Annotated in this window: 53 protein-coding genes (2 of these 53 running past the window's edge); 33 read left to right on the top strand and 20 right to left on the bottom strand. The window is 37.6% G+C overall.

The features are described from left to right. The 7 genes from gcvP to BUA71_RS08830 form a co-directional block, all read left to right on the top strand. Positions 1-2,188, top strand: the 3' portion of a protein-coding gene (gene gcvP / locus BUA71_RS08860) for an aminomethyl-transferring glycine dehydrogenase (RefSeq protein WP_072878786.1). Its footprint begins 659 nt before the window's first position; 2,188 of the gene's 2,847 nt are visible here — the last part of the coding sequence; its start codon lies beyond the left edge, outside the window; its stop codon occupies positions 2,186-2,188. A 150-nt stretch (positions 2,189-2,338) separates the two neighbouring features. After that, a complete protein-coding gene (locus tag BUA71_RS08855) occupies positions 2,339-3,397 on the top strand; it encodes a 3-oxoacyl-ACP synthase III family protein (protein ID WP_072878785.1) in 1,059 nt (352 codons plus the stop codon). A 1-nt stretch (position 3,398) separates the two neighbouring features. After that, entirely contained in the window at positions 3,399-3,917 is a 519-nt protein-coding gene (locus BUA71_RS08850; protein ID WP_072878784.1) for a class I SAM-dependent methyltransferase, read from the top strand. Positions 3,918-4,316: 399 nt separating this feature from the next. After that, positions 4,317-4,556 carry a hypothetical protein gene (locus BUA71_RS08845; RefSeq protein WP_217653611.1) on the top strand — a complete coding sequence of 80 codons (240 nt, stop codon included), beginning with the start codon at positions 4,317-4,319 and terminating at the stop codon, positions 4,554-4,556. A gap of 114 nt (positions 4,557-4,670) precedes the next feature. Further along, positions 4,671-4,976 carry a PIN domain-containing protein gene (locus BUA71_RS08840; protein WP_262506752.1) on the top strand — a complete coding sequence of 102 codons (306 nt, stop codon included), beginning with the start codon at positions 4,671-4,673 and terminating at the stop codon, positions 4,974-4,976. A gap of 142 nt (positions 4,977-5,118) precedes the next feature. Further along, positions 5,119-5,430 (top strand): hypothetical protein, encoded by a 312-nt coding sequence (locus BUA71_RS08835; protein ID WP_072878783.1) that lies wholly within the window; start codon positions 5,119-5,121, stop codon positions 5,428-5,430. A gap of 28 nt (positions 5,431-5,458) precedes the next feature. Further along, a complete protein-coding gene (locus tag BUA71_RS08830) occupies positions 5,459-6,307 on the top strand; it encodes a glycosyltransferase family 2 protein (protein ID WP_072878782.1) in 849 nt (282 codons plus the stop codon). Here BUA71_RS08830 and pafA read toward each other — a convergent pair. Continuing rightward, a complete protein-coding gene (pafA, locus tag BUA71_RS08825; RefSeq protein WP_072878781.1) occupies positions 6,299-7,942 on the bottom strand; it encodes an alkaline phosphatase PafA in 1,644 nt (547 codons plus the stop codon). The genes BUA71_RS08830 and pafA overlap by 9 nt on opposite strands. 186 nt (positions 7,943-8,128) lie before the next feature. On the opposite strand from pafA, the gene BUA71_RS08820 reads away from it, so the two are divergent. Both BUA71_RS08820 and BUA71_RS08815 read left to right on the top strand, forming a co-directional pair. Next, positions 8,129-8,866 (top strand): MlaE family ABC transporter permease, encoded by a 738-nt coding sequence (locus BUA71_RS08820; RefSeq protein WP_072878780.1) that lies wholly within the window; start codon positions 8,129-8,131, stop codon positions 8,864-8,866. A gap of 2 nt (positions 8,867-8,868) precedes the next feature. Then, on the top strand, positions 8,869-9,636 hold the full coding sequence (locus BUA71_RS08815) for an ABC transporter ATP-binding protein (protein WP_072878779.1): 768 nt from the start codon (positions 8,869-8,871) through the stop codon (positions 9,634-9,636). Positions 9,637-9,694: 58 nt separating this feature from the next. On the opposite strand, the gene BUA71_RS08810 is transcribed toward BUA71_RS08815, so the two are convergent. The 9 genes from BUA71_RS08810 to porV form a co-directional block, all read right to left on the bottom strand. After that, positions 9,695-11,125, bottom strand: coding sequence for a DUF389 domain-containing protein (locus BUA71_RS08810; RefSeq protein ID WP_072878778.1), 1,431 nt, complete (start codon positions 11,123-11,125; stop codon positions 9,695-9,697). 5 nt (positions 11,126-11,130) lie between these two features. Beyond that, on the bottom strand, positions 11,131-12,210 hold the full coding sequence (locus tag BUA71_RS08805; protein WP_072878756.1) for a mannose-1-phosphate guanylyltransferase: 1,080 nt from the start codon (positions 12,208-12,210) through the stop codon (positions 11,131-11,133). Between the two features lie 18 nt (positions 12,211-12,228). Next, positions 12,229-12,825, bottom strand: a complete 597-nt coding sequence (locus BUA71_RS08800) for a SprT-like domain-containing protein (RefSeq protein ID WP_072878755.1) — start codon at positions 12,823-12,825, stop codon at positions 12,229-12,231. A 3-nt stretch (positions 12,826-12,828) separates the two neighbouring features. Next, positions 12,829-13,509: an SDR family NAD(P)-dependent oxidoreductase gene (locus BUA71_RS08795; protein ID WP_072878754.1), complete on the bottom strand. Its 681-nt coding sequence runs from the start codon at positions 13,507-13,509 to the stop codon at positions 12,829-12,831. Positions 13,510-13,673: 164 nt separating this feature from the next. Further along, positions 13,674-14,675 carry a M20/M25/M40 family metallo-hydrolase gene (locus BUA71_RS08790; RefSeq protein WP_072879095.1) on the bottom strand — a complete coding sequence of 334 codons (1,002 nt, stop codon included), beginning with the start codon at positions 14,673-14,675 and terminating at the stop codon, positions 13,674-13,676. A gap of 93 nt (positions 14,676-14,768) precedes the next feature. Further along, positions 14,769-16,388: a pyruvate dehydrogenase complex dihydrolipoamide acetyltransferase gene (locus BUA71_RS08785; RefSeq protein WP_072878753.1), complete on the bottom strand. Its 1,620-nt coding sequence runs from the start codon at positions 16,386-16,388 to the stop codon at positions 14,769-14,771. A gap of 3 nt (positions 16,389-16,391) precedes the next feature. Next, positions 16,392-17,393 carry a pyruvate dehydrogenase (acetyl-transferring) E1 component subunit alpha gene (gene pdhA, locus BUA71_RS08780; protein ID WP_072878752.1) on the bottom strand — a complete coding sequence of 334 codons (1,002 nt, stop codon included), beginning with the start codon at positions 17,391-17,393 and terminating at the stop codon, positions 16,392-16,394. Positions 17,394-17,501: 108 nt separating this feature from the next. Beyond that, entirely contained in the window at positions 17,502-17,984 is a 483-nt protein-coding gene (cdd, locus tag BUA71_RS08775; protein WP_072878751.1) for a cytidine deaminase, read from the bottom strand. Between the two features lie 250 nt (positions 17,985-18,234). Continuing rightward, complete coding sequence (porV, locus tag BUA71_RS08770) at positions 18,235-19,389, bottom strand: type IX secretion system outer membrane channel protein PorV (protein ID WP_072879093.1); 1,155 nt, start codon at positions 19,387-19,389, stop codon at positions 18,235-18,237. A gap of 634 nt (positions 19,390-20,023) precedes the next feature. Here porV and gldJ point away from each other — a divergent pair. Both gldJ and BUA71_RS08760 read left to right on the top strand, forming a co-directional pair. Beyond that, a complete protein-coding gene (gldJ, locus tag BUA71_RS08765; protein ID WP_072878750.1) occupies positions 20,024-21,709 on the top strand; it encodes a gliding motility lipoprotein GldJ in 1,686 nt (561 codons plus the stop codon). 297 nt (positions 21,710-22,006) lie between these two features. Then, the gene (locus BUA71_RS08760) at positions 22,007-23,314 is read left to right on the top strand and encodes a UDP-N-acetylmuramoyl-tripeptide--D-alanyl-D-alanine ligase (RefSeq protein ID WP_072878749.1); all 1,308 of its coding nucleotides are present in this window, start codon (positions 22,007-22,009) and stop codon (positions 23,312-23,314) included. 113 nt (positions 23,315-23,427) lie between these two features. Here the strand turns inward: BUA71_RS08760 and BUA71_RS08755 are convergent, their stop codons facing one another. From BUA71_RS08755 to trkA, 3 genes are all read right to left on the bottom strand, one after another. Next, on the bottom strand, positions 23,428-24,048 hold the full coding sequence (locus tag BUA71_RS08755) for a DUF4403 family protein (RefSeq protein ID WP_072878748.1): 621 nt from the start codon (positions 24,046-24,048) through the stop codon (positions 23,428-23,430). Positions 24,049-24,186: 138 nt separating this feature from the next. Then, on the bottom strand, positions 24,187-25,683 hold the full coding sequence (locus tag BUA71_RS08750; protein ID WP_072878747.1) for a TrkH family potassium uptake protein: 1,497 nt from the start codon (positions 25,681-25,683) through the stop codon (positions 24,187-24,189). Continuing rightward, positions 25,683-27,032 (bottom strand): Trk system potassium transporter TrkA, encoded by a 1,350-nt coding sequence (gene trkA, locus BUA71_RS08745; protein ID WP_072878746.1) that lies wholly within the window; start codon positions 27,030-27,032, stop codon positions 25,683-25,685. Before trkA ends, BUA71_RS08750 begins: the two co-directional genes overlap by 1 nt. A gap of 137 nt (positions 27,033-27,169) precedes the next feature. Here trkA and ubiE point away from each other — a divergent pair, with 137 nt between their 5' ends. Together ubiE and porT are read left to right on the top strand one after the other, a co-directional pair. Continuing rightward, positions 27,170-27,898 carry a bifunctional demethylmenaquinone methyltransferase/2-methoxy-6-polyprenyl-1,4-benzoquinol methylase UbiE gene (gene ubiE / locus BUA71_RS08740; RefSeq protein WP_072878744.1) on the top strand — a complete coding sequence of 243 codons (729 nt, stop codon included), beginning with the start codon at positions 27,170-27,172 and terminating at the stop codon, positions 27,896-27,898. 4 nt (positions 27,899-27,902) lie between these two features. Beyond that, positions 27,903-28,574, top strand: coding sequence for a type IX secretion/gliding motility protein PorT/SprT (porT, locus tag BUA71_RS08735; protein WP_072878742.1), 672 nt, complete (start codon positions 27,903-27,905; stop codon positions 28,572-28,574). Positions 28,575-28,645: 71 nt separating this feature from the next. On the opposite strand, the gene BUA71_RS08730 is transcribed toward porT, so the two are convergent. Further along, positions 28,646-29,380: a TrmH family RNA methyltransferase gene (locus BUA71_RS08730; protein ID WP_072878740.1), complete on the bottom strand. Its 735-nt coding sequence runs from the start codon at positions 29,378-29,380 to the stop codon at positions 28,646-28,648. 38 nt (positions 29,381-29,418) lie between these two features. On the opposite strand from BUA71_RS08730, the gene tamL reads away from it, so the two are divergent. The 11 genes from tamL (at position 29,419) to BUA71_RS08675 (ending at position 44,519) form a co-directional block, all read left to right on the top strand. Next, positions 29,419-31,992: a translocation and assembly module lipoprotein TamL gene (gene tamL / locus BUA71_RS08725; protein ID WP_072878738.1), complete on the top strand. Its 2,574-nt coding sequence runs from the start codon at positions 29,419-29,421 to the stop codon at positions 31,990-31,992. Positions 31,993-32,038: 46 nt separating this feature from the next. Next, on the top strand, positions 32,039-33,106 hold the full coding sequence (fbaA, locus tag BUA71_RS08720) for a class II fructose-bisphosphate aldolase (RefSeq protein WP_072878736.1): 1,068 nt from the start codon (positions 32,039-32,041) through the stop codon (positions 33,104-33,106). Positions 33,107-33,271: 165 nt separating this feature from the next. Further along, complete coding sequence (gene accD / locus BUA71_RS08715) at positions 33,272-34,129, top strand: acetyl-CoA carboxylase, carboxyltransferase subunit beta (RefSeq protein WP_072878734.1); 858 nt, start codon at positions 33,272-33,274, stop codon at positions 34,127-34,129. A gap of 110 nt (positions 34,130-34,239) precedes the next feature. Beyond that, the gene (gene rpsO / locus BUA71_RS08710) at positions 34,240-34,509 is read left to right on the top strand and encodes a 30S ribosomal protein S15 (RefSeq protein WP_072878732.1); all 270 of its coding nucleotides are present in this window, start codon (positions 34,240-34,242) and stop codon (positions 34,507-34,509) included. A 315-nt stretch (positions 34,510-34,824) separates the two neighbouring features. Beyond that, on the top strand, positions 34,825-37,059 hold the full coding sequence (locus BUA71_RS08705) for a polyribonucleotide nucleotidyltransferase (protein ID WP_072878730.1): 2,235 nt from the start codon (positions 34,825-34,827) through the stop codon (positions 37,057-37,059). A gap of 250 nt (positions 37,060-37,309) precedes the next feature. Further along, positions 37,310-38,173 (top strand): sigma-70 family RNA polymerase sigma factor, encoded by an 864-nt coding sequence (locus tag BUA71_RS08700; RefSeq protein ID WP_011708302.1) that lies wholly within the window; start codon positions 37,310-37,312, stop codon positions 38,171-38,173. 166 nt (positions 38,174-38,339) lie between these two features. After that, positions 38,340-39,764, top strand: coding sequence for a phytoene desaturase family protein (locus BUA71_RS08695; RefSeq protein WP_072878728.1), 1,425 nt, complete (start codon positions 38,340-38,342; stop codon positions 39,762-39,764). A 238-nt stretch (positions 39,765-40,002) separates the two neighbouring features. Continuing rightward, the gene (locus BUA71_RS08690) at positions 40,003-40,404 is read left to right on the top strand and encodes a BLUF domain-containing protein (RefSeq protein WP_072878726.1); all 402 of its coding nucleotides are present in this window, start codon (positions 40,003-40,005) and stop codon (positions 40,402-40,404) included. A gap of 102 nt (positions 40,405-40,506) precedes the next feature. Then, positions 40,507-42,762 (top strand): helix-turn-helix domain-containing protein, encoded by a 2,256-nt coding sequence (locus BUA71_RS08685; protein ID WP_072878724.1) that lies wholly within the window; start codon positions 40,507-40,509, stop codon positions 42,760-42,762. A 136-nt stretch (positions 42,763-42,898) separates the two neighbouring features. Next, entirely contained in the window at positions 42,899-43,564 is a 666-nt protein-coding gene (gene rpe / locus BUA71_RS08680; RefSeq protein WP_072878722.1) for a ribulose-phosphate 3-epimerase, read from the top strand. Beyond that, on the top strand, positions 43,548-44,519 hold the full coding sequence (locus BUA71_RS08675; protein WP_072878721.1) for a YpdA family putative bacillithiol disulfide reductase: 972 nt from the start codon (positions 43,548-43,550) through the stop codon (positions 44,517-44,519). Before rpe ends, BUA71_RS08675 begins: the two co-directional genes overlap by 17 nt. Before the next feature lie 262 nt (positions 44,520-44,781). Here BUA71_RS08675 and BUA71_RS08670 read toward each other — a convergent pair whose 3' ends face one another. Together BUA71_RS08670 and BUA71_RS08665 are read right to left on the bottom strand one after the other, a co-directional pair. Further along, positions 44,782-45,132, bottom strand: a complete 351-nt coding sequence (locus BUA71_RS08670; RefSeq protein WP_072878720.1) for a DUF488 domain-containing protein — start codon at positions 45,130-45,132, stop codon at positions 44,782-44,784. Positions 45,133-45,236: 104 nt separating this feature from the next. Next, complete coding sequence (locus BUA71_RS08665; protein ID WP_072878719.1) at positions 45,237-45,602, bottom strand: hypothetical protein; 366 nt, start codon at positions 45,600-45,602, stop codon at positions 45,237-45,239. Between the two features lie 322 nt (positions 45,603-45,924). On the opposite strand from BUA71_RS08665, the gene BUA71_RS08660 reads away from it, so the two are divergent. Further along, a complete protein-coding gene (locus BUA71_RS08660) occupies positions 45,925-46,935 on the top strand; it encodes an LLM class flavin-dependent oxidoreductase (protein WP_072878717.1) in 1,011 nt (336 codons plus the stop codon). Here the strand turns inward: BUA71_RS08660 and BUA71_RS08655 are convergent. Genes BUA71_RS08655 through BUA71_RS08645 form a run of 3 tightly spaced genes read right to left on the bottom strand, consistent with a single transcriptional unit; the run spans position 46,932 to position 48,266 of the window. Continuing rightward, on the bottom strand, positions 46,932-47,177 hold the full coding sequence (locus tag BUA71_RS08655; protein WP_072878715.1) for a CBU_0592 family membrane protein: 246 nt from the start codon (positions 47,175-47,177) through the stop codon (positions 46,932-46,934). The two genes, BUA71_RS08660 and BUA71_RS08655, sit on opposite strands and share 4 nt — an antisense overlap. A gap of 3 nt (positions 47,178-47,180) precedes the next feature. Then, positions 47,181-47,672, bottom strand: coding sequence for a MarR family winged helix-turn-helix transcriptional regulator (locus BUA71_RS08650; protein WP_072878713.1), 492 nt, complete (start codon positions 47,670-47,672; stop codon positions 47,181-47,183). Positions 47,673-47,729: 57 nt separating this feature from the next. Next, a complete protein-coding gene (locus tag BUA71_RS08645; protein ID WP_072878711.1) occupies positions 47,730-48,266 on the bottom strand; it encodes a hypothetical protein in 537 nt (178 codons plus the stop codon). Positions 48,267-48,496: 230 nt separating this feature from the next. On the opposite strand from BUA71_RS08645, the gene BUA71_RS08640 reads away from it, so the two are divergent. From BUA71_RS08640 to BUA71_RS08605, 8 genes are all read left to right on the top strand, one after another. After that, the gene (locus BUA71_RS08640) at positions 48,497-49,687 is read left to right on the top strand and encodes a dicarboxylate/amino acid:cation symporter (RefSeq protein ID WP_072878709.1); all 1,191 of its coding nucleotides are present in this window, start codon (positions 48,497-48,499) and stop codon (positions 49,685-49,687) included. 436 nt (positions 49,688-50,123) lie between these two features. Then, positions 50,124-51,023 carry an AraC family transcriptional regulator gene (locus BUA71_RS08635; protein WP_072878707.1) on the top strand — a complete coding sequence of 300 codons (900 nt, stop codon included), beginning with the start codon at positions 50,124-50,126 and terminating at the stop codon, positions 51,021-51,023. Between the two features lie 224 nt (positions 51,024-51,247). Then, a complete protein-coding gene (locus BUA71_RS08630; RefSeq protein WP_072878705.1) occupies positions 51,248-52,567 on the top strand; it encodes an L-fuconate dehydratase in 1,320 nt (439 codons plus the stop codon). A gap of 15 nt (positions 52,568-52,582) precedes the next feature. After that, positions 52,583-53,356 (top strand): SDR family NAD(P)-dependent oxidoreductase, encoded by a 774-nt coding sequence (locus BUA71_RS08625; protein WP_072878703.1) that lies wholly within the window; start codon positions 52,583-52,585, stop codon positions 53,354-53,356. Positions 53,357-53,412: 56 nt separating this feature from the next. Further along, a complete protein-coding gene (locus BUA71_RS08620; protein ID WP_072878701.1) occupies positions 53,413-54,267 on the top strand; it encodes a fumarylacetoacetate hydrolase family protein in 855 nt (284 codons plus the stop codon). 151 nt (positions 54,268-54,418) lie between these two features. Continuing rightward, positions 54,419-55,249, top strand: a complete 831-nt coding sequence (locus BUA71_RS08615) for an amidohydrolase family protein (protein WP_072878699.1) — start codon at positions 54,419-54,421, stop codon at positions 55,247-55,249. 3 nt (positions 55,250-55,252) lie between these two features. Then, positions 55,253-55,591, top strand: coding sequence for an L-rhamnose mutarotase (locus tag BUA71_RS08610; RefSeq protein WP_072878697.1), 339 nt, complete (start codon positions 55,253-55,255; stop codon positions 55,589-55,591). A gap of 136 nt (positions 55,592-55,727) precedes the next feature. Then, on the top strand, positions 55,728-56,909 hold the full coding sequence (locus tag BUA71_RS08605) for an alpha-hydroxy acid oxidase (RefSeq protein WP_072878694.1): 1,182 nt from the start codon (positions 55,728-55,730) through the stop codon (positions 56,907-56,909). Between the two features lie 261 nt (positions 56,910-57,170). Here BUA71_RS08605 and fucP read toward each other — a convergent pair whose 3' ends face one another. Further along, a protein-coding gene (fucP, locus tag BUA71_RS08600; protein WP_072878692.1) for an L-fucose:H+ symporter permease crosses the window boundary here: on the bottom strand, positions 57,171-57,671 show its 3' portion. The gene runs 834 nt beyond the window's last position; the window shows 501 of its 1,335 coding nt (coding positions 835-1,335); the start codon falls outside the window, past its right edge; its stop codon occupies positions 57,171-57,173.

The following is a 57,671-nucleotide window of genomic DNA, read 5'->3' as shown; positions in this document are numbered from 1 at the left end:
ACAAATTTATGATTATAAAGATTTTGTGGCTAATTGTAAAGATGCCGATATAAAAGTTGCGGTTGCTGCCGATATTCTTAGTTTGGTAAAACTACAGGCCCCGGGAGAACTTGGGGTTGATGTTGTAGTAGGAACTACGCAACGCTTTGGCATTCCTCTAGGTTACGGCGGTCCACACGCTGCTTATTTTGCAACTAAAGAAGCTTATAAACGCAATCTTCCGGGTAGGATTATTGGCGTAACCAAAGATCTTGATGATAATCATGCTTTAAGAATGGCGCTTCAAACCCGTGAGCAACACATAAAACGCGATCGTGCCACTTCCAATATTTGTACCGCCCAGGTTTTACTTGCAGTGATGGCTGGGATGTATGCTGTTTATCACGGCCCTAAAGGTTTAAAATATATTGCAGATACCGTGCATTTCTCTGCCGTTACTTTAGCTGAAGAGTTAAAGAAAATGGGGATAGAACAGTTAAATTCAGCATATTTCGATACGCTTAAGGTGAAAGCTGATGCAGAAAAAATTAAAACTGAAGCAGAAAAAAACGAGATCAATTTTTATTATCCTGATGCTGAAACGGTTTGCATTTCTTTAAACGAAACTACTACCCGGGAAGATATAAATGCTATTCTTCAGGTTTTTGCGACGGTTTCCAATAAAAATTCAGCAAACATTGAAAGCTTGGTTGAAGAGGAAGCAATTCCTTCGGCATTAAAAAGAGAAACTGAATTTTTAACCCACGAGGTATTTAATATGTATCATTCAGAAACCGAATTGATGCGATACATTAAAAAACTGGAGCGAAAAGACCTTTCCTTAAATCATTCTATGATATCACTGGGTTCCTGCACTATGAAACTTAATGCAGCTTCAGAGATGCTTCCGTTGAGCAATCCTCAGTGGGGGAATATCCATCCTTTCGTGCCAATAGAACAGGCGGAAGGTTATCAAATTGTACTTAAGAAATTAGAAGATCAGCTTACCGAGATCACGGGATTTGCTGCAACCTCCCTTCAGCCAAACTCTGGTGCACAAGGCGAATATGCGGGACTAATGACCATTAGGGCTTATCACGAGGCTAATGGAGAAAAACATAGGAATATTTGTTTAATCCCTTCTTCGGCACACGGCACCAACCCGGCTTCTGCAGTTATGGCTGGTATGAAAGTAGTGGTAACAAAAGCTTCAGAAAACGGAAATATAGATGTAGATGACCTGCGCGAAAAAGCAGAAAAGCACAAGGATAATCTCGCTGCGATAATGGTTACCTACCCTTCCACCCACGGTGTATTTGAATCTGCCATTAAAGAAATTACGCAAATTATTCACGATAATGGCGGGCAGGTGTATATGGATGGCGCAAATATGAATGCCCAGGTTGGTTTGACCAATCCCGGGGTTATTGGTGCCGATGTTTGTCACCTTAACCTCCACAAAACATTTGCCATCCCTCACGGTGGCGGTGGTCCCGGTGTTGGTCCAATTTGTGTAGCAGAACAATTAAAACCTTTTTTACCAGGAAATCCATTAATAAAAACAGGCGGGGATAAAGCCATTGGACCTATTTCGTCTGCACCATGGGGTTCATCCCTGGTATGCTTAATTTCCTATGGCTACATTACCATGCTGGGAACTAAAGGCTTACAAAAAGCTACCGAATATGCCATACTTAATGCAAATTATGTAAAGGAACGTTTAAGTGAGCATTACAAGACTTTATACTCTGGAGAGCGCGGGCGCGCGGCTCACGAAATGATTTTGGATTGCAGGCCTTTTAAAGAAAATGGCATTGAGGTGGTAGATATCGCAAAACGCTTAATAGATTACGGATTTCACGCCCCTACGGTTTCCTTCCCGGTGGCCGGCACTATGATGATAGAACCTACCGAAAGTGAGAGCAAGGCTGAACTGGATAGGTTCTGTGACGCACTTATCTCTATTAAACAAGAGATCTTAGATCTGGAAAACGAAGAAGACAATGTACTTAAAAATGCACCGCATACCATTGGCATGCTAACCGCCAATGATTGGAAGTTCTCTTATTCCAGGCAGAAAGCAGCCTATCCTTTAGATTTCGTTGCCGAAAATAAATTTTGGCCAAGTGTAAGAAGGGTTGATGAAGCCTATGGAGACAGAAATTTAATGTGTACCTGCCCACCTATTGAAGAGTATATGGAAGTATAAAATTAAAATTGCCTAAAAAAATAATAGGAAAGTATTTTTTTAGGCAATTTTTTATGATATTGCTCAGCTGAAATCCAATTTTTAAATTCGCGCCAGCGAGTTTAAAATTGTATTTATTATTTTAGAGTCTAATTTTAACAAATAAGTCAGATGAATATTAGAATTACCGGCACAGGTAGTTATATCCCAGAAGTTATCACTAAAAATGCTGACTTTGATAATCACGAGTTTTTAAATCCTGATGGAACGGGTTTTCCGCAGGATAATAAAACGATTATAGAGAAATTTAAAGCGATTACCGGAATTGAAGAACGGCGTTATCTTGAAGAAAATTTAAATACTTCAGATATGGCTATCTTAGCAGCCGAAAGAGCATTGGAAAATTCGGGAATAGATCCAGAAACTTTAGATTACATTATTGTAGCCCATAACTATGGTGATATTAAACATCAAAGCTTTCAAAGTGACACCGTGCCAAGTATTGCCACCAGGGTTAAACACAAATTGCGTATTAAAAATCCTAAATCTGTTGGCTACGATATTCTTTTTGGCTGTCCCGGTTGGATAGAAGGATTAATCCAGGCACAGGCATTTATTAAAGCGGGAATGGCAAAAAAATGTCTCGTTATTGGCGCCGAAGCTCTATCGCGTATAGTAGATAAACACGATCGCGATTCTATGATTTTTTCTGATGGTGCGGGCGCAGTAGTGCTTGAGGAAACTGAAGAAGACGGTGGCATTCTATCCCATGAATCTGGCACTTTTGCTTTTAATGAAGCTCATTACATCCACTTTGCAAAGTCAAATAAAACAGAAGCACCAGATGATTTAAGGTATATAAAAATGAACGGCCGCAAGATCTATGAATTTGCGCTTATACACGTTCCCTCTGCTATGAAAACCTGTCTTGAAAATAGCGGAAAATCTATTACCGACTTAAAGAAAATTTTTATTCATCAGGCTAATGAGAAAATGGATGAAGCTATCGTAAAACGTTTTTACAAGCTTCATAAGATGGAAATGCCAAAGAATATTATGCCAATGAGCATCAAGGAACTGGGCAATAGTAGCGTGGCGACTATCCCTACTCTTTATGATCTCGTGCTACATAATAAAATTGATGAACAAAAGCTGGAGAAAGGCGATGTAGTTATGTTTGCCAGCGTTGGCGCAGGAATGAACGTTAACGCCATGGTTTACCAGCATTAAAATGTACGAAAAAACTTTCCCGAACAAACGTTATAAAGAAACATTAGAATTTTTGGAAAGCGTGATAGATCCTTCTGAAAAGATTTTGGATCTGGGGGTAGAGAATCCTTTTTCTAAAATTCTTAAAGAACATAACTATAAAGTTGAAAATACACAGGGAGAAGATTTAGACATAGATACCAGCGCAGTACAAACTTCCGGTTATGATGTGGTAACCGCCTTTGAAATTTTTGAACACCTGGTAGCACCCTATAATGTTTTAAAGGATATTCAAGCCAATAAATTGGTGGCTACCGTCCCACTCAAGTTATGGTTTTCCAACGCATATCGTAGCAAGACCGATATGCGTGACCGGCATTTTCACGAATTTGAAGATTGGCAATTCGATTGGCTATTGGAAAAAGCCGGTTGGAACATAAAACGCCGAAAAAAATGGACCAATCCTGTCAAAAAAATAGGAGTTAGACCTGTTTTAAGACATTTTACCCCGAGATATTATGCTGTTTATGCTGAAAGGTAATCTTTCAGCAAGCATTATAAATTTACTGGTCGTAGCCTATTTGATCCCTTGCCAACCTTTATTCCTCCAACTTCCATTTAAAGGACAAAACATTACTGCTGTCCGATAAAGAATCAATCCCGATAGCCATCGGGACGCTGCGCTCATAGAAACAAGACTTAATTGTAACTGACAAACAGAAATAACTACTTTTTTATACTTCAGAACCCGTATATTTTCTCTATAAATTAATTACAAACGCCAAAAATGTAAATAAAGCTTGAATCAGCTTGAAATCGGGATTAATAGGGCACTTACCAGTTTTTATTGGACATTGCTAATAAAACATCAACTCACTTAATTACAATCGTTGTATACGATTAAAAAAATAGGATAGCATAAAAAATTGTATCTTTCAGAATGAAAAAAAATGGTATGGGATTAGCACTAAAAAATAAAACGGTTGACAAATACTTCGGTTTTCTTCGACGTCTGGATAATGAATCAAAAAAAAGATTAATTTTAAAATTAAAGCAATCTATGGAGAACAAGGAAAAACCAGTAATCCGCTTGAGAAATTTATCGGGGGCATGGGAAGACTCAAGAGATTCAGATGAAATAATTAAAGAGATTAAAGATTCTAGAGTTGAAAAAAAATAATGGTATAAAGTTCTAATGAATTACCTACTTGACACAAACATTATTATACATTTTTTTCGTGGAAAATTTGGAGTTACAGAAAGATTTGAAACCTAAAATGCTGAAAATTGCGCCATTTCTGAAATAACTTTAGCAGAACTTGTTTATGGTGCTGAAAATAGTAACAATCCCTCTAAAAATCATTTGCTCATCACACAATTAATTGATTTAATACCAGTACTACCAATTTACGACTCAATAATGTTATATGGAAAAGAAAAAACAAGATTGAGAAAAACTGGTAAAATGATAAGTGATTTTGATTTGCTTATCGGATGCACAGCGGTAGAAAATAAGTTGACAATGGTAACGGAAAACACCAGAGAGTTTGAAAAAATTTCTAATATAACTATTGAAAACTGGGTGAATAGGAAAATATAGTTTCATACCAGTAAACGGACGGTTTTACCATTTTCCAATATAATTACACTACGGTTCTTTAAAGTTGTATTTTAAAAACTTTCTAATCAGAATAGCTTTCGCAAAAGCTCATACAAATCAACCAAGCTTGTAAAAATTTATTATGAGAAACTCCATCAAATACAGTTTGATATTTTCCTTTGCTCTATACTTAGTGGTAAACACGTTTATCCTACTGCGGGAACAATACTACAAACATCAATTAGAAGCTTACGATCTCAACAAAAGTGGTTTTTTTGAAGAAAATGAAAGAACAAAAAATCAACAAATTGCCTTAAAGAAAGTTTCCAATGATTCGGCACAAACACTTGCCCCAATTACCACAATTCCGTTAATCACTATCCCCGGCCTAATCGTATGGGGCATATTAAGATTAAGACGCAGAAAAAGAAGTCCGAAATATTTAAAAAGTTAGTTACACTAGCGTAAAAAAGATTAAAATTTTGAAAATCTACATCATCATACCCGCCCATAATGAAGCCGGTTTTATCGCAGAAACGCTTCAATCTTTAGCGACACAAAGCTTGCTTCCCACAAAAGTTTTGGTAGTAGATGATGCTTCCTCCGATACAACGGCTGAGATTGCTTCCCAATTCAGCGAAAAATATTCTTTTATCAGTTTAATAAAGAAAGAAGCGGCACCGGGGCATTCTCCCGGCAGCAAAGTAATAGAGGCCTTTAACACAGGATTAAAAAACCTTGATGACGCTTACGACATCATCTGTAAATTTGATGCTGATCTAATTTTTCCGAAGAATTATTTAAAAAATATTGTAAAGCATTTTCACGAAAATCCTAAGGTGGGAATGGTTGGTGGCTTTTGTGAAATACAAAAAAACAACACCTGGGTGCTGGAAAACCTTACCGGAAAAGATCATATTCGCGGAGCTTTAAAAGCCTATCGCAAAGAGTGTTTTAATGATATTGACAACTTAAAACCGGCCATGGGCTGGGATACGGTAGATGAACTCCTGGCGCAATACCACGGTTGGGAAATTAAAACCGACTCTAAACTTAGAGTAAAACATTTAAAACCCACGGGGAAAAATTATAATAAAACCTCCAAGTATAAACAAGGCATAGCTTTCTATAGGCTTAGATATGGTTTTACCATTACTGCCATAGCTTCGGCAAAATTAGCTCTTAAAAAGCGACAACCCGGTTTCTTTAAGGATTGTATTCGTGGGTTTCTGAAAGCAAAAAAAGAAAAACGACCTTATCTCGTTACTAAAGATGAAGGTCGTTTTATTAGAAATTTACGCTGGAGAAAAATGCGGAAAAAATTATTTTGATTTTTCAGCATCTAACATGATATACAAAGGCTTTCCGGTGGCAGCGCTGGGAAAAGCAATCCCCAATAAGGCTGAAATAGTTGGGGCTATATCTACAATTTCACTGCGTTGCGTGGTGCTCCCGTGTGGGATCCCCGCGCCATAGAATAAGAGTGGCGCGTGCGTATCGTAGGTAAATCCGCTACCGTGACTGGATCCCGTTCTACCGTAAGTAAGGGTGGCAGCATCTAAAACTACAACTACATCCCCACTTCTCTTTTGGTTAAATCCATTTTGAATAGCAGTACCGGAATTTGCAGTATAAGACGCCCCGGTTAATTGATCGCGCGTGTACACCTTATCTATTTGGTCCATTTGCAAAATGTGATGTGCGAGTTTTTCCTGCAATTCAGAGCGGTTTATCCCTGCTTTTTGAAGTGCTTCATAATTGAAAAAGAATTGACTATTGCTATAATCGGCTATAAGGTTATCTGCAGCAAATGCTTCGGAAACATAATCTTCTACAGCTTTTTGAAATTCGGAATTACTAAAATAACCGGCTGGAATTTTCACCGAATCTAAATAAGCAGGCACATTTACCCCACCGTGATCTGCGGTTAAGAATACCGTGTAATTTCCATCTCCAACTTTTTCATCTAAGTGTTTTAGTAAGCTCGCTATGTTTTGATCTAAACGTAGATAAGTATCTTCTACTTCCTTTGAATTAACACCAAAGTTATGCCCCACTTTATCGGTACTGGAAAAGCTAAGCGCTAAAAAATCAGTATCCTCATCCTCGCCAAGCTCTTCAGCATCAATAGCGGCAAGAGCAAAGTCTAAAGTAATGTCATTTCCATAAGCGGTATTAAAAATAATATCATAACCGCCATTTTCTTTACTCAAAGATTTTAAATCGTAGGGAAATGAAGCTTCATCTTTTCCTTTAAATCCGCCTTCAAAAGTATTAACATCACTACCACTTTCTTTGTAAGAATCGATATCGTGCAGGGTGTTCCAGTCTTTTAAATAGGAATCTACGTTACCCGACTTGTTAAACTTTCTAACCCATTTTGGTAATTTATCCATATAAAAAGTACTGGAAACCCAGCTTCCCTCATCTTTTCCAACAAACCAATATGCCGCATTTGCGGTGTGCCCCGCCGGTAAAATAGAGCCTCTATCTTTAATAGAAACACCTATAGTTTTACCTCGCATTTGGGTATGCAACCTATTTTGGTCTGCCACAGTTGTCGCTTTCATTCTATGCGGCGACATTTTTCCTGCTTTGGACTTAGTACCTAATGGTTGTACAGAATCATCACCCGCACAATAGACATCTTGGCCGGAAAATTTATCATACCATCCATTTCCAATAATTCCGTGATTCATAGGGCTGGTACCCGTATGGACCGAAGCGTGGCCAGGACCGGTGTACGTGGGCACATAATTAAAATGATTGTTTTTAAAATTATAACCTTCATTAATTAGTTTTTTAAATCCGTCATCTTCAAATCTATCCCAAAAGCGGGTAAGATAGTCATAACGCATTTGGTCTACCACTACGCCCACAACCAGCTTTGGCTTTTCTTCTGGTATTTGCGCTATAGCATTAAATGAAAAGATTAATATAAATAGTAAAAATGTAATTTGTTTCATTGTATTTGTATTAAAGGTTTGGTGTTTAAATGAATCGATAAAGCACAAATTCTGCTCATATTATAGTTGAAAAATCTTATTATACAGTGTTCTTCAAAATTACTAAACATTTTGAGCTAAAGATTAATTCTACGTTAAATACTTTGCTGTATTTTTTTAGTACTTTAGCTTTACAAAAATTGCTTAATGAACTATCTACACTCCATTGGGGAATATTTTTTAATGCTCAAGGGAACTTTTCACCGAATGACAAAAGGATCGGTTTTAAGGGGTTTGATTTTAAAAGAATTAGACGATCTTATTATCGGCTCCATGGGGATTGTCTCTTTCCTTTCGTTCTTTATAGGCGCTGTAGTGGCACTGCAAACTGCGCTTAATTTAAATAACCCCCTAATCCCCAAATCGCTGGTCGCCTTTGCCGCACGACAAAGTATTATCCTGGAGTTTGCCCCAACGTTTATCTCTATTATTATGGCCGGGAAAGTAGGATCTTACATTACCTCCAGTATTGGCTCAATGAATGTGACCGAGCAGATCGATGCCCTGGAAGTTATGGGAATTAACTCACTTAATTACCTCGTATTTCCTAAGATAGTCGCCATGATGTTTTATCCATTTGTGATTGCTATTTCCATGTTTCTTGGAATCCTGGGCGCTTATACCGCAGCCGTTTTTGGCGGGTTTGTAGCGCCAGATCTCTTTGTGCAAGGTTTGCAAGACGATTTCGTTCCTTTTCAACTGGTCTATGCATTTATTAAAACATTTTTATTCGCTTTTATACTAGCTACGGTACCTGCCTATCACGGCTATTATATGAAAGGGGGAGCTCTCGAAGTAGGTGAAGCAAGTACTACCGCTTTTGTTTGGACCAGTGTGGTAATTATTATTACCAATTATATTGTAACCCAATTATTATTAAGCTAAGCATGATAGAAGTAAAAGATTTACATAAAGGTTTTAATGGCGAGGAGGTTTTGAAAGGAATAAATTTTACTTTCGATAGAAGCAAGACCAATCTTATTATTGGCCAATCTGGTTCGGGTAAAAGTGTACTTTTAAAATGTATGCTAGGGCTATTTACTCCTGAAAAAGGTATTATTGAATATGACGGAAAACCTTATGCTGAATTTACCGATGACGAGAAGAAAGATCTTAGTAAAAATATAGGAATGGTATTTCAGGGAGGTGCGCTCTTTGACTCTATGACAGTTGAAGAGAATGTGCTTTTCCCATTGCGAATGTTTACTAAAGGAAATAAGAAGAAGGAAAACTTAGAACGAGTTCGGGAAGTTTTAAAAAGAGTAAACCTGGATGGCACTGAAGATAAAATGCCTTCGGAAATTAGTGGTGGGATGCAAAAGAGGGTTTCTATAGCCCGCGCTATTGTAAACCGACCTAAATATTTATTTTGTGATGAACCTAACTCGGGGCTGGATCCCAAGACGGCTACGGTAATAGACAATTTAATTCAGGAGATCACACACGAATATGATATTACAACTATTATCATTACGCATGATATGAACTCGGTACTGGAGATAGGCCAGAAAATAGCCTTCTTAAAAGACGGGGTTTTAGCCTGGAAAGGTGATAAATCTCAAATCTTCAAAACTGATGATGAAACTGTAACCGATTTTGTGTATTCTTCCGATCTTTTTAAGAAAGTAAGAAAAGCACAATTACAGGGACTTTAATTCACATCAAGGATTTTAAATACCCTAATTGGGTCTTTCACTTTTAAAATTCTCAAGATTAATTCACCTTAAGGGTATCGAGTTTTAAACGTAGTTTTATCCATTTTTCGAAGCGTTGTTTTTCAGCAGCAATTTTAGCTTCAGAAATCCCTTTTTTCCAGGTAAGGTTAAACGTGGGAATGGTATCTGTCTTTTCAAAATTTGTAGTAATCAAGTTGGAATAGCCCAGTTCCTGCAATCCGTCATAATTAACTTTAGCCTCCCGGCTCACATCACTAAACGAGAATTCACTCCCGCTACGTTTAGATAGTTCATTTTCAAGTAAAGCGATTTTCGCATCCTTGTCCTCTATAAGCTCCTGATTTTTAACATAAAGATCTTCCAAAATCCCACTTCGCACCTGTGTAGAAAGTTCATCTAAACTCCCCGATGGATCCGATCCCTGATGCACAATTAATTGCGATTCCTTTAAAGCTTCAATACCGCCCAACTGTTTCTTCCAGGTAGCAATTGTGCCCTGGGGCACCAACTTCCCGATAAGATATACTTCTATACTTTTTTTATTATAATCGTAGGTAGATTTAATAGTTTCAGTACCATCATAAGTAACCACATTGCTCACATATTCTTTGGCTTTGGCTTCAAATACTTGTTCCTGAAGCAGGAAAACAAATAAAATCACACTGGGAATCATTACAATAACGGCAATAGTTGAAGCTATTTGGGCTATTCTCCTTCGCTTTTTACTATTTACATATTTAACCAGGGGAAAGCCTAAAATCTTGGTCACGACAAAGGTGGAAAGTGCTATAAACACCGTATTGATAGAAAATAAATACAAAGCTCCCCCGGCATAAGACCAGTTGCCAATTGCGAGACCGTAACCAACGGTACATAAAGGTGGCATAAGCGCCGTAGCTATAGCTACCCCAAGAATCACACTGGCAATTGTTCCTTTTTTGGTTTTAGCCACAATAAGTGCCAGCCCCCCAAAAATTGCGACCAAAACATCTAAAATAGTTGGATATGTCCTGGCAAGTAACTCGGGGGTTTCTTCCTTAACCGGAGAAACCAGAAAATAGATATAAGCGGTTAGAACACTTAAGCCAACCATGACCCCAAGATTGATAAAAGATTTTCTAAGGGTTAATACATCGTTAATCGCTATAGACATCCCTATTCCAACAATAGGCCCCATAAGCGGAGAAATAAGCATCGCTCCAATTACCACTGCGGTACTACTTACATTGAGCCCTACCGAAGCGACAAAAACGGAAAATATAAGAATCCAGGCATTATGCCCCTTAAAAGAGATATCTTTCTTTACGGCCTCAATAGTAGATTCCCTGTCGGTGTCATGACGAATCTCAAGCAGATCTTTAATGAAAAGTTTAATGCTTTCCCAGATGCCTTCTGCCCTATGTTCAAGATGTCCCGAATTGTTATTGGGATCAACCGGAGGTTTATCAGAATTTTGGTAGTTATCCATTTATTTTAGCCTAAATCTTCTCCAAATTTATCCATGACGTCTTCTCTAATTTTTTTCACCTTCTGAATATTTTCTTTGGGAGTAATTAGTAAAATCTCCTCATTTTCTACCACAAGATAATCCTTCAAGCCTTCTAAAACAACAACTTTAGCATTTGACGTTTTAACAATATTGCCAGAAGCCTCCATAGGAAAAAAACGGGCATTTACCACGGTATTCCCATAGTCATCCTCTGGTAATTCATCCTCAAGTGACTTCCAGGTACCTAAATCGTTCCATTTGAATTTCGCCGGAAGCATGTAAACCGCTTCAGATTTTTCCATAATTGCATAATCTATGGAAACATTTTGTGCTTTATAGTAATTATTCTGAAGAAAATTATTTTCTTCAGAAGTATTAAAAACCGACAACCCTTTTTCAAAAAGACGGGTCATTTCTGGTTGATGTTGCTTAAAGCTTTCTATAATAAATGAAGCACTCCAAATAAAAATACCGGCATTCCATACATAATTGCCTTCTTCAAGAAATTTTTCAGCACGACTAAAGGATGGTTTTTCAGTGAATTTTAAAACGGGTTGTGCCCCGTCTCCATCTTTCTTATACTTTATATACCCATAACCGGTATTAGGAAATGTAGGCTCAATCCCCAGCGTAATTAGTTTGTCATTTTTAGCAACAATATCAAAAGATTCCTCGATATTTTGCTGAAATTCCATCTCCCCCTGTATCCAATGATCACTTGGTGCTACAATGATCAAAGCATCTTTATTTCGTTTTTTAATCTTAAGGGCACCCAATAAAATACTGGGAGCCGTGTTTCGCATTTCGGGCTCCAACACTATTTGGTCATCTTTCACCTCGGGTAATTGCTCTTTAATCGTGTCTTTAAATCCCAAATGGGTAAGAATTATAATATTTTCTGCCGGCATTAATTTTACCAAACGTTTAAAGGTAGTTTGAATAAGAGTTTGTCCCACCCCCAATACATCCTGAAATTGCTTAGGGGATTTAGTGGTGCTATCTGGCCAAAATCTTGAACCAATACCACCGGCCATTAATATTGCATAACGATTTTTATTCTTCATAAATTCTCAACTTTGAGGTCATTTAATGAGTTCCACTTCCGCATTAGGCTGGAACAAATATATCTTCCCGCTATCAATTTCAATACATTCATATCGCTTTACTCTTCTCCTCCCTTTTTTAAAGGTTTTCCCATTATAAATTCTAAAAATTGCTCCCCCGGGAATTTCAAAAATATAATTCTTATCATTGGCAGGATCAAAACTTTTTAGGGCAATTGCCAATTCTGCATCGGTATCACTACTCGCTTTTGGGTTTCTAAAATGCCGGGCAATCACCGGTAACAATCCCGTGGGGAAGATCTCGGGTCTTATAAATGGCAACATTAAATTCCTAAAAGTTAACTTCCACTCGCCGCCGTGCGGCTTAATTTGTCGCCCAAATTCTTCGAAAGCAAGTAAATGTGCTATCTCGTGAATTAATGTAATTAAAAATCTGTATTTGTTTAAATTAGCATTTACTGTAATTTGATGGGCGCCATTTGGCATCTTGCGATAATCCCCGTGTCTTGTTTTGCGCTCATTCACAATCTTTAAATGCACGTTATTTTCTTTTATTAAATTGAAAATAGGTGTCACAGAACGCTCGGGAAGATATCTCTCAAGAATACTTCTCATAATCTACGGTGTGCTATTAGAAACCTGTAGCAATTTCCCATTATAATATTTATTGCCGTTTAGGCTAAAGTCCACAATATATTCTGCCATTTCTTTTGCTGAAAGTGGAGCCTGCATCCCGGGAAAAGCTGCCTCAAACATTTCGGTTTGCACAGCGCCCAAAGCCAGGACATTAAATGCTGGACCTTTTTCTTTATATTCTTCGGCCAGTAGTTCGGTTAACGTTATAACCGCAGCTTTACTGGAACTGTAGGCAGAAAGTCCCGGGAATTTAACGCTTCCCTGTACGCCACCCATAGTGCTTATATTTACCACGTGGGATTCCCGCTTCATAAAAGGCAGTAACTTTTGCGTAAGTGCAATCACTCCAAGCACATTGGTACTATATAATTCCTGAAATTCTACAGAAGTGATTTCCTCGAAAGGTTTATTTATAAATGCCCCCGCGTTATTAATTAAAACGTCCACTTGCTTCCATTCAGAAGAAATATACGCTGAAGCTGCTTTTAAATCTTCTTCCTTAGAAAGATCGCATGACATGCTTTTCACATGCGCTAAATTTAAAGCTTCAACCGGTTGCTCATTTCGGGAAAGCGCCAGGACGGAAAATCCTTTTTCAGCAAAAAGTTTTACCATTTCAAAACCAATTCCACGACTGGTACCTGTAATGACAATATTTTTCATATGTTTATTTGTTGTGATTTTGTGAACAAGTAACGAAGTGATATTGTTTTTAAAATCAACATTTTACTTCCCCGCTTCTTGCCGTCACATCTTTTTATCTGTTTATATTAAATTTTCACTGAGAAATATTCTAAATCATTTATTTCTACTAGAATAAGCTATTATTATTGCTCATTCATCCTTATTTCCTTTTCTGGCGTATTGGCCATTTTATATATGCCGGGAATCACGCTTTTAATTACCTTAACCATATGTGGTATATCCAACTTTTCAGCCTCATCTGCTACGTGGTGATAATAGTTGTAATTGGTAAAATCGAAAGTGGAAATACTTTGTGCCGGCACTTTAAAAGCCTCATAAAACGGATAATTATCACTTCTCTTAAAAAGTTGATACTCCTTTGCCTGTGGTAAAAAGCCCAAAACTTTTTCTTCGGAATATTCATTAAACTTTTCAGCAAAATTAGAATTTTCATAACCGGTAAGATAGCCAATATAATCCTTGTTCGCCATGGGCACACCAATCATCTCAAAATTAAATAGGGTATAGAGATCCAGATCATCAGCTTTTAGACGTTTTGCCAGTTTTTTTGCACCTACCAGCCCTAATTCTTCCGCAGAAAAAAGCACAAACATAATACTTCGTTTATTATCGTCTATTGCTGCAAACTTTTTTGCCATCTCGACAACTGCAACCGTTCCCGCGGCATTATCGTTAGCACCATTGGCAATAGAGTCGCCATCTATGGGATCTTGAATTCCAATATGGTCATAATGCGCTCCTAAAATAATAAACTCTTCTTTAAGCTGGGGATCATTGCCCGGTAATACTCCTACTATATTGAAGCCTTCCACACCCTCGGTTTCAAAATTATGACGGTAAGTTTCAAAATAAGGTTTAAGGTTGTTTTCTTTAAAAATACCTTCAATCTTTTGAGCAGCTTTTTCAATTCCTTCGCTACCGGTTGCCCTTCCCTCTAATTCGTTAGATGAAAGGTATTGCAGCAAATCTGCTACCTCATTTTTATTAATTTCAAGATTTAAATTTTCGGTTTTGGTAACAGCCGCTTCAGCTTTTGAAGTGGTTTTGGTTTTTTTTGAATTTCCGCAGGAAATTAACAAGGCTAAGGCAAAAAGCCAACATAGTTTAGTTATCGTTTTTCTCATACGGCTAAAGATAAAAAAATCCCGCAATTTTGCGGGATTTTTAATAATTGTTATACTAATTCTGTGCTCTGTATTGAGTTTCTAAGCTAGAAACTAGGCCAACATTGTCACAGGATTCTCCATATAAGTCTTTAAAGTCTTTAAAAAAGCCGCTCCGGTTGCACCATCTACTGTTCTATGGTCACAGGCCAGGGTCAACTTCATCGTATTCCCAACTACAACCTCTCCATTTTTAACTACCGGTTTTTCCACAATAGTTCCTACAGAAAGGATAGCAGAGTTTGGCTGATTTATAATACTTGTAAATTCTACAATTCCAAACATACCAAGGTTAGACACTGTAAAAGTACTGCCTTCCATTTCCTGGGGTTGCAGTTTTTTATTTCTGGCTTTCCCTGCAACATCTTTTACATTTCCACCAATTTGGGTCATAGACATTTGGTCAGCAAATTTTAATACCGGTACTACCAGACCTTCTTCTACTGCTACGGCAACACCCATATGGATATGCTTAGCAATTTTCATGCTATCTCCTGTCCATTGGCTGTTCACCTGCGGATGTTTGCGCAATGCCATTGCACTGGCTTTTATCACCATATCATTAAAAGAAACCTTCACATCTGGCATCTCGTTAATTTGCTTACGCGAAGCCATTGCATTTTCCATATCCACTTCTATAGTCAAATAATAATGTGGTGCATTAAACTTAGATTCTCCAAGTCTTTTTGCGATGGTTTTACGCATTTGAGAGTTCTTAATTTCCTCAAAGCTTTCCTCACCGGCTGGCACATATGCCTGCGGTGCGGCAGGAGCTGCTGTTTCTTTTGGTGCTTGTGCTGGTTTCTCTGAAGGCTTAAAGTCTTCAATGTCCTTCTTCACAATACGACCATTATTTCCACTTCCTTTTACTTCAGAAAGATCTATGCCTTTATCCTCGGCCATTTTCTTAGCCAGTGGAGAAGCAAAAATTCTTCCTCCGTCTTTTGAAGTTTCTGTAGATTTAGTTTCCTCCTTCTTAGCAGTATCTTCTTTCTTATCCTCTTTTTCTTCTGAAGAAGCTTTCTTATCGGCTTTAGGTTTTCCGTTTGCAGAAACGTTAGAAACATCGGTACCTTCCGGGCCAATTATAGCTAAAAGACTATCCACCTTAGCAGTTTCTCCTTCTTCCAATCCTATTTTCAATAAGGTACCTTCATAGAAAGATTCAAATTCCATAGTGGCTTTATCTGTTTCGATCTCTGCCAGGATATCTCCTTCTTCTACTTTATCACCTTCTTTTTTCAACCAGGAAGCAACAGTTCCTTCTTCCATAGTATCACTAAGACGTGGCATCGTTACTACTTCTACTCCTTCTGGAATTTCGTCGTTCCCGCCACCAGAAGTTTCCTCCTCATCATTGGTATTATCTTCTTTCTCATCATCATTGGCTTTTTTGGCATCACCACCACCTTCCAACAATGCTGAAATATCTTCACCTTCTTCACCAATAATAGCGAGCAGCTTATCTACAGGAGCGGTATCTCCTTCTTCAATTCCAATATGCAACAGGGTACCATCATAGAATGATTCGAACTCCATTGTCGCTTTATCGGTTTCAATTTCAGCAAGGATATCTCCTTCTTCTACTTTATCACCTTCTTTTTTCAACCACTTCGCAACCGTACCTTCTTCCATGGTGTCGCTCAAGCGTGGCATATTAATTACTTCTGCCATAATTTACTGAGGTTTATGTGCTAAAAACGGATAATCTTCCTGTTCGTAAACAACATCGTACATAACGTTCTTCTCTGGAAAATCTGACTCATCGGCAAATTTCTCACATTCAGTAACCTTATCTTTAACGCGTTTATTTATTGCTTTTATTTCATCTTCAGAAGCATATTTCTTATCCTGAATTTCCTTTAAAACTTTGGCTATAGGATCTAACTCCTGATATTCAGCAACTTCTTCTTTTGTTCTATATTTTTGAGCATCACTCATGGAGTGACCTCTATAACGGTAAGTTTTCAATTCAAGGAAAGTTGGACCTTCACCTTTTCTTGCTCTTTTGATTGCCTCATCCAAAGCTTCGGCAACTTTCACAGGATCCATAGCATCTACAGGCCCACAAGGCATTTCATAACCCTGGCCAAGTTTCCAAATTTCTGTTCCTTTAGAAGTCCTGGCTACAGATGTCCCCATGGCATAACCATTATTCTCTACACAAAACACTACTGGCAGGTTCCATTTCACGGCCATATTTAAGGTTTCGTGTAATGAGCCCTGTCTCGCAGCACCATCACCAAGGAAAGTAAGGGTAACAGCATCACGTTTAAAATATTTATCTGCAAAAGCCAGACCAGCGCCCAGAGGGATTTGCCCCCCTACAATACCGTGACCCCCATAGAAATTATGCTCTTTAGAAAAAATATGCATAGAACCACCTAGTCCCTGGGAAGTTCCTGTTGCTTTCCCGTAAAGCTCGGCCATAACCCGCTTGGGATCTACTCCCAAACCAATTGGCTGCACGTGGTTACGATAAGCAGTGATCATTTTGTCTTTCTCCAGGTCCATCACATGAAGGGCTCCAGCCAGGATAGCTTCCTGCCCATTATACAAATGCAAAAAACCTCTAACTTTCTGCTGAATGTAAACTTGCGCAAGTTTGTCTTCAAATTTACGCCAAAACAGCATATCCTCGTACCACTTTAAATATGTGGCTTTTGTAACTTTCTTCATTTAACATATAAATTTTAGACCAGGCAAAATGACTTACCGGGCGGAGAACAAAAATACTATTTTAAGTATGAATGGAAAACAGTTTTCAGCCAAAAAATAACGAAAACGTTATAGGCTATCTTTATCAAAAACCAAAGGTAACAAATCTTTAATTGAATTAGCCTTCATTACCTGGCCGGTTTCCCCCATAAAGTAAACCGCTATAGCTTCATTTTGCTTTACTTCATACTCCACTAAAGCCTGCCGACAGGCACCACAAGGAGGCACCGGGGTCTCTACTCTATGCTTTACGGACCTCACAGAAATTGCAATATCCTTTACCCGGGCATCTGGGTATTTTGCACCGGCATAATAAATTGCAGTTCGCTCTGCACATAAACCGGAAGGATAAGATGCATTTTCCTGGTTACTTCCCGTAATTGTTTCGTTATTATCCAGTGCGATTGCCGCTCCTACATTGAATTGAGAATAAGGGGCATAAGCCTTATCCCTGGCTTCAAAAGCATTTTTCATTAATTCCTGAATTGCTTCAGGCAGTGCTTCTAAAGACTCAAAAACCTCAAAATTTGAAGTTATTTTTAATGGTTTCATAAATTTCTATTGAAAGATGGAAGATAAAGGAATCATTTGAGGCCTGAAAAGGCTTTTATACAATTTTTACTCGATAATCGGGATTTACCCTAAAGGTCATCGGGATGGATCAATCAACATGGTTTTCAGAGAAGACGTTAATCGAGAAATATTTCTTCTGAAAAGAATGGATTCTCAGTTAGTTAAACTTTAGTCTTTCCTCATTTCTCTTTTTTCTCGAAGCAAATATTCTTTATCGAAAAACATTTTATTAATACGCAGGATAACGATCTCCAAAATTAAAAGTGAGCCCGAAGCGCAAAGTACCTTCTAAAGGACTAGGCACATTGGAAGTTGAAAATAAATAGGAAATATCTATTTGTACCTCTTCATATTTAAAGCCTGCACCAAAAGACACAAAACGCCTGGAGCCTTTAGTTTCGCTTTCGCTAAAATAACCAGCCCTAAACGCAAAAGCATCTCGATACAGATATTCTGCACCCAGTGCCCAGGTAACTTCCCGCAGCTCTTCACTAAAACCACCCGGAGCGTCACCGAAGGATTTAAAGATTCCTTGTATTGCTCCTATATCATTATATTCGGCAGCGTCTTCAGCATCCATCTTGCCATCACCGTTAAAATCTTTTGGGGTAGGCACCAACAGTTTATTGAACTCCACATAAGTCCCCAAACGGTTTTCGGTGTCGAAAATAAAGTCAAAACCACCTCCCAGTTTTAAATTGGTGGGAATAAAATTTTCCTGCCCCGAATCGTCATATTTCATTTTGGGACCAATATTAGATATATTAGCTCCTGCTCTCCATCTACCATTAAAACTTCTATATACCAATTGATCACTTTGGTAATAAGCGGCAACATCTACCCCAAAGCTACTGGCAGCACCAAGATCTTCCTGGTCTTGCAAACCAAGATCTGACCGCAAATACCTACCTGCAACGGCCATGGAGATGTTTTCACTTAATTTAAGGGAATAAGATAAATCGAACGTAAGCTCATTGGGATTTACTAATAAAGCATCTTGTTCAAAACTCATTCGGGTTTCTATGGTGCCAAGACTAAAATATCTCAAACTCGCTCCAAAAGCACTGCGATCATTAATTTTATTATAATAATTAATATTCCCCAGAAAAATATCGTTTACAATATCGCTAAGATAAGGAGTGTAAGAAACCCCAACCCCGTGTTCCCGTGCTGCAAAGGCATATTTCGCGGGATTCCATTGTTGGGAAAAAACATCTGGTGAAGTCGCTATACCCTGGTCACCCATTCCGGCAGAGCGGGCGTCGGCGGCAAGGACTAAAAAAGGAACTGCAGTAGTAATTACCCTATCCCTTTCTTGCTGGGCTATTGTTTTAAAATGAGGTATTAAAACAAGGCCAAGCAGTAAGAATGTAATTTTTCTCATCATATTACTTAATGATTAACAAATATATACTAATATTTTTTTACCGAAAAAGCCCTGGGAATTAATTACCAATAAATTTTAGAAAGCTTTACCTTTATATTTGATGTTAATCCACTTTTTCTAAGTCGATACTTAAAAACATAAAACCTGTACTAAAAGATTCTTTCCGGGAAATTTAGAACTAGTAGCAGCAATTAGCTTCAGGGGTAACGGTACGGCCTTTTTTCTGAATACTTTCAGATATAAACCGGCTATTTCCCGCAATTATATTGACAAATTCTATTTATTTCAGCTTAAAAACCAGTATATACTTTAGTAAACAAGGATGAATATACATGAACTTCATCTTAATTAAACAACAAATTATTTCAACAAATATTGCCTTTCGTTTAAAATGTATAGAATTTTATGTAGCGAAAGCTTTCATTAAATAAAAAACATTTAATTTTGCCAGCAGGATTTATAAAAAATAATTTAACACTTAAACAGTGACACTTTAAAGTTCCTTAATACACAAGGCTTTCAGGATTTTAAACCCGTGAAGCACTTTTAAGGCAAACAAAATAAACTTGTACATTAAACGTTAATTACTATATTGCGACGCCTAAAATTTCTACCAAAAGAGATTATGAATATGAAAATAAACATTGCTTTTAAAGCCTTTTTAACCTTCTTTTTAGCCGTTGGGTTACTTAGTTGTAATAATTCCCGGGATTACAAAAACAACTCCAGAGCAACTGGTTGGGATATAAATTCCGACGAAGGTGGTTTTCAATACAACACAGATTACAAAGAGCAGGAGGCTGGCCCCGGGCTCGTTTTTGTGGAAGGTGGTACTTTTACCATGGGACAGGTGCAGGACGATGTTATGCATGACTGGAATAACACTCCTACCCAGCAACACGTACAGTCCTTTTATATGGACGAAACCGAGGTAACCAATATGATGTATATGGAATACCTGGACTGGCTTAAAAAAGTTTTTCCGCCAACCGAGGAAAACTATCGCAAAATATACAACGGTGCGCTTCCTGATACCCTGGTATGGAGAAATCGTTTAGGGTATAATGAAACTATGGTAAACAATTACCTAAGACATCCCGCTTATGGAAACTACCCTGTAGTTGGAGTAAGCTGGATCCAGGCTGTAGAATTCAGCAAATGGCGAACAGACCGCGTTAACGAATTGCGGCTGGAAGAAGAAGGCTATACCAAAGAAGGGGCACGCTATACCGATGTTAAGGCCGGCAGCACCTTTAGCACAGAAACTTACTTAAATGCACCTAGCCTGGCTTACGGAGGCAACACAGAGATTAGCCAGGGAGGAAAAGAATCCCAGAAAATGATTGAAAACCAATCTCAGGACAGCCTTGGGAATTCATTAGGTGGACAAACGTATGTACAACGCAAGGACGGAGTGCTATTACCGGAATACCGCTTACCTACCGAAGCAGAATGGGAATATGCGGCTTTAGCGCTTGTAGGCATAAGAGATTACAATGCTTACCGCGGAAGAAAAAAATACCCCTGGGATGGACAATATACCAGAAATAATGATATGAGGGCTCAGGGCGATCAATTAGCCAACTTTAAACAAGGAAAAGGAGATTATGGTGGAATTGCAGGATGGAGCGACGATGGCGCCGATATTACCGCTGAAGTAAAATCTTACAATCCCAACGATTTTGGACTTTATGATATGGCTGGAAACGTTGCCGAGTGGGTAGCCGATGTGTACCGCCCAAAAATTGATGATGAATTTAATGACTTCAATTATTACCGTGGAAACGTTTATACCAAAAACGCCATAAACGAAGATGGTACCGTAAAAGTTGTAGGGTTGGAAGATATTCAGTTTGATACACTAAGCACAGGAAGACTGGTAGCCAGATCTTTCCCTGGTGAAATTGCCCAGGTTCCGGTTACCGAGGAAGATACTTATATGCGCACTAATTACACAAATAGTGACCAAAGAAACTTTAGAGATGGTGACAAGCAATCTTCTAGATACTACCAATCTTATCAGGAAACAGACGAATCTAAGCGCATGTACAACTCACCACAATACAATGCGCCAAACAGAAACGATAGCACCAGCATTGCGGGAAGCGGATATGACAACCAGAAAAGAACCACGCTTATTAGCGATGAGGTTAGGGTTTACAAAGGTGGCTCCTGGAAAGATAGAGCTTATTGGCTAGACCCGGCACAGAGAAGGTATTTCCCACAAGGTATGGCAACAGACTATATTGGGTTTAGAAATGCCATGTCGCGGGTTGGTTCTAAATCCCTGGGGGAAAAGAAAAAAGCCCGAAATTAAAAATTTAGATTCCAAAATATTTATTAAAAGCCCTATATAGTTAGGGCTTTTTTTATAGTTTTATACTAATAGAATTACAAGTAATACATTAGAACCTGGACGTTTTAATTTAAAACTAATTAAGCTGTGACGGTTTAATTATTACCCTGATTCTAATATTTATGATTAATTAAAGCGCTTTAGAAAAATATATAAATGAACCGGCAAGATGCTGGACGCAAAATATAGGCAACACACAGAGAGATTTTATTATGCTCCTGTGACAAATTCCCACAATGGGATTAAAATTACAAACAGATGAAAACCGCAGTTATACATCAACAGTTTCTTTTAAGCACCGGGGTTTCTACCGATACCAGGTATCTAAAACCAGGAAATATATTTTTCGCTTTAAAGGGTGATAATTTTAACGGAAACCAGTTTGCATTGCAAGCCCTGGAAAAAGGAGCCAGCTATGTAATTGTAGATGAAAAACAACCCGCTTTAGAAGATAAAAAGCACCTGGTTGTAGATAACTGCCTGGAACAGCTTCAAAAGCTGGCAACATTTCATAGAAAATATTTAGGTATTCCTGTAATAGCTATTACCGGTAGCAATGGAAAAACAACGACTAAAGAATTGCTGCAAACTGTGCTAAATAAGAAATACCGGGTAACTGCAACTCATGGAAACCTCAACAATCATATAGGAGTGCCTCTTAGCCTGTTAAAAATGAACCAGAATACAGAAATTGGTCTTTTCGAAATGGGCGCTAACCATCCCGGTGAAATAGATTTTCTCTCCAATATCGCGTTACCGGATTATGGCTTCATTACCAATTTTGGCAAAGCGCATTTACAGGGGTTCGGAAGTTTGGAAGGCGTAGTACAGGCAAAAACCGAATTATACCATCATTTAAAAGCGAAAAACAAATTGTTATTTCTGAATATGGATGATGAGAAACAATTTTTACACACAGCGTACAAGCATACTTTTGGCTTTGGAACCCATTCTAAAGCACAGGTTAAAATTGAATATCCTGAAGCTCCTGGTATGGCAGAAATAATCTTTAACAAGCTAAGATTCAAAAGCCAGTTAAGCGGCTCCTATAACGCGCAAAATATTGCAGCAGCCCTTTGTATAGGACTTTATTTCAAGGTTCCCGTAGAAGATATAAAAGAAGCTATAGCCAACTATAAACCTACAAATAACCGTTCACAAACACTCTCTAAAGGCAGCAATACGATCTATCTAGATGCCTATAATGCCAACCCCACCAGTATGATGGCTTCCCTGCAACACTTTAATATATCTAAGACCAATCAACAAAAAATTGCGATATTGGGTGATATGAAAGAGTTGGGCAACAGCTCGGAAACCGAGCACCAGGTGATGGTAAACTTTTTAGAGGAGCTAAATATTTCAGAGATCTATTTAGTAGGTGAAAACTTCAAAAAGACCAGCAGCAGTAAGGCTAACATTATTAAGTTTAAGGACACAGAAAGCCTTAAGAAACATTTAAAATTGGCTAAAATTCAAGGTTATCATATTCTAATTAAAGGATCCCGCGGCATGGCACTGGAGAACACACTGGAGGTATTTGAAGTTCCTGCCCCCGCGAATTAGTGCAAGTGTGCATTTTTCTCCATCTAGAACTCACTGTCCCGTCAACTAAACTATTCGCGATTAAAAACCTTTGAGGCCTGATGCTAATTATGCAAAGAGCAACCAGGAAAAAACTATAGTTTTATTTCTTTTACATTAACAAAACCATAGGCTCTAATTTCTAATATAATAAGAAGAAGACTATCCCCGGGAATGATTTCTGCTACTTTTAAATCATTTACATTTCCCGAAAGAAATACTCCTTCTGCTGTCTCCAACTCTCCCTCTAACTTCTTATTTACGTTTACAAGCTGCTCTGTGATTTGCGGTTTAAGATCGAACTGCATTTTATTCTTCAGCTTATTATATATTAAAGTATTGGCCAGGGTTTCCAGGGTATTATCTATTAACCAATTCTTGCTCTGTCCTTCAAGTTCATATCGTTCTACAGCTATAGTTTGTTCTGCCTCATTAAAACCCAATGAAACGTGAACCCAAAGATTTACGTATTTATTTTTTAATATTGTGGTTAAAGTTTTTAATTGGAGGTTAAGTGAAAGGTCAAATTCTGCTTTTCTCGCTTTTTCTAACGAAACATCTATAATTTTAGCATAGTGCTTTGTCTCTCCTTGCTTATCTTCTTTCCCAATTTTTTCGTTTCTCAATTTCTCCCGAAGCACATTTTCCAATACCGTATAGGCTATTTTTATTGGCAGGTTTAATCGAATATTATTATCGTCTAAAAGTTTATCCATTCCAGTTAATTTTTAAAGTCGGTTTGAAAATAAGCACTTCTATCATCCTTAAAAAGGATAAATAGAACTACCAAACTTCAATAATAGTGAAATTAAACTGGTTCTTCGCAAATAGGTTTAGCGGGAATTCCACTAATTTTATCTTTTTCTCCAAAAATATGGTGTAAGTATTATAAGCACGGTAAAAAGCTCTAATCTTCCTATCATCATTAAGAACGCAGTCCACCACTTTCCTAAATCTGGTAACATATCGTAGTTATTCACCGGTCCCAGGGCTCCAAAAGCCGGCCCCACGTTCCCCAGGGAAGAGGCCGCTCCTCCTATAGCGGTAGAGAAATCTAAGCCCAGGCCTCCCAGCACAACTGCACCAATTATAAAAGAAAGCATATATAATATAAAAAAGCCCAGAATATTAAAAGTCACTCCCTTTCTAACAGATTTCCCGTTAAACCTTACCGGAAGAATGGCGTTGGGATGTAACGCGCGTTTAAATTCAATTCCGCTATTTCTTATCATAATTATATGACGCATCACTTTAACCCCACCGGCGGTAGATCCTGCCGAACCTCCTAAAAAGAACATTCCGAAGAAGAAAATTGTTAAAAAAGGCGTCCATAAGGTGTAATCTGCACTAACAAAGCCAGTTGTGGTTATTACAGATACCACCTGAAACAACGCATGTCTAAAGGCACTTTCGGCTTCACCCCATACCATTGGGTGAGCTATTTGTGAAAGGCTAACGTCGGCTTTAAAATAAATAAGCAGGGAAGCCACTACGGTAAAGGCACCTATAAAAACAAAATACCATTTAAACTCATCGTCGTGCAGTACCTTTTGCACTTTTCCTTTAAAACTGTAATAACTCAACACAAAGTTTGCCCCTGCTAAAAACATAAACAGGATAATGATATACTGAATAATTGGTTGATCATTCCAGTAGGCAAGACTTGCATTTTTCGTAGAAAACCCACCGGTAGATAAGGTGCTTAACGAATGATTAATTGCATCAAAAAAGCTCATCCCGGCTGCTTTTAACAAAATAGTTTCAGCAGCAGTATAGCTCACATAAATTAACCAAAGACGTTTTGCAGTATCGCTAATCCTTGGCTTCACTTTATCTGCACTTGGGCCGGGCGCTTCCGCAGCAAATAACTGCATCCCTCCTATCCCTAAAAAGGGAAGAATAGCAATAGCGAGCACAATTATTCCCATACCACCAATCCAATGGGTTAAACTTCGCCAAAATAAAATCCCTTTGGGAATAGATTCAATATCATTTAAAATAGTGGCGCCTGTAGTGGTATAGCCAGACATGGTTTCGAAAAAAGCATCGGTAAAAGATGGAATTGCTTCACTAATAAGATAAGGCAGGCTTCCGCTTAAGGCCATAAAAATCCAACCAAAAGTTACAATGATATAACCTTCTCGTTTTTTCACTTCTTTTCTATGTCCCCGTGTGGAAAACATAAAAGCAACTCCCACAAATAAGGTTATAAATGCTGCACCCAAAATATCGAGGGTCACCCCATCTTTATAGAACCAACTTACCAAAACTGCCGTAAGCATAAAACCGCCGTTGCACAGCAGCAAAAGACCCATTAGGTGTATAATTATCTGATTGTTGAGCCTTGGCATTACAAAAAGAGTTTTTCGACCTTCCTAATAGATCTTGGTAAACAACATACCACAATGCGGTCGCCTTGTGCAATCGTAAACTCCCCGAGAGCAATAATTCCTTTACCATCTCTTATAATACCGCCAATAATCGCTGATCTTGGAAAATCCAGGTTCTTAATTTTTTTATCGCAGACCTGGGATTTTGGTTTAACTATGAACTCCAAAATTTCGGCATTCATATTATTAATTTTGGTCATAGCAACCACTTCCCCTTTTCGTACATACCTAAAAATGTTGTTTGCGGCCAGTAATTTTTTATTAATAAGTGTATCGATTCCAATAGAATGGCTTAATTGATAATAATCCATATTCTCTACCAGGGAAATAGTTTTCTTTACACTTTTTGATTTGGCTACGAGGCAGGACATGATATTAGTTTCAGAGTTCCCGGTAACCGCGATAAAAGCGTCCATGTCGTGCACATTCTCCTCCTCCAACAGCTCTACATTTCTACCATCGCCATTAATAATTAAAGCATTGGGAAGCTCATCGGCCAGGTCATAGGCTTTTTCCTTATCGCTTTCTACGATCTTGACGTTAAAGTTGCTCCTGCAAAGATCTATGGCGGTTTTTTTGCCAATTTTACTTCCGCCTAAAATCATAATATTTTTTATCTCGTGCCGGGTTTTTCCGGTTAGCCTATACAAATTTTCCACCCCACTTTTTAAGGTGATAAAATTCACTTGATCGCCCTCTTTAAACTGGGTATCCCCTCTGGGGATTAAAGTATATTGCGTCCCATAGCGCTGTATGGCAATTGGCACAAAATCCAGATCGGGGAAAATATTGGCAGCCTCCTGTATGGTTTTACCTACAAAAAGAGCGTCCCTGGAAAGACTAAGCCCAATCATAGTAAGCGCACCATTTTCAAACTCGTAACTATCATTAAAGGCAGACTGATTTAAAAGCAAACCAATTTCCCGCGCTGCAAGTGCCTCTGGAGAAATAAGTTCATCAATTCCAAAACGTGTAAAACCAATCTCTTCTTTATTTTCTAGAAATTCGGTATTGGAAATACGGGCAATGGTCCTTTTGGCCCCTAATTGCTTTGCAAGCACACAAACAGTGATATTTATAGCTTCACTGGAGGTTACGCTTATAAGCATATCTACATGATTTACGTAGGCCTCTTTTAAAACCGAAATTGAGGTAGCGTCTCCGCGAATCGTTTGGATATCCAGGTGGGTATCTGCATAGGCAAGCTTGTCCCTACTGGTATCTATTAAAGTAATATCCTGAGATTCATAAGAAAGCAGTTTAGCCAAATGAAAGCCAACTTCTCCCCCGCCCGCAACAATTATTTTCATATAACAGCTTGAAATTGAAAATTGCACAAATGTAAGTTATTTTCGAAGAACCAAAAATGATTGAACTCCTGTAACAAAATTTAAAAGTTTAACCTCAATTATTTCTTATCGTGTATCTTTGCGCTAAAATCATTTCTATGAGTAAGAAGGTTACTCCTTACCAGGAATCTAAGCTGAATAAGAAAAAGCAGGTTGAACAGATGTTCGATAAGATTTCTGGCAACTACGACGGACTTAATCGCGTGATCTCCCTTGGCACCGATGTGAGTTGGAGAAAAAAAGTGATTGCCCTGGTAGCAGCAGAAAAGCCCGAAGCAGTACTGGATATTGCTACCGGCACCGGTGATTTAGCTATACAAATGACTGGTATCGACGCCAAAAAAATTATAGGTTTAGATCTTTCGGAAGGCATGTTAGCCGTGGGTAGAAAAAAGATTTCGGCTAAAAACCTGGATGGCAAAGTAGAAATGATTCAGGGGGATTCTGAAGATTTGCCGTTTGAGGAAAATTCTTTCGATGCGATCACCGTTGCTTTTGGAGTGCGAAACTTTGAAAATTTAGAAAAAGGCCTTTCAGAAATTCACAGGGTGTTGAGACCCGGTGGAATTTTTGTAGTTTTGGAAACTTCTGTACCTACCAGGTTTCCTTTTAAACAGGGATATAAATTATATTCGGGGGCTATTTTACCCTTAATTGGCAAGGTATTTTCGAAAGACCGGGAAGCTTATTCTTACTTGAGTAAAAGTGCCGCAGCATTTCCTCACGGGGAAGCTTTCAACAATATTTTAAAGAAAACGGGGTTTATAAATGTAGAAAACAAACCACAAACTTTTGGGGTTGCCACCATTTATACTGCTTCAAAATAATACTATGAAGAAATTTTTTGTCCTAAGCCTACTCTTTTGTGTTCAATTTAGTTATGCCCAATTATTCTCGGGAGATAAGATTATTAATAACGCAAATTTTGATAAACAAAGATTTTCCTGGGGTTATTTCCTGGGATTTAACACCTACGATTTTAAATTCGATTATAATGATGAACCGCAACCCAGCGGTAGAGATCTTATAATTAGCAAGTCTATTGGTTTTAATGTTGGTCTTTTAGGAAACTTAAGATTAAACAATAATCTGGATTTACGTTTAGCTCCAGGAGTGAATTTTAACACCCGTAATTTTAGAAGTCCATCAACCCGTGAATTTGATGAAATCACCTCCACCTATATTCATATTCCGTTATTATTGAAATTTTCTGCAGATAGAAAGAATAATTTTAAACCGTTTATTATTGGTGGATTATCTACTTCGATAAACCTTTCCAGTGGTGAAGACAACCCAGAAGAAAAATTCAGTTTAAAAACGATTAATTATAACTATGAAATTGGCCTGGGAGTAGATTTATACCTATACTATTTTAAGTTCTCCCCGTCAATACGCGGCGTTTTCACTATAAATGATGAGAAGAATAAACTTAGTGGTGCAGAATTAAGACAAGTAGACGCTTTGCGATCGCGTGCAATATTTATAAATTTCACTTTTCAATAAGAATTACTTCAGAATAAATTATTAGGAACATTTGTATTCAACAAGTGAAGCTAATTATTTCAAAAGTATAATTACCGGGTAAAGTCAGCTCTTTTAAATTCGCTCATTAGAATAGCTGAAGCCGTGGCTACATTTAAACTCTCGGTTTCCTGAATTTCCCCAAATTGCGGGATACTGATTTTATGCGTAATGAGCGGTAAAATTTCTTCGGAAATCCCATTGGCTTCATTGCCCATGACTAAAACTCCCTGCGTCGGTAATTTTGAAGTATAAACATTTTCCCCGTCCATAAAAGCACCAAAAACAGGTAAGCCGCAAGATTCCAAATGCTTGGTAAGCCCTGTATAAACCACATTTACCCGGGCGAGCGAGCCCATACTAGCCTGCACTACCTTCGGGTTAAAACAATCTACCGTATCTTTAGAACACACCAGTTTTTGCATACCATACCAATCACAAAGCCTAATGATTGTCCCTAAATTGCCGGGATCCCTAATACCATCTAAAGCCAGATAAAATTGTGGAAAATCTATATTCTTCTCTCCGGGAATTTTAAAAACAGCCAGCGCTTTTTGAGGTGTTTTTAAAAAAGATATTTTTTTTAATGCTGCTTCATTCACTTCATTTAATTTACTCGCCGAAACATTAAAACGTTCCCCCGTGGTGTAAAGAACTTCTAAGACAAAATTAGCCGCTAAGAATTCCCTAATACTTTTTAAACCCTCTACTACAAATAAGCCCTGGCGTGAGCGATATTTTTTTTGTGCAAGACTGGTTATTAACTTAATTTGGCTTTTACTAACCATACAAAAAATGTACTTTTGAATTCTTAAAAAATGATTGTTTGAATCGGCATTTCACAAAAATATCATTATTTTTTTTAAGCCTGCTTTTTTTAGTTTCCTGTAATGCCGTTAAACGTGTACCGGGAGATAAACAATTGCTTACGGACAATGAAATATTCTTAAATAGAGAGAAGATTAATGATGCCAAAATATACAATCAACTAGACCAAAAACCGAATACCACGTTACTGGGACTTCCTTTAAAACTCTATTTTTACAACCTTGCCCGGCCTAATATTGATTCTATCCTAAGTGAAAAATTCCTGGAGAACGAAAGCAAAAGGAAAAAATTAAACTATATACTTTCTCACAAACAGTTTGAGAAATTTCTTAATTCCAGAAAAAGATTCAACCAATGGTTGAAAGATGGCGGGGAAGCGCCGGTTTTAGCAAACAAGAAAGATGCTAAGAAATCGGTAAACCGGCTTAATTCATGGTACTGGAACAATGGTTGGTTTAATGTAGAGACAGATTATGAAATAGTTCAACTGGAAAACAGAAGAAAAAGGGCTAAAGTTAAATATAATGTAAGCACAGGTGAACCTTATCATTTAGATTCTATCACCACCCAAATTTCTTCAAAAGTAATTGATTCGTTATATCGGGAATACGAGCAAAACTCTATTATAAACGAGGGACAGCAATATAATACTATTGCCATTAATAATGAAAGAGACAGGCTTACTTCATTATTCAGGAATAATGGTGTTTATAATTTTGACCAGGAATACATTAGTTTTGAAGCAGATACTATTAACACCAATAAAAAAGTAAATACAAAAATAATTATAAAAAACAGGTTTGCTTCAGACCAGGACACCACCAATAGAGTTCCTTTTAAGGTCCATAAAATAAGCAAGGTTAACATTTTTACAGATTATAAATATGCCAATAGGAACGAGCCAATTAGCGACAGTGTGACTACAGATGAAGGCTATTCTATTTACAGTTTTGAGGAGTTGCGCTACAAGCCTGAAGCAATTACCGATGCAATTTTCATCAAACCCGGTAATATTTATAGCGACCTCTCCAGAAGTCGCACCTATAGCAGGTTAAACTCTTTGCGCATTTTTAAATACCCCAATATTCAATTCACCCCAGATCCTTCTGATTCTACTCAAACCAATCTTCAAGCGAATATCTTTTTGAGTCCGCAGCCTAAGTATTCTTTAGGATTCGATTTTGATCTTTCGCAAAGTAATATTCAGAAATTCGGAATTGGCTTTGGAGGTTCTCTTTTAATTAGGAACGTTTTTAACGGGGCCGAAAATTTTGAAATTTCGGGACGTGGAAGCGTTGGTGCCGCTACCGATGCTGCCGCCAGCAAGAACACCAACCACTTTTTTGATATTTCTGAAATAGGAGCCGATCTAAAACTTACGTTCCCCCGAATATTCTTACCTTTTAATACCGAAAAACTAATTCCTAAGTTTATGTCGCCCTTTACATCTTTAAGTGTCGGCATAAGTACTCAGACCAATATTGGGTTAGACAAACGTAACCTCTCGGGGATTTTAAATTACCGGTGGACGCCTTCTAAAAAACTTTCAAATAGGCTGGATTTACTGAACATCCAATATGTAAGGAATTTAAATACCGACAATTATTTTAATGTGTATCGCAATTCCTATAACGAGTTAAATGAAATATTGCAATCGGGAAGTATTGTAACACAACCTTCTTATTTAGATAAAGATGGTTTATTGAGTATCCCTACCGGGGCCGAAAATTTCATTGAAGATGTCACCGAAGAAACAGGAGGCACCACCGGACTAAACGAAGATCAAACCCAGCTGGTAAAAAATATTAGGGAACGAAAAAACAGGTTAACCGAAAACAACTTAATATTCGCATCAAATTATACTTACCTCTGGAACACCAAAAAGAATCTCTACGACAGGGAATTCACCCGTTTTAGGTTTAAGATAGAAGCCGCTGGAAATATTTTGCAGGCGGCATCTGCACTTGGGGGAATGGAAAAAAACAGAGCCGGAAATTACGAAATTCTAGGAGTAAACTTTTCACAGTATATAAAAACAGAACTGGATTTTATTAAACACTGGGACCTGGGGCACAAAAACATTTTTGCAGTTAGGGCTTTTGGTGGGATTGCTATTCCTTATGGTAATGCCAATAGTATTCCATTTGTAAGAAGTTTTTTTGCAGGCGGCCCCAATGATAACCGAGCCTGGCGCGCTTATGATCTTGGCCCGGGCAGCAGCGGTGGCCGCAATGAATTTAATGAAGCCAACCTTAAACTTGCTTTAAATGCTGAATATCGATACAATCTTTTCGGCTCGTTAAATTCAGCCATTTTTATTGATGTAGGTAATATTTGGAATGTACTGGATATTGTAGAAGAAGAAGCCGCCACATTCACTTCTTTTTCAGATTTAAAAGATATAGCGGTAGGCTCTGGCTTCGGCTTGAGATATGACTTTAATTTCTTTGTACTTCGCTTTGATATTGGCTTTAAAACTTACGATCCTGCCCTTCCCGAAGAGAACAGATGGTTTAGGGATTACAACTTTGGCCATGCAGTATATAATGTAGGTATCAATTATCCTTTTTAAGCCAACATATTTTCGTATTTTTGTGGTTCTAATTCAACTAAAAATTATGAGTCACAACATTAAGCCCGGCGTAGCCACAGGAAAAGAAGTACAGGAAATTTTTAAATTTGCCAAGGAAAAAGGTTTTGCCCTTCCCGCAGTGAATGTAATAAGCTCCAGTAGCGCTAACGCGGTTATGGAAACTGCGGCCGAATTAAACTCACCCGTTATTATTCAATATTCCAATGGAGGTGCACAATTTAATGCCGGTAAGGGATTATCTAATGAAAATGAAAAAGCCGCTATCGCAGGTGGTGTAGCAGGTGCAAAGCATATTCACGAACTGGCAAAACAATATGGGGTAACAGTTATTCTACATACAGACCATTGTGCTAAAAAACTACTTCCCTGGATAGATGGTTTACTGGATGCCAGCGAGGAACACTTCAAGCAGTTTGGCAAGCCACTTTATAGCTCGCATATGATAGATTTATCTGAAGAGCCTATTGAAGAGAACATGGAAATTTGCAAGAAATATCTTGAGCGCATGAGCAAAATGGGTATGACTTTAGAAATTGAACTTGGAATTACCGGTGGTGAAGAAGATGGTGTTGACAATACCGATGTGGATTCTTCAAAATTATACACACAACCAGAAGAAGTTGCTTATGCCTATGAGGAATTAAGTAAAGTTAGCGACCAGTTTACCATTGCTGCAGCATTTGGTAATGTTCACGGAGTTTACAAACCCGGAAACGTAAAACTAACGCCAAAAATTCTTAAAAACTCACAAGAGTATATTACCAAAAACTACAATGTAGGTGAGAATCATATTGATTTTGTTTTCCACGGCGGAAGCGGTTCTACTGTTGAAGAAATTAAAGAGGCGATTGGCTATGGTGTAATTAAAATGAATATCGATACAGATCTTCAATATGCATACCTGGAAGGCGTTCGCGATTATATGGGAGAAAAGAAAGATTACCTTGCTAACCAAATAGGTAATCCTGAAGGAGAAGATGTACCTAACAAAAAACATTACGACCCAAGAAAATGGTTACGTGAAGGTGAATTAACATTTAAAGCCCGACTTAAAAAGGCTTTTGAAGATCTTAACAACGTAAACACTTTATAAAATCTAATTTTTAAAGCAGCTGGAATTAAAACTCCGGCTGCTTTTTTAATTTCGATTATTAGAAATTTTTTAGTTTATTTTGCAATAAAATACCTCGGGCATGTCTCGAAGCATTTTACTCTCGATGATCGAGTGAATAAATTTAATCCTGAAACCTGAAAATAAATGGCTTGGTTTAAAAGAACACAAAAAGGAATTCAAACCCCAACAGAGCAAAAAAAAGATGTTCCCAAAGGGCTTTGGTACAAATCCCCAACGGGGAAAATTGTAGATGCCGAACAACTGGAAAGTAACTTTTATGTGAGTCCTGAAGACGGTTATCACGTAAGAATTGGCAGTAAAGAATACTTTAAGATCCTTTTTGACGATAATGAATTCAAGGAGTTAGATAAAAATATGACTTCTAAAGATCCTTTAGATTTTAAGGACACAAAAAAATACACCGAACGCCTAAAAGAAGCCCAGGAAAAAACCCAACTTAAGGATGCCGTTCGCACCGCGGTTGGTAAATCTAAAGGAAAAGAATTAGTAATTGCATGTATGGATTTTAGGTTTATTGGAGGTTCTATGGGATCTGTAGTGGGCGAGAAAATTACTCGCGCTGCAGATTATGCCATTAAGAACCAACTTCCTTTAATGATTATCTCTAAATCTGGAGGTGCAAGAATGCAGGAAGCAGCTCTGTCGCTTATGCAGCTTGCTAAAACTTCGGTAAAATTAGCGCAAATGGCTGAAGCCAGGTTGCCATACATTTCCCTCGCAACAGATCCCACCACTGGTGGAACCACTGCTTCCTTTGCCATGCTAGGCGATATTAATATTTCTGAACCCGGAGCTTTAATTGGCTTTGCGGGTCCAAGGGTTGTAAAAGATACCACAGGAAAAGATCTTCCTAAAGATTTTCAAACTTCAGAGTTTCTTAAAGAACACGGCTTTCTGGATTTTATCACTAAAAGGTCCGAGCTTAAAGACAAAGTAAACCTTTACCTGGATCTTATTCAGAATAATCCTGTAAGAGCTTAACTTTTTTTCAAAAAAAGAAACTTAAAGTAGGTGTTTTTAAAGAAAGTAGTATCTTTGCCGCCTGATGGATAAACTGTCAATACATAAAAATCATTAAAATTAATATTGGAATGTATTTAGCAAAAGAAAAGAAAGAAGAAATTTTTGAAAAGCACGGTAAGAGTAAAACCGACACAGGTTCTGCCGAGGGACAAATCGCCCTATTTACTTATCGAATTGCACACCTTTCAGAGCACCTTAAATCGAATCGTAAAGACTATAACTCTGAGCGTTCCCTGGTAAGACTGGTAGGTAAAAGACGAAGCTTACTTGATTATTTAATGAAGAAAGATATTATGAGATATCGTGCCATCATTAAAGAATTAGGATTAAGAAAATAAATTTCAAAGGGGGCTTTACGCCCCCTTTTTTTATATAAAAATGATATTGTAAGTTACTCCGTGATGATTCTACGGCACTCAATATCAAAAATAAGAATATTCTAATCTAAATATTGGAGTATTTTAATTCTCACCTAGTGAGTAAATCTCGATTATCGAGTAAAATTGTCGCTCAAAGAGAGTAGTTTTTCATTGGTCTATACACAATACACACAACAACACAACACCCGTTCGCCTGGGTTTTAGGCGAAGACCATTGTTTAACAAAGAAGATCTGGTGAAGTTATTCAGATCAAACGAAGAATTCAAAAACTTATGATTCCACAAACATTTAAAGAGGTTATCGATCTTGGAGATGGAAGAGAAATCTCCCTCGAAACCGGAAAATTAGCAAAACAGGCTCACGGGTCGGTTGTTGTTAAAATGGGCAACGCCATGTTGCTTTGTACAGTAGTGTCTTCTTACAAAGAAAGCACTATGGATTTCTTTCCATTAACGGTAGATTACCGGGAAAAATTTGCGGCTGCAGGTCGTTATCCCGGCGGTTTCTTTAAAAGAGAAGCAAGACCAAGTAATGGTGAAATCCTCACTATGAGAATTGTTGACCGCGTATTGCGACCACTTTTCCCTTCAGATTACAAAACAGAAACTCAGGTAATGATTCAGTTAATGTCTCATGACGAGGAAGTAATGCCCGATGCTTTAGCAGGATTGGCAGCATCTGCCGCTATCCAGCTTTCTGATATTCCTTTTGAAACTGCTATTTCTGAAGCCCGGGTAGGTAGGATTAACGGTGAATTTGTAATTAATCCAAGCCGCGCTCAATTACAAGAGTCAGACATCGATATGATTATTGGTGCTTCTGAAGATTCTGTAATGATGGTAGAAGGTGAGATGAAAGAAATTTCAGAAGAAGAAATGGCCGAGGCTATTAAATTCGCTCACGAAGCTATTAAAAAACAAATCGAAGCACAGTTGCGTCTCGCAGAAGCTTTTGGTAAAAAACCGGTTAGGGAATATGCCGTAGGCGAAGAAGACGAAAGTATTGAGAAAAAAGTACACGAAGCGGCTTACGACAAAATTTATGAAGTTGCAAAAGGTGGTCACGGTAAAAAAGAACGTACCGATGCTTTTGATCAAATTAAGGAAGACGTTTTAGCTTTATTTTCTGAAGAAGAGCTAGAGGAAAACGAAAAACTTATTAAAAAATATTTCAACAAAACCGAGAAGGAAGCAGTTAGAGAACTTACTCTTGCTGAAGGAATTAGATTAGACGGTAGAAAAACCGACGAAATTAGACCAATTTGGTGTGAAATAGATTACCTGCCCTCAGTGCACGGTTCTTCCATTTTCACCCGTGGGGAAACACAAGCTTTAGCTACAGTAACCCTGGGTACCTCTAGAGAATCGAACACCATAGATATGCCAACGCACCAGGGTGAAGAAACCTTCTATTTGCATTACAACTTCCCACCATTTTGTACCGGGGAAGCTTACCCAATTAGAGGAACTTCCAGAAGGGAAATTGGTCATGGAAACCTGGCACAACGCGCTTTAAAAGGAATGCTTCCAGAAAACAATCCTTATACGGTAAGAGTTGTTTCTGAAATTTTAGAATCTAACGGTTCTTCTTCCATGGCTACCGTTTGTGCGGGAACAATGGCAATGATGGATGCGGGCGTGAAGATGCAGAAACCAGTTTCTGGTATCGCTATGGGATTAATTTCTGATGGGGAGCGTCACGCGGTACTTTCAGATATTCTAGGAGATGAAGATCACCTTGGCGATATGGATTTTAAAGTAACCGGAACAGCAGATGGTATTACCGCCTGCCAAATGGATATTAAGGTAAAAGGTCTTCCTTACGAGATTTTAGTTAAAGCTTTAAAGCAAGCTCGTGATGGGAGATTACATATTTTAGACAAAATCACCGAGACGATTGCTGAACCTAATGAAAACGTTAAAGCACACGCTCCAAAAATTATCACCAGGAGAATACCCGGCGAATTTATTGGTGGCTTAATTGGTCCCGGTGGAAAAACAATACAGGAACTTCAAAAAACCACAGGAACTGAGATCGTAATTAACGAAGACCCTGAAACCGAAGAAGGTATTGTTGAAATTTTAGGAACCAGTCAGGAAGGTATTGATAAAGTACTTGCCAAAATAGATTCCCTTACTTTTAAGCCAGAAAAAGGCAGTGTTTATGAAGTGAAGGTAATTAAAGTTTTAGATTTTGGAGTGGTAGTAGAATACCTGGAAGCCCCAGGAAATGAAGTATTGCTGCATATCTCTGAACTTGCCTGGGAACGTACCGAAAACGTAACCGATGTACTTAATATGGGAGACGTTTTAGATGTGAAATATTTTGGCGTAGATCCAAAAACCCGTAAGGAAAAAGTTTCTAGAAAAGCGCTACTGGAAAAACCAGAAGGTTACCAGGCTCGTCCACCAAGAGATAACAATCGCGACAACCGTGGTTCTCGTGATAACCGTGGTCGTGACGATCGTAGAGGAAGAGACAATAGAAATCGAAGAGACAATGATTAATTCTCTTAGAATTTGATTATTTATTAAACCCTGAAGTTTTAAAACTTCAGGGTTTTTTATTTTTCTTTCAACAACAAATAACGTTTTACAGACTATTGTTTAGCTTGGAATCCCAGGGCTTGAAGCGCCGTTTCTTACCCGGTATAAATGCTTTCAGAAAATTTATTAAGGTTTTTTGTAACATTTCGACTACTCTTTACGTATAAGTATATACAAGAGCTATTCACAATTAAATCCAAGGAGACGATAGATGAGACAACTTAAGATTACGAAGCAGGTAACGAACCGTGAAACTGCTTCGCTAGATAAGTATTTGCAAGAAATTGGAAAAGTTGACCTAATTACTGCTGATGAAGAAGTAGAATTGGCGCAACGAATTAAGGCGGGTGATGACCGCGCTTTGGAAAAACTTACCAAAGCAAATTTACGTTTTGTGGTATCTGTAGCAAAACAATATCAAAATCAGGGGTTAACCCTCCCCGATCTTATTAATGAAGGAAATTTAGGATTGATTAAAGCCGCGAAGCGTTTCGACGAAACCCGGGGTTTTAAATTTATATCCTATGCCGTTTGGTGGATTCGCCAGTCAATTCTTCAGGCACTGGCCGAGCAATCCCGTATTGTTCGTTTACCGCTCAATAAAATTGGGTCTATTAACAAGATCAATAAAACTTTTGCTTTCTTAGAGCAATCTCACGAGCGCCCACCAAGTGCCGAAGAAATTGCCAAAGAGCTGGACATGACGATTAACGACGTTAAAGAATCCATGAAGAATTCTGGGCGTCACGTCTCTATGGATGCACCTCTAGTAGAAGGAGAAGACTCCAATCTTTATGATGTTCTGCGTTCCGGGGAATCCCCAAATCCAGATAAAGAACTACTACATGAATCTTTAAGAACAGAAATTGAACGGGCGTTAGAAACTTTAACGCCGCGTGAAGCCGATGTTATTCGTCTTTATTTTGGCCTGGGAGATCAACATCCAATGACGCTGGAAGAAATAGGAGAAACTTTTGACCTTACAAGAGAACGTGTAAGACAAATTAAAGAAAAAGCCATTAGAAGGCTAAAACATACCTCCAGAAGTAAAATCCTAAAAACTTATTTAGGATAACATATTTAAGATGACAACAGTCCCGATCCCGATAATTTTGGGATTGGGATAACTGTTCGTTTTTTGATTGATGAATGACCCCGGCGTGATGAACCGGGGTTTTTTCTTTTCCTATTGCTCCATTATATTTTTTTAAATTTACCAGGAGGCAAATTTAGAAGGTATAATGAGCAAAAATTACGATGTTATAATTATAGGAAGCGGCTCTAACGGACTTGCAGCTGCTATTCATTTACAAAAACAAGGTTTAAAAACAATAATCGTAGAACAAAGTGTTATCGCTGGCGGTGCGACTAAAACAGAGGAAATTACCCTACCCGGCTTTAAACACGATCTCGGTTCGGCGATATTACCAATGGCTTATGCTTCTCCTTTTTTTCGTGAGCTACCTTTAGAAAAGCACGGGTTAGAATGGATTTTTCCTAAAATTCCTTTCGCCCACCCATTTGAGGATGGTTCTGCTTATGCCTGTTATAAAGATCTCGAAAAAACCGCTGCACAATTTAATAAAGATGAAAAATCCTATAAAAAACTACTGCAACCTATTGTAAAAAATTGGTCGCAATTGGAAAATAGTTTATTGGGACCGCTTAAATTGCCTAAACATCCCCTTAAACTTGCACAATTCGGACTTAAAGCTTTTTTACCGGCAAAGCAGTTGGTAAATCACTATTTTAAAGAAGAGAAGACAAAGATCTTATTTTATGGCGCGGCTGCACACGCTACGTTACCCTTAAATAATTTGGCTTCCGGGGCTTTTGGACTTGTATTAACCAGCATGGCCCATAACTATGGCTGGCCATTTCCAAAAGGTGGTGCGGGGAATTTTATAACAACGCTGTTATCTTATTATCAATCTTTGGGCGGGGAATTAGAATTAAGCCACAACGTTAAAGACCTCAACGAACTTCCAAAAGCAAAAGCCTACGTTTTTGACATCACTCCGAAACAGTTACTGAGAATAAAAGCCACAAATTTTCCCTCTTTATATAAAAAACGACTGGAAAATTATAAATATGGAGCAGGGGTTTTTAAAATAGACTGGGCCTTAAGTGAGCCTATACCCTGGAGAAATAAAAAATGCAGGCAAGCCGGAACTGTGCACTTAGGGTTCAGCCAAAAAGAAATTGAAAGTTCTGAAATTGCAGCACATCAAAACCGGGATAACACAAAGCCCTATGTCCTGGTTGCGCAACATTCAATCTTCGATACCACGAGAACCCCAAAAGACAAGCATACTGCCTGGGCGTACTGCCACGTTCCCAATGGAAATCTTACCGACCATACTGAAGCGATTGAAGCTCAAATTGAAAAGGCGGCACCAGGATTTAAAGATTGTATCCTTAGTAAAAGCACTATGAATACCAAAGCGCTTCAACAATTTAACCCCAACCTTATTGGTGGTGATATTAACGGTGGAAAACAAGACATAACCCAATTATTCACCCGTCCCATTGCCAGTCTCTCACCTTACTCAACACCTAATCCAAAGATTTTTATTTGCTCCTCCTCTACTCCTCCCGGGGGCGGCGTTCACGGAATGTGCGGCTTTCACGCTGCGGAAGCAGTTCTTAAAAGCATTTTTAAATAATGATTTTTCAAATAAGATATTCAACAAAATAAATAGAATTGTTAGATTTAGGGAAGTGTTTTATTTCACATTAATTTTTAGAGAAAGCAGGAAGAGTATAGGATTTCAAATAATGTAGAAAGAGCTAAAAAATATTTGTAAAACACTTACTCATTCCAATAATAACAAACATTTTTTCAATAATAATTATTAAATTAAAATTGTAGTTTTTAAAATTTAAAATTAATTTTCCTCAAACATGCACTACGCAATTACTTATGTTAGTACGGCAAGTGAAAGCCTCACAGCACAGGATATTTCAGAATTATTGAAATATAGCAAGCACAGCAACAACGACGATGATATTACAGGGATCTTACTATTTTCTGAAGGCAACTTTTTTCAGGTTTTAGAAGGAAAGAAAGAAAAGGTTTTAGCACTATATGAAAAGATTAAAAATGATGACCGACATCGAAATATCATAAAAATCATATCAAAAGAAATTCACAAAGAAGCGTATGATGGCTACGAAGCAGATTTTATATCGGAAAATTCTTATGTTAATCCCGAAAAATTTCAAGATTACCTCAACTATTTAAAAGTACTGGATAAACCTACCCAGGTAGCGGTTGAAAATATGCTGAAAGCTTTTATTATTTAGCTTGAAGAACTTATTAAGTTGCAAAAACAAATCTTAGAGAATTCCCCAACCTAATTTCAAATTTACTTTTGCTAAATTAGTTGCAATTTTCTCCTATTGGTTATGACTAAAATTTCTACCGAAAAGATCGAGCTTGCGGCACAATTTGTAAATTCCACAGCCAGTCATATCTTCCTTACAGGAAAAGCTGGTACAGGAAAAACAACCTTTTTAGGGGATTTAGCAAAAGCAACACACAAAGATTTTGTAATCGTAGCCCCTACCGGTATCGCCGCCCTAAACGCCAAGGGAGTCACTATTCACTCCCAGTTTTTATTTCCGTTTGGCACATTTTTACAGGACAGCATAAATTTTAAACAACCGCCACAAGGAAATTTCTATACGCGGACTCAATTAGCCCGGAGACATCCTTTAAACAGCGCCAGAAAACAAGTTCTTAGAAATATAGATTTACTTATTATAGATGAAATAAGTATGGTGCGTGCAGATTTGCTAGACGCCATAGACTACAGGTTAAAATCTGTGAAAGGCAATTTTAAGCAGGCTTTTGGCGGTGTTCAGCTACTCATGATTGGTGATTTATTTCAATTACAACCCATTGTTAAAAATCACGAATGGGAGCATATAAAGACTTTTTATAAAAGTCCGCATTTTTTTGAAGCTTCGGCTTTAAAGTCGGCTGGCTTTATTTATATAGAACTTGATAAAATCTTTAGGCAGGAAGACCAGCGATTTATCAATATCCTTAACAACATTCGCAACAACAATTGCCAGCGTAAAGATATAGCTGTATTGAACAGCTACTTTTCTTCTAAGGCTTTACAGGAAAAAGAAGAAAATGCCATTACCATTACCACCCACAATTATAAGGCAGACGGTATTAATAAAAAAGCACTGGATAAATTGCCGGCAGAATCACATTTTTTTGAAGCAGAAATAAAGGGTGATTTCCCGGAGAACATCTATCCGCTACCACAAACATTGGAGTTTAAAAAAGGAGCGAAGGTCATGTTCATTAAAAATGACAGCGAAGAAAAGCGTTATTACAATGGAAAACTTGCTGAAATAAATGAGATTTCTTCGGAAGGTATTACTGTGATTACAGAGAGTGGAGAAGAGTTTTCGCTGCACAGGTATTGCTGGGAAAATATTAAATACAACATTGATCCTAAAACTAAAGAAATTAAAGAAGAAGTCATTGGTAGTTTTGAGCAATATCCCATAAAACCGGCCTGGGCGATTACCGTACACAAAAGCCAGGGGCTCACTTTTGAAAAAGCTATTATTGATGTAGAACAGGCTTTTGCTGCCGGACAGGTTTATGTCGCTTTATCCCGATTGCGCTCGCTGGACGGGTTGGTTCTAAGCAATAAAATTTCTGAAGCTGTAATCTCCAGTGATAAAGATGTAGTGAATTTTTCTGAAAGCAAAGCAAAACAACCGCCTTTAAAAGATCGCTTAAAGAACAGTCAAATGGATTTCCTAAAAACGCTGTTGCTCAAAAGCTTCGATTTTACTGGAATTACCAGTCAAATTGAATACACGCAAAAGAAGATGGCCGGGAAACTGGAGTTTGAAGACGAAGCTATGAGAGAGGCGCTTCAGCAATTAAAAGAAAACTTTGGTTCTGAAAGGGCAATCACTAACCGGTTTAACCGGCAAATTGAACAATTATTGCAAGAAAACGAACAGGAAAAATTAGTGGAAAGAATAGAAAAAGGCAGTAATTATTACCTTGAATATTTATACAAACGAAATAAAGAACTTCTTATACATTTAAAGGAAGTGGCGCAATTATCCCGCACCAAAACCTATAGGAATTACCTGGCAGAAATAGACCAGGTTATCTCAAAAAAGATAGAACAAGTTCAGAAATCCACTTTTGTTTGCAGGTGTATTTTAGAAGGAAAAGAAATAAAACGGAACGAAGAATTAAGAACTTCACGCCGAAAAAAAAGACTGCTACTTCTGGACGAAGTAGCAGCATATATAAAAGCCAATCCAAAAAACCTCAAGAACAAGTCGGGTCGCACGCGCAAGAGTTCAACTAAAGGGGAAACTTATCAAATTACGTTCAGCTTATTGAAGCAGGGCTTTAATGCAGAAAAAATAGCTGAAAAGAGAGGTTTCACACTAGGCACTATAGAAGGGCATTTGGCAAGAGGAATTACTTCAGGAGCATTAAAAATTGAAAACTTAATGGAGCAAGCGGATATTGTGGATTTAGAAGCAATTTTTAAAAAGAATCCAGATTCAGGACTTTCAGAAATATATCAGAAAACCGGTGGCAAATATAGCTATGGCAAGCTAAGAATGGTAGCCAATGCTGTGAAACAACAAAATGCTAACACAGCGTAAAAGAAGAATGAGGAATGCTTTAACCATGTTTTTAGTTTTAATTTCTCTCCTACAACAAAGCAGTTATAAGTCACACAACAGCACATAAATTACATTTAATCTTGTTACTTTTGCAAGCACAAACACAACTTATTTTATGACAACGAAATTAATTGCCCCCTCAATTTTAGCCGCCGATTTTGCCAATCTTCAGCGCGATATTGAAATGGTAAATAAAAGTGAAGCAGATTGGTTTCACATAGATATTATGGACGGCGTTTTTGTACCCAATATTTCTTTTGGAATGCCTGTACTTGCAGCCATCTCTAGGCACGCAAAAAAAACCATAGATGTTCACCTTATGATCACCGATCCAGACAGGTACATTGAAGATTTTGCCAATTTAGGCGCGACTAATCTTACTGTGCACTATGAAGCTTGTACTCACTTGCATCGCACGCTTCAGGCTATAAAAGCAGCGGGAATGAAAGCCGGTGTGGCCATAAACCCGCATACCAATGTAGATTTATTGAAAGATGTGATTAAAGATATCGACTTAGTATGTGTAATGAGTGTAAATCCCGGTTTTGGCGGCCAAAGTTTTATTGAAAACACTTACCAAAAAGTACAGCGTTTAAAGGAAATCATTGTAACCAACAATGCTCCTACCCTAATTGAAATTGACGGTGGGGTGACCAATAAAAACGCTGCCCAACTTGCAAAAGCGGGAGCCGATATTCTCGTTGCCGGTAGCTTTGTTTTTAAGGCCGAAAATCAAATGGAAACAATAAAAGATCTTAAGACACTTGCAAACTCAAAATAATACTTACGACGTTATTATTATTGGTGGCGGCCCTATTGGCATAGCCTGCGGATTGGAAGCCCAGAAAAAAAACCTTTCTTATCTTATTTTAGAAAAAGGTTGCCTGGTAAATTCTTTATACTATTATCCTACCAATATGACCTTCTTTTCTACTTCAGAAAAACTGGAACTGGATAATATTCCGTTTATTAGTAACAATCCCAAGCCCAGAAAAGCAGAAGCTTTAGAGTATTACCGCCGTATAGCGACTTCCAACGAAATCAATATTAATCTATTTGAGAAAGTGACCAGGGTTTCTTCTCATAATGGTTTGCATACTTTAAACACTACGCAAGGCGAATACACGGCAAAAAACGTAGTAGTAGCCACCGGGTTTTACGATATTCCCAATTATCTAAATATCCCCGGGGAAGATTTGCCAAAAGTTGCCCATTACTATGGCGACCCGCATTATTATGCGACTTTAAAAACCATTGTTGTTGGTGCGAGTAATTCGGCTGTAGATGCCGCTTTAGAAATATTCCGTAAAGGCGGGGATGTAACAATGATCGTAAGAAAAAAGGAGATTGGTCCTCGTGTTAAATATTGGGTAAGGCCAGATATTGATAACAGGATAAAAGAAGGCAGTATAAAAGCATATTTTAATGCCAACCTTAAAGAAATTAAGGAGAAGGAGGTAATTATTGAAACTGTGGAAGGAGAAAAAACCCTGGAAAATGATTTTGTGTTAAGCCTTACCGGGTACAGGCCTAATTTTGAATTTCTCAAAAAAATGGGAATTAATTTATCTGAAGATGGTCGGAAGATTCCGCAATACGATGAAGCTACTATGGAAACCAATGTAGAAGGAATTTACCTGGCCGGCGTAATTTGCGGTGGTGTAGAAACCCATAAATGGTTTATTGAAAATTCCCGGGTCCACGCAAAAATGATTATGGAAGATATTGCTGAATAATTTGATCTTCCGGTAAGTTTGTCATTGCTTCTTGCTTAGATTTAATGATTTTTACAAACTATTAATCTTAACCACAGAGACTCCAAAATAAAAAAACACTAAGAATGTCCTGGTGCATCTTAGTGTTTTTCTGTTTTAGTCGCAAATAAGTTTGCGTCATCAGCGTTCTATAGGAACTTTAAATATTCGTGAATTGGTGTCTAAAAAATTAGTATAGAAACTTTTATCCTTAATCTCTTGTTTGGAAATAGCTAATCGAATTTTATAAATTTTCAAGAAAGTCTTTTAGCACAACAGCATTGTTGTGCTCTTCATCCTTAGAGCCATAAAGCAACAAAAGACTTTTTCGTTTATCTACTTCTTCAAGATCTTTTTTTATTTGATCCTTTTGATCTTTTAATTCCTGCTTATATTTCTTTTTAAAATCACTCCAATTTATCTTATCATCGTGAAATTTATCCCTTAAATCGTCACTGGGTGCCCAGTCTTTAAACCATTCATCTAAATGGGCTTCTTCTTTGGATATGCCCCTGGGCCAAAGTTTATCTACAAGAATTCTAACCTCGTTTGAAGATTTTTTATTTTCGTGAATTCTATCTACAGTAATATTCATAATAGTAAAGTTTAATTAGATAATGATTCGTTCTCTTCATTAATTCTGAAATTACAGATAAAAATTGCCTTATAAAAATACGGTTCCAAATTTCTTTTAAAAGCTTATTTATTCACAAGAACAACTTCTGAAGCATCTAACTCACTATTGCGCTTAAGTAATTTCCCATAAAATTCCAGATCATTTTTATTATCCTTAAAAGATTTGTCCAGCCATTTAACTGCTTTCTTAACCGGAAATTTAAAAACTTTAATTTTAGGATAGGTGTTTGGTGATTCGGATTCGTCTGTACCAATTTCTATTTGTTTTTCCTGTTTATTGTAATAAACAAATTTTGCCAAAAAATTATGCTTAATTAAGCTAATAAATTCTTCGGGCATTTCTTTACAGGTTTCGCACTCTTCAACATATTGTTGTACCAATTTCTTTAAGGAAATTCTAATTTCCTGATCGTTTAAATAAGTTGCCATAGGTGTTAAATTTTAGTGGTTTGTTGGCTAAATTATAGGATACCGCAACTACTAAAAACTATTTATAGCTAGTTTAACTCAAAGCTTTAAAAATTTCTAAATATTACAGTAATATTTTTAGCATAAAAACACTCGAAAACCTTTTATAATAACGGATTAGGAAATATAAAGAGTAATAAGATTAACTTTCTATTAATCTTATATTTTTAGTGCTATTTAGATATATCCTTTTGTAAGGAATTATGATTAATTTCGGCTATTGCAGGACGGTGGGTTGTTGTATTAGCAATTGCCACTGACAAATAAAACAAACTAATTAGTAATGTCTGTAGATCTTAGCAAAATACCTTATTCCATCCTTGAACTTGCGACAGTAGGAAAAGAAAGCAACGTAAAAGAAACCTTTAAACAAAGCCTTGATTTAGCACAAAAGGCCGAAGAAATGGGTTATACCCGATTTTGGTTAGCAGAGCATCATAATATGGTTAGTATTGCAAGTGCGGCAACATCTGTACTTATTGGTCATATTGCGGGTGGAACCAAAAGCATTAAAGTAGGATCTGGTGGGGTTATGCTACCAAATCACTCTCCATTAATTGTTGCTGAACAATTTGGAACGCTGGGAAACCTATACCCAAATAGAATAGACCTTGGATTAGGAAGGGCACCGGGAACAGACCAGGTGACCGCACAGGCCATTCGGTCTGACCGGATGAAATCGGTATTTAAATTCCCGGAGGAGATTAAGGAAATTCAGCAATATTTTTCTGAAGATAACAAAAATGCTAAGGTTCGTGCCGCAGTGGCCGAGGGGGTAAACGTACCCATTTATATTTTAGGTTCGAGCACAGATAGTGCACATTTGGCTGCTAAACAGGGCTTACCTTATGTCTTTGCAAGTCATTTTGCCCCGTCGCAATTGCACGAAGCCCTGCATATTTACCATAATAATTTCAAGCCTTCCCAATATCTGGAAAAACCTTATACCATTGCAGGTGTAAATATTATCGCAGCAGATACTACCGCGGAAGCCGAGAAAATATCAACTTCCCTAATTCAAATGATGTTGGGAGTGATGAGTGGCAATATCGATTATATGCAACCTCCGGAAGAATTTACCAATGAGCACCGCCAAATTTTAGCACATCCGCAATTTCAACGTATGGTGAAATATGCATTTATAGGGGATGCCTCCACAGTAAAACAAAAAACCAGGAATTTTATTGCCGAAACAGGGGTCAATGAAGTGATGGCTGTTTCCCATATTTACAACCATAAGGATCGCATTAAGTCTTTTCAAATTTTTTCAGAAATAATGAAAAATAAAATTTAAGATCTATTTACATTTTGAGTCTTAAACAGGGAGAGAATTGCAATTCCACTCCACATGGCATTGGTTATAAATGAAGGCATCGCGCTGTAGTAATAACAGTTTAAAGCTACCAGGGCACCACCAAAAAGGTTAAGGTACTTACAAGTCTTAGTAAAATCCCGTTGTTTGGAAAGCGTTAGACTATAAGATAAGATGATAAAAAATGATCCGCTCCAGCCGAGGAGGTCCATTGTGATCGTCATAAATTATTTTTTGTGTTTTTCAAGAAGTCTTTCAGAGCGTTCTCTAAAGTCTTCGTCTGCAATATTTTCTTCTAATATTTTTAATTCCTCGAGAATTCTTGTTCGCTCTCCCATAATTTCCTGTACCGCTTCCCTACCGGCTTTCCAGTAGGCTTCAAATTCGGGGAGCTTTTCTTTAGCTTTTTTAGAAAGCTTTAGTTTATACTTCCTTTTATCTTCAGGATCTTTAAAGGAATCTATATAGCCTTTCTTCTTCATTTTATCCACCAATTGTACAATCGCGGGATGTGAAAGATTTAAAACCTCGGCAATTTCCATAATGGTCAAAAACTCATGCTTTTCCAATAGAAGGAAAATCATATGCCAATTAGGTTCAATTTCTAAATCGTGATCGCGATAAAATTGTTTGGTGGAATAAATAAAAGAGTCACTAAGCCGTTTTAGCCTGCCGGTAAGTCCATTTACCTGCATTTCAATAAGAAAGTCTGATTTCATAATTTTAGTTTTACACCGTAAAGGTAAGCACTTACGTAAATATTTAAAATTTTTGATTTATTCTTTATAAAAATTAGATTCATTATTTAGACTAACCACATATTTACTACTCGCGTTATTTAAATTAACAAAACCTATCCTGTAAGATTTATATTGTTTTAAAAGCATGCTTTCTAAAGGATTTATATCGTTATGAATATTTATTTCCAGCCACTTTAAATCATAACCTTGTTTAATTTTAGCAAGCATTAACTCCACAAACTTCTCTATTTCTTCGGAAGTAAAATCGTGATCTTGATACAGTTTCAGCTGAAGCTTTGCGCGGTGAGCTTCAACAATATCACTTAGGGCAACAAATCCCATTTGCCAGTTATCTCTTGTTAATTTAAAATATTGGGTCTCTTGAATATTTTCATCAAAATTATGTTGAATATTAAGATGATTAAAGAGTTTTATAAGTCCTGCATTAAAGGAGACATCATCAATACAAAGACCTGAAGGTCTATTTAAAAATAAGCCTGCCAAAGAGCCTAAATCCTTCAATTGCAACTCCTCTACTTTTAGGTTGCTGTTTAAATTTCTTTCTACAATCATATCTCAGAAAATCAAAAATTATACTACTTCATAAGACTTAAAATATACGTAAGTGCTTACGCAAATATACAATAAATTTTATGTAAGCACTTACCTTTATTTTGAGAAACTATTGTTAAAAGTTTAGTCTAAAAAAATTGATGCAAGAATATAATTTGCAGACATTCCTTGTATCTTCGCGAGCCTGTTTTGAATACATTTTCCCTATTTCTGTTTAAGCAAATTTTATAATGAAAAGTATATTCTCCAACCTACTATTTAGAGTTTTTTTAGCAATTATTCTTGGAATTGTCTTTGGACTCTATTTGCCCGAATCCATAAATAGAATCTTCACGACTTTTAATACAGTTTTTGGTCAATTTTTAAATTTTGCAATTCCGCTAATCATTCTGGGGCTCATCATGCCCGCCATCTCAGACCTGGGCAAAGGAGCAGGGAAATTACTATTACTAACCGCGGCAATAGCTTATGGTTCTACACTTTTTTCTGGTTTTATGACTTATTTTTCCGCTTCCAATATTTTTCCCAGCTTACTGGAGTCTCACGCAAATGCCGCAGCTAATGTCACCGAAACCGGAAAGCAACTAGAACCTTATTTTAGTATAACCATTCCCCCGGCTTTAGATGTGATGTCTGCATTGGTGCTGTCATTTTTGATTGGTTTAGGCCTTGCCTACCAGGAGAAATCCAGCCTAAAACTGGTTGTGAAAGACTTCCAGACGATCATCATGCAACTAATTGAAAAAGTAATCGTTCCCTTACTACCGTTATTTATTTTGGGCATATTTACTAGCATGGCCTATAGCGGACAAGTGTATTCCATACTATCGGTTTTTGTAAATATTATAGGTGTTATTTTTGCCTTGCACATACTTCTGTTGATTCTTCAATATATTATTGCATCTTTTTTCGCCAGGAAAAACCCTTTCAAATTACTACTAAATATGATGCCGGCTTATTTTACGGCACTGGGCACACAATCTTCGGCCGCAACCATTCCGGTAACCTTAGAGCAGGTTCAAAAAAATGGTGTTTCAGAAAAAATAGCAGGTTTTGTAGTTCCTTTGTGTGCAACTATACACCTGTCTGGCAGTATTATGAAGATTACTGCGTGTGCGATGGCACTTATGATTTTAAATGGAATGCCATTTAGTTTTAGCTTATTTGCCGGCTTTATATTTATGCTGGGAGTCGCGATGATCGCGGCACCGGGAGTTCCGGGAGGGGCTATTATGGCTGCTACCGGCGTCTTGCAGTCTATGTTAGGCTTTAACGAAGAAATGCTAGGCTTAATGATCGCTCTTTATATCGCAATGGATAGCTTTGGTACAGCCTGTAATATTACGGGAGATGGCGCTATTTCTTTGGTTATAAATAAAATCACAAAACAGCAAAAGATAACAGTTGATAACGTGAATTAAAGACGGGTTTAGGAGTGAAGGTTTTTTGAATATACCCTGTTCTTAAAAGATGACTTAAAAACCTGGAAATGTGGCTTCGTATTTAATTCTGGCTCCTCGCCTGAATTATTTATTAGGTAATACGTAATTTATTTCTTTATCATATTTCATTTCTGACTTCTTACGCATAACAGGAAAGCTATTTCGCTAGGCCTTAATTCTGTATATCTATCTTTTAAATTCTGCTTCAGAAGAACATTAAAATCATTAATAAAACTTAAAATCAGCTACTTACACAAAAAAGAGGATTAATCGCCTTGCATTTTTTGTATTCTATTGTTTAGACATTTCACAAACCTACTGGGTTCACTAAATTAATTGAGAATATTAACCGCTGGTCCTCATAAAAATAACTATGTTTATAATCTTTAATACTATTAAAATTATATTTGTTTAAATGAAGCTTCACTTAGTAGATAGAAGAAGCCGTAATAATCGTTCCTTTACGGTAAGTCACCACAATTACCCTTCTTTACTAAAGGTATGGCATTATCATCCCGAGATAGAGCTGGTATTTCTGCTTAAAAGTACAGGAACTCGTTTTGTTGGCGATAGTATTGAAACTTTTGAACCGGGTCAACTTGTACTACTTGGAGAGAACCTACCGCATATGTGGCTTAATGACCCAGAGTATTACGAAAAAGAATCTCAATTAAAGGCTGAAGCTATTGCGGTACATTTTAAACTCGATTTTCTAGGGCCTGAATTTTTTAATTCTCCAGAACTACTTAAAGTAGCCGACTTATTAGAGAGAGCCCGCCAGGGGATATTATTTCACAAGCCTAACGAAGAAGTTAAAACAATAATGTGGGAACTACTTAGCGCCCGGGGTATTGAACGACTCACAAAACTATTTACGTTGCTAAACCTACTCTGCAATACAACTTCTTATGAGTATTTGTCTAGTGAAGGCTTTATAAATTCTTTCAATCAAAAAGATACTAATAATTTAAAACAGGTTTACGAATATATCTTTAAAAACTTTGACGAACCAATTCAGTTAAAAGAAGTGGCAGAAATAGCACGTATGAATCCGGCAGCTTTCAGTAGGTTTTTTAAAAAAATTCATAAAAAAACTTTTACCAGATACCTAAATGAAATAAGGATTGGCTACGCCTGCAAACTTTTGATAGAAGAAAAACATAAAATTATAGCCGTATGCTTTGATTGTGGATTCACAAATATTTCTAACTTCAACAGACAATTTAAGCTTATTCGTGGCATGACTCCAACGCAGTTTCAAAAATTTTATAAAAACAACCATCTAAACAATAGTTTAGGAATTGGAGTGAAATAAAATAACTGGAATTGACGATGCTATTTTGTGCATTAACAAGAAAAAAAAACAGCTATAGCTAAAAATAGGTTTTTTCAGGAAGTAAAGATGCAAAAAAGCAAGTCAAAATGGTATAGTTAATTCGTACCATTTCCTTAGGGCAAAAAAAGCATCATTAAACGTCCATGAGTGCAAAGAACAAGAGAAAAGTTTATACTAAGTTTGTTTTAGTTAACTTATAGAACATGCACGATAAAACGCTAATCACCGATATTGAAGTAAAAGACGTACGCTTTCCCACCAGCAAGGCACTGGATGGTTCAGATGCCATGAACCCAGATCCAGATTATTCCGCAGCTTATGTCATTCTTAAGACCAATCACCCAGAACACATAGAAGGCCACGGCCTAACCTTTACCATAGGAAGAGGAAATGAGCTTTGCGTAGCAGCAATACATTCCTTATCTCCTTTAATTTTAGGCAAAAGTCTGGAATCCTTTACCCGGGATATGGGAGCCTTCTGGAAAATGATTACCGGAGATAGCCAATTGCGTTGGGTAGGACCAGAAAAAGGGGTAATTCATTTGGCTACAGCGGCCCTGGTGAATGCGGTATGGGATCTTTACGCAAAAGTAGAAGGAAAGCCGCTTTGGAAACTTTTGGCAGATATGTCCCCGGAAGAGTTGGTCTCCTGCATCGATTTTACTTATATTACAGATGCCATTACCCCACAAGAAGCCCTGGAATTATTAAAAGCCAATGAAAGCTCAAAACAAGAGCGTATTGATAATTTACTGGAAAAAGGCTATCCAGCTTATACTACTTCGGCAGGTTGGTTGGGATATCCAGACGATAAAATGAGGCAGTTGTGCAAAGAGGCAAAAGAGCTTGGTTTTAAACATATGAAGATAAAGGTAGGTGCCGACCTTCAAGATGATATTCGAAGAGCAACTATTATTCGCGAGGAAATAGGAGATGACTTAAATCTAATGATGGATGCTAACCAAAAATGGGATGTCGATGAAGCTATAAAAGATATGGAATCGCTGAAACAATTCAACCCATTATGGATTGAGGAACCCACGAGCCCAGATGATATATTGGGTCATGCTAAAATTGCCAAAGCCGTAGCTCCCATAAAAGTGGCGACCGGAGAGCATTGTCAAAACCGCGTAATTTTTAAGCAACTAATGCAAGCCGAGGCCATGGGAATTTGTCAAATAGATAGCTGTAGGGTTGGCGGTGTCAACGAGATTCTGGCAATTATGTTAATGGCAGCAAAATTCGAAATACCGGTATGCCCTCATGCAGGTGGCGTAGGATTATGCGAATATGTACAACATCTCTCCATGATCGATTATATTGCCATTAGTGCGACGAAGGAAGATAGGATTATTGAATATGTAGATCATTTGCACGAGCATTTTTTAGATCCGGTGGTTATAAAAAACGGAGCGTATATGCCACCAAAGATGCCCGGCTATAGCATTAGCATGAAAAGGGATTCTTTAGAAGCTTATAGCTTTCCAAATGGCGAAATGTGGAAAGATGAAGGGAAAAATTAATTAAAAAAATATAAGATGAAGTTCAGTTTAAAAGGCAAATCAGCAATTATAACCGGTGGCGGAAGCGGAATTGGCAAAGCAATTTCTAAAACTTTCGCCCAACAAGGTGCCCACGTCCATATCCTGGATTTAGATAAAGAAAATGGACAGGCCACGGTTAAGGAGTTGGAAGGTAATGGGCTACAGGCAACCTTTCATCTTTGCAACATCGCTAACAAGCAAGAAACTGAGAAAATAATTAATGCGCTTGGAGAACAAGGTCAAATAGATATCCTGGTCAATAACGCCGGAGTGGCCCACGTGGGCAATATTGAAAATACTTCGGAAGCAGATTTGGATAAATTATACAATGTCAATATCAAAGGTATTTACAACTGCACCCAGCCCAGCATCAAGTTTATGAAAAAAACCGGAGGTGTTATTTTAAATATGGCCTCAATTGCCTCTTCAGTAGCAGTGGCCGATAGGTTTGCATATTCCATGACCAAAGGAGCAGTATTGACCATGACCTATTCCCTTGCTAAAGATTATGTAAATGACAATATTCGTTGTAATTGCATTTCTCCCGGAAGGGTGCACACCCCATTTGTAGATAACTTTATTGCTAAAAATTATCCGGGAAAAGAAGATGAAATGTTTAAAAACCTCTCTAAGACCCAACCCATTGGGCGAATGGGAAAACCTGCAGAAATTGCAGACCTCGCATTATTCCTTTGTTCTGAAGAAGCAAGCTTTGTTACGGGATCAAACTATGCCATAGATGGAGGATTTGTTACTCTTAACGGTTAAAGATATATCAAATACTTAATGGTCTTTTTAGGCCTTTACTCAAAAATATAAAGCTTATGAAATTAATACGATTTGGCGAAGCCGGAAAAGAAAAACCGGGTATCCAATTAAAAAATGACGAAAGAATAGATGTTTCGAAATTCGGGGAAGATTTCGATGAAAAATTTTTTGAAACCGGCGGCCTGGATAGACTTAGACAATGGCTGGATAAAAATGCCGATGATAGTCCGCGTATTTCAAAAGACACACGACTGGGTCCTCCATTAAAGCGACCATCCAAGCTAGTATGCGTGGGACTCAATTATGAGAAGCACGCTGAAGAAAGTGGCGCAGATATCCCCAAAGAACCCGTGTTGTTCTTTAAATCTACTACAGCTATCACAGGACCAAATGATTCTGTTACTATTCCAAAAGGAAGTAAAAAAACAGATTGGGAAGTAGAATTGGCGATTGTAATTGGCAAAAAAGCGTCTTATGTAGAAGAAAAAGACGCTCAAGACTATATTGCCGGTTATGTGCTGCACAATGATGTTTCAGAAAGGGAGTTTCAAGGAGAAAGAGGCGGTCAATGGTGCAAGGGAAAAGGCTGTGACACGTTCGCTCCTTTAGGGCCATTTATTGCGACTAAAGATGAAATTAAAGATCCCAATAATTTAAAGTTATGGTTGGAGCTTAATGGGGAACGTCTACAGGATTCGACCACAGCCGACTTTATTTTTAAGGTAGAAGAAGTTGTTTCTTATATTAGTAAGTTTATGACCCTTTTGCCGGGAGATGTGATTTCAACGGGAACTCCTTCTGGTGTTGGTTTAGGTTTAAAACCTCCAAAGTATTTAAAACCTGGCGATATTATGGAATTGGGTATTGATGGTTTAGGAACATCAAAACAAGAAGCAGTAGCTTATAAATAGTGTCTGTCGATAAAGTCGGACAACTGCGATACGCTCATTTTGAAAACACTCATTTGTAAAAGCAAATTCTTCGATTCTCAAAATTTCGCAAGCCTTATGCTCAATTTTTCTAAACCTTACACTTAAGTATATGATCAAACCCTAAGTAACGATGAGAATAGATACCCACCAACACTTTTGGAAATTCGATCCGGTACGTTATGCCTGGATCGATGATTCAATGGCTGTGCTGAAGAAAGATTTTTTACCTGAAGATTTGGCTTTACTATTAAAAGCCAACCAAATAGATGGTTGCATTGCCGTGCAAGCCGATCAATCTGAACAAGAAACAGAATTCTTGTTAGGTTTAGCTAAAAAGCATGCCTTTATCAAAGGTGTAGTGGGTTGGGTAGATCTTCTGCATAAAAATATTGAGAACCGGCTGGAATATTTTTCTAAATTTAAAAAACTAAAAGGAATTCGGCATATTGTTCAAGCTGAACCGGCGGGTTTTATGTTACGAAACGATTTTCAGCGTGGTATTTCTCAATTAAAAAGCTTTGGGCTGGTCTATGAAATATTAATTTATTACAACCAATTGGAAGAAGCTGTTCAATTGGTGAAAAATCATCCCCAACAGGTTTTTGTTCTAGATCATTTAGGAAAACCAAATATTAAGGGTGAAGAAATTATCTCCTGGGAAAAAAATATTCGTGCTTTGGCAGCATTGCCTAATGTATATTGTAAAATTTCAGGGGTAATAACAGAAGCCGATTGGGAGACCTGGACTTATGAAGATCTCGTTCCATATTTTGATATTTTATTTGAGGTTTTTAGCACCAAAAGAATATTGTTTGGGTCTGACTGGCCTGTGTGCTTAAACGCCGGGAGCTACCAGGAAGTGCTTCAGCTTGTAGAAAAATACATCTCAAAATTTTCAGCAAAAGAACAAGCTGCGATTATGGGTGAAAATGCGGTAAAAATATATAACCTAAAAAAATAGCTTATGGAAAATAAACGATATGCGCTAGCCCTCGATTTAATTGATGACCCCGAATTAATAAATGCCTATAAAAAAGCACATCGTAAAGTTTGGCCTGCGGTTATTGATAGCATTAAAAATTCCGGGATAATAAACATGGAAATCTACCTTACAGGAAATAGATTATTTATGCTTATGGAAGTAGATGCTTTATTTTCCTTTGATAAAAAATCAAAAATGGATGCTAAAAACCCAAAGGTACAGGAATGGGAAACTTTGATGAGCAAATATCAAAAAATTGTTCCTTCTGCCGAAAAAGGAGAAAAATGGACGCTTATGGAGAAAATTTTTCAATTGGAATAAAAACTTTAAGGACTTACATACAATCCTGAAACAGTCTGTATCAAAATAGTTCTAAGTCTCTAAGAGATAGAAGAATTGAAAACTAAAATTACACGTATCCAAAAATTATATAGTTTAAATTTAATTCGAAAAAACTATGAAAAGCGCAGAAAAGGAAATAAAATTTGACTCTCAATATCCCTCTATTGAATCTCTTAGGGCAAAAGCAAGGAAAAAAATTCCAAAATTTGCCTTTGGGTATCTGGATGGCGGCTGTAATGAAGAAATAAACTTACATAAAAATACAGCAGAAATAAGGGATATTGAACTTTCTCCTTATTATTTAAATGAGCATAGTGCCGCAAGTATGAAAACCACGCTTTTTGGGCATACCTATGATGCGCCTTTTGGCATAGCCCCCGTGGGACTTCAGGGACTTATGTGGCCAAATGCTCCAGAAATTTTAGCAAAGGCCGCTTTTGAGCATAATATCCCTTTTGTTCTCAGCACCGTAAGCACAAGCAGCATAGAACGTATTGCTGAAATTACCGAAGGACAGGCCTGGTTTCAACTATACCACCCAACAGAAGCCAGATTAAGAGACGATATTATTAAGCGTGCAGGTGATGCCGGATGTCCCGCATTGGTGATTTTATGCGATGTACCTACGTTTGGATTCCGGGCTAAAGAAATTAAAAGTGGATTGGCAATGCCGCCAAAAATGTCACTAACAAACATATTGCAAGTTTTAGCAAGACCACAATGGGCTACGCAAACGTTAATGCATGGACAGCCAACTTTTGAAACCTTAAAACGCTATATGCCGAAAGGTTTAGACTTAAAGCAGCTGGGGAAATTTATGGATGAAACCTTCTCCGGCAGATTGAATGAAGAAAGAATTGCCCCCATTCGTGATATGTGGAAAGGAAAGCTAATATTAAAAGGAGTTTCTACTGAAGTTGATGCTGAAAAAGCAATACGTTTGGGCTTCGATGGGATTATTGTTTCCAATCATGGAGGGCGGCAATTAGATGCAGGAGAATCAACCATAAAGCCATTAACCCGAATTGCTGAAAAATACGGAGATCAAATTACCGTAATGATGGATAGCGGTTTACGATCTGGGCCAGATATCGCGAGAACTATGGCCAGTGGTGCCGAATTTTCATTTTTAGGAAGATCGTTTATGTATGGAGTTTCTGCTTTAGGTAAAAAAGGCGGGGATCATACTATTTCATTATTAAAAATCCAATTACAACAAGTTATGGATCAAATTTGTTGCGAAAAAGTGCAGGATTTCCCTAATCACCTTATTAGAAAACAGGTTAATAGATTGTAGATTGTAATTTGAACAGCTTGAATTAAAAAAACAATCTTTTTGAATGAAACTTTTGAATTGTGAAACGACACAGCCCGGCTTTGCAAAACCAGGCAACCATAATGTCGCAAGTATGTCTTCAGCAATTATTCATACATCAAAATAATTAACCGGATAACGATAATTAAAAAGCTACCCGGTCTTTAACTTCAAGCCTTTGTGTGCATTTAAACCGCTTATATTTATAAAATAAATAATGGAATTAAAAAGGTAGAAAAGTAATCATTTTTCGTGCTTTTCACTCTTTAAAACGCTGTAACTAAAAATCCCAACAACCAGCAAACAAATTAGCGGTAGGATAAAAGAAAATTTTACTTCAGGAATAAATCCAAGTACTTGCACATCTGCAAACCCCGGACCTCCCCAGTCTAAAATCCAGGCTTGAAGGGGCGGCAATAATGCGCCACCAACAATAGCCATAACAAGACCAGCCGAGGCTAATTTGGCTTCGTCGCCCATATTTTCCAGGGCCAACCCATAAATTGTAGGAAACATAAGCGACATACAAAGACTAATAGCCACAAGGGAATACAAGCCCAAAACACCCGGAAGCAAGATTGCGCCTGCGGCGAATAATACCCCACCGGTCGCAAAAAATAACATTAATCTGGCCGGGCTTATATATTTCATCAACCATGTGCATATCCACCTTCCCGCCAGGAAGAAAATCATTGCGGTCATATTATACCAGGTCGCCGTTAACTGTTCATTGGGGCCTCTGTT

It is taken from the genome of Salegentibacter echinorum (genome assembly GCF_900129445.1).
GTDB classification, from domain to species: Bacteria; Bacteroidota; Bacteroidia; order Flavobacteriales; family Flavobacteriaceae; genus Salegentibacter; species Salegentibacter echinorum.
This window is presented reverse-complemented; position numbering and strand designations above follow the sequence as displayed.

Bases quoted from the DNA above. Each gene is read 5' to 3' on its own strand.
- BUA71_RS08855 (WP_072878785.1), top strand. From the start codon at position 2,339: ATGAATATTAGAATTACCGGCACAGGTAGTTATATCCCAGAAGTTATC.
- BUA71_RS08850 (WP_072878784.1), top strand. From the start codon at position 3,399: ATGTACGAAAAAACTTTCCCGAACAAACGTTATAAAGAAACATTAGAA.
- BUA71_RS08845 (WP_217653611.1), top strand. From the start codon at position 4,317: ATGAAAAAAAATGGTATGGGATTAGCACTAAAAAATAAAACGGTTGAC.
- BUA71_RS08835 (WP_072878783.1), top strand. From the start codon at position 5,119: ATGAGAAACTCCATCAAATACAGTTTGATATTTTCCTTTGCTCTATAC.
- pafA (WP_072878781.1), bottom strand. From the start codon at position 7,942: ATGAAACAAATTACATTTTTACTATTTATATTAATCTTTTCATTTAAT.
- BUA71_RS08820 (WP_072878780.1), top strand. From the start codon at position 8,129: ATGAACTATCTACACTCCATTGGGGAATATTTTTTAATGCTCAAGGGA.
- BUA71_RS08815 (WP_072878779.1), top strand. From the start codon at position 8,869: ATGATAGAAGTAAAAGATTTACATAAAGGTTTTAATGGCGAGGAGGTT.
- BUA71_RS08810 (WP_072878778.1), bottom strand. From the start codon at position 11,125: ATGGATAACTACCAAAATTCTGATAAACCTCCGGTTGATCCCAATAAC.
- BUA71_RS08805 (WP_072878756.1), bottom strand. From the start codon at position 12,210: ATGAAGAATAAAAATCGTTATGCAATATTAATGGCCGGTGGTATTGGT.
- BUA71_RS08800 (WP_072878755.1), bottom strand. From the start codon at position 12,825: ATGAGAAGTATTCTTGAGAGATATCTTCCCGAGCGTTCTGTGACACCT.
- BUA71_RS08795 (WP_072878754.1), bottom strand. From the start codon at position 13,509: ATGAAAAATATTGTCATTACAGGTACCAGTCGTGGAATTGGTTTTGAA.
- BUA71_RS08790 (WP_072879095.1), bottom strand. From the start codon at position 14,675: ATGAGAAAAACGATAACTAAACTATGTTGGCTTTTTGCCTTAGCCTTG.
- BUA71_RS08785 (WP_072878753.1), bottom strand. From the start codon at position 16,388: ATGGCAGAAGTAATTAATATGCCACGCTTGAGCGACACCATGGAAGAA.
- pdhA (WP_072878752.1), bottom strand. From the start codon at position 17,393: ATGAAGAAAGTTACAAAAGCCACATATTTAAAGTGGTACGAGGATATG.
- cdd (WP_072878751.1), bottom strand. From the start codon at position 17,984: ATGAAACCATTAAAAATAACTTCAAATTTTGAGGTTTTTGAGTCTTTA.
- porV (WP_072879093.1), bottom strand. From the start codon at position 19,389: ATGAGAAAAATTACATTCTTACTGCTTGGCCTTGTTTTAATACCTCAT.
- gldJ (WP_072878750.1), top strand. From the start codon at position 20,024: ATGAAAATAAACATTGCTTTTAAAGCCTTTTTAACCTTCTTTTTAGCC.
- BUA71_RS08760 (WP_072878749.1), top strand. From the start codon at position 22,007: ATGAAAACCGCAGTTATACATCAACAGTTTCTTTTAAGCACCGGGGTT.
- BUA71_RS08755 (WP_072878748.1), bottom strand. From the start codon at position 24,048: ATGGATAAACTTTTAGACGATAATAATATTCGATTAAACCTGCCAATA.
- BUA71_RS08750 (WP_072878747.1), bottom strand. From the start codon at position 25,683: ATGCCAAGGCTCAACAATCAGATAATTATACACCTAATGGGTCTTTTG.
- trkA (WP_072878746.1), bottom strand. From the start codon at position 27,032: ATGAAAATAATTGTTGCGGGCGGGGGAGAAGTTGGCTTTCATTTGGCT.
- ubiE (WP_072878744.1), top strand. From the start codon at position 27,170: ATGAGTAAGAAGGTTACTCCTTACCAGGAATCTAAGCTGAATAAGAAA.
- porT (WP_072878742.1), top strand. From the start codon at position 27,903: ATGAAGAAATTTTTTGTCCTAAGCCTACTCTTTTGTGTTCAATTTAGT.
- BUA71_RS08730 (WP_072878740.1), bottom strand. From the start codon at position 29,380: ATGGTTAGTAAAAGCCAAATTAAGTTAATAACCAGTCTTGCACAAAAA.
- fbaA (WP_072878736.1), top strand. From the start codon at position 32,039: ATGAGTCACAACATTAAGCCCGGCGTAGCCACAGGAAAAGAAGTACAG.
- accD (WP_072878734.1), top strand. From the start codon at position 33,272: ATGGCTTGGTTTAAAAGAACACAAAAAGGAATTCAAACCCCAACAGAG.
- rpsO (WP_072878732.1), top strand. From the start codon at position 34,240: ATGTATTTAGCAAAAGAAAAGAAAGAAGAAATTTTTGAAAAGCACGGT.
- BUA71_RS08705 (WP_072878730.1), top strand. From the start codon at position 34,825: ATGATTCCACAAACATTTAAAGAGGTTATCGATCTTGGAGATGGAAGA.
- BUA71_RS08700 (WP_011708302.1), top strand. From the start codon at position 37,310: ATGAGACAACTTAAGATTACGAAGCAGGTAACGAACCGTGAAACTGCT.
- BUA71_RS08695 (WP_072878728.1), top strand. From the start codon at position 38,340: ATGAGCAAAAATTACGATGTTATAATTATAGGAAGCGGCTCTAACGGA.
- BUA71_RS08690 (WP_072878726.1), top strand. From the start codon at position 40,003: ATGCACTACGCAATTACTTATGTTAGTACGGCAAGTGAAAGCCTCACA.
- BUA71_RS08685 (WP_072878724.1), top strand. From the start codon at position 40,507: ATGACTAAAATTTCTACCGAAAAGATCGAGCTTGCGGCACAATTTGTA.
- rpe (WP_072878722.1), top strand. From the start codon at position 42,899: ATGACAACGAAATTAATTGCCCCCTCAATTTTAGCCGCCGATTTTGCC.
- BUA71_RS08670 (WP_072878720.1), bottom strand. From the start codon at position 45,132: ATGAATATTACTGTAGATAGAATTCACGAAAATAAAAAATCTTCAAAC.
- BUA71_RS08665 (WP_072878719.1), bottom strand. From the start codon at position 45,602: ATGGCAACTTATTTAAACGATCAGGAAATTAGAATTTCCTTAAAGAAA.
- BUA71_RS08660 (WP_072878717.1), top strand. From the start codon at position 45,925: ATGTCTGTAGATCTTAGCAAAATACCTTATTCCATCCTTGAACTTGCG.
- BUA71_RS08655 (WP_072878715.1), bottom strand. From the start codon at position 47,177: ATGACGATCACAATGGACCTCCTCGGCTGGAGCGGATCATTTTTTATC.
- BUA71_RS08650 (WP_072878713.1), bottom strand. From the start codon at position 47,672: ATGAAATCAGACTTTCTTATTGAAATGCAGGTAAATGGACTTACCGGC.
- BUA71_RS08645 (WP_072878711.1), bottom strand. From the start codon at position 48,266: ATGATTGTAGAAAGAAATTTAAACAGCAACCTAAAAGTAGAGGAGTTG.
- BUA71_RS08640 (WP_072878709.1), top strand. From the start codon at position 48,497: ATGAAAAGTATATTCTCCAACCTACTATTTAGAGTTTTTTTAGCAATT.
- BUA71_RS08635 (WP_072878707.1), top strand. From the start codon at position 50,124: ATGAAGCTTCACTTAGTAGATAGAAGAAGCCGTAATAATCGTTCCTTT.
- BUA71_RS08630 (WP_072878705.1), top strand. From the start codon at position 51,248: ATGCACGATAAAACGCTAATCACCGATATTGAAGTAAAAGACGTACGC.
- BUA71_RS08625 (WP_072878703.1), top strand. From the start codon at position 52,583: ATGAAGTTCAGTTTAAAAGGCAAATCAGCAATTATAACCGGTGGCGGA.
- BUA71_RS08620 (WP_072878701.1), top strand. From the start codon at position 53,413: ATGAAATTAATACGATTTGGCGAAGCCGGAAAAGAAAAACCGGGTATC.
- BUA71_RS08615 (WP_072878699.1), top strand. From the start codon at position 54,419: ATGAGAATAGATACCCACCAACACTTTTGGAAATTCGATCCGGTACGT.
- BUA71_RS08610 (WP_072878697.1), top strand. From the start codon at position 55,253: ATGGAAAATAAACGATATGCGCTAGCCCTCGATTTAATTGATGACCCC.
- BUA71_RS08605 (WP_072878694.1), top strand. From the start codon at position 55,728: ATGAAAAGCGCAGAAAAGGAAATAAAATTTGACTCTCAATATCCCTCT.